Annotated in this window: 61 protein-coding genes, 1 other RNA gene and 1 pseudogene (1 of these 63 cut by a window edge); 28 read left to right on the top strand and 35 right to left on the bottom strand. The window is 50.2% G+C overall.

The genetic code is table 11. The features are described 5' to 3' along the window. Window positions 1-74: 74 nt before the first annotated feature. The 12 genes and pseudogenes from ACSZO1_RS03380 to ACSZO1_RS03435 form a co-directional block, all read right to left on the bottom strand. Window positions 75-182: pseudogene (locus ACSZO1_RS03380) on the bottom strand (hypothetical protein); the annotation flags it as partial. 351 nt (window positions 183-533) lie between these two features. Beyond that, complete coding sequence (locus tag ACSZO1_RS03385; RefSeq protein WP_437609528.1) at window positions 534-1859, bottom strand: formylglycine-generating enzyme family protein; 1326 nt, start codon at window positions 1857-1859, stop codon at window positions 534-536. A gap of 288 nt (window positions 1860-2147) precedes the next feature. Further along, window positions 2148-3362, bottom strand: coding sequence for an ABC transporter permease (locus ACSZO1_RS03390; protein ID WP_437609530.1), 1215 nt, complete (start codon window positions 3360-3362; stop codon window positions 2148-2150). Continuing rightward, window positions 3352-4089: an ABC transporter ATP-binding protein gene (locus tag ACSZO1_RS03395; RefSeq protein ID WP_437609532.1), complete on the bottom strand. Its 738-nt coding sequence runs from the start codon at window positions 4087-4089 to the stop codon at window positions 3352-3354. The genes ACSZO1_RS03390 and ACSZO1_RS03395 overlap by 11 nt, the downstream gene beginning before the upstream one ends. Continuing rightward, the gene (locus tag ACSZO1_RS03400) at window positions 4089-6047 is read right to left on the bottom strand and encodes a vWA domain-containing protein (protein WP_437609534.1); all 1959 of its coding nucleotides are present in this window, start codon (window positions 6045-6047) and stop codon (window positions 4089-4091) included. The genes ACSZO1_RS03395 and ACSZO1_RS03400 overlap by 1 nt, the downstream gene beginning before the upstream one ends. Further along, on the bottom strand, window positions 6044-7045 hold the full coding sequence (locus tag ACSZO1_RS03405; RefSeq protein ID WP_437609536.1) for a hypothetical protein: 1002 nt from the start codon (window positions 7043-7045) through the stop codon (window positions 6044-6046). Before ACSZO1_RS03405 ends, ACSZO1_RS03400 begins: the two co-directional genes overlap by 4 nt. Next, window positions 7039-9741, bottom strand: a complete 2703-nt coding sequence (locus ACSZO1_RS03410; RefSeq protein ID WP_437609537.1) for a putative virulence factor — start codon at window positions 9739-9741, stop codon at window positions 7039-7041. Before ACSZO1_RS03410 ends, ACSZO1_RS03405 begins: the two co-directional genes overlap by 7 nt. Further along, complete coding sequence (locus tag ACSZO1_RS03415; protein ID WP_437609539.1) at window positions 9741-12806, bottom strand: virulence factor SrfB; 3066 nt, start codon at window positions 12804-12806, stop codon at window positions 9741-9743. The genes ACSZO1_RS03410 and ACSZO1_RS03415 overlap by 1 nt, the downstream gene beginning before the upstream one ends. Window positions 12807-12824: 18 nt before the next feature. Continuing rightward, complete coding sequence (locus tag ACSZO1_RS03420; protein WP_437609541.1) at window positions 12825-14267, bottom strand: SrfA family protein; 1443 nt, start codon at window positions 14265-14267, stop codon at window positions 12825-12827. Between the two features lie 50 nt (window positions 14268-14317). Next, complete coding sequence (locus ACSZO1_RS03425; RefSeq protein WP_437609543.1) at window positions 14318-15538, bottom strand: tellurite resistance domain protein; 1221 nt, start codon at window positions 15536-15538, stop codon at window positions 14318-14320. 144 nt (window positions 15539-15682) lie between these two features. Beyond that, window positions 15683-16165 (bottom strand): hypothetical protein, encoded by a 483-nt coding sequence (locus ACSZO1_RS03430; protein WP_437609545.1) that lies wholly within the window; start codon window positions 16163-16165, stop codon window positions 15683-15685. A 91-nt stretch (window positions 16166-16256) separates the two neighbouring features. After that, the gene (locus ACSZO1_RS03435) at window positions 16257-16994 is read right to left on the bottom strand and encodes a hypothetical protein (RefSeq protein WP_437609547.1); all 738 of its coding nucleotides are present in this window, start codon (window positions 16992-16994) and stop codon (window positions 16257-16259) included. A 1083-nt stretch (window positions 16995-18077) separates the two neighbouring features. Here ACSZO1_RS03435 and ACSZO1_RS03440 point away from each other — a divergent pair. Both ACSZO1_RS03440 and ACSZO1_RS03445 read left to right on the top strand, forming a co-directional pair. Then, window positions 18078-18281 carry a helix-turn-helix transcriptional regulator gene (locus ACSZO1_RS03440; RefSeq protein ID WP_080897724.1) on the top strand — a complete coding sequence of 68 codons (204 nt, stop codon included), beginning with the start codon at window positions 18078-18080 and terminating at the stop codon, window positions 18279-18281. A 961-nt stretch (window positions 18282-19242) separates the two neighbouring features. Beyond that, window positions 19243-20070, top strand: a complete 828-nt coding sequence (locus tag ACSZO1_RS03445; RefSeq protein WP_437609549.1) for an RES family NAD+ phosphorylase — start codon at window positions 19243-19245, stop codon at window positions 20068-20070. Window positions 20071-20203: 133 nt separating this feature from the next. Here the strand turns inward: ACSZO1_RS03445 and mobQ are convergent, their stop codons facing one another. Beyond that, entirely contained in the window at window positions 20204-21526 is a 1323-nt protein-coding gene (gene mobQ / locus ACSZO1_RS03450) for a MobQ family relaxase (protein WP_437609551.1), read from the bottom strand. A 340-nt stretch (window positions 21527-21866) separates the two neighbouring features. On the opposite strand from mobQ, the gene ACSZO1_RS03455 reads away from it, so the two are divergent. From ACSZO1_RS03455 to ACSZO1_RS03480, 6 genes are read left to right on the top strand one after another with little or no spacing between them, the layout of a single operon-like run. Further along, window positions 21867-22052 (top strand): hypothetical protein, encoded by a 186-nt coding sequence (locus ACSZO1_RS03455; RefSeq protein ID WP_317580266.1) that lies wholly within the window; start codon window positions 21867-21869, stop codon window positions 22050-22052. Continuing rightward, window positions 22049-22384, top strand: a complete 336-nt coding sequence (locus ACSZO1_RS03460; protein WP_317580265.1) for a hypothetical protein — start codon at window positions 22049-22051, stop codon at window positions 22382-22384. The genes ACSZO1_RS03455 and ACSZO1_RS03460 overlap by 4 nt, the downstream gene beginning before the upstream one ends. Further along, window positions 22374-22724 carry a hypothetical protein gene (locus tag ACSZO1_RS03465; protein WP_317580264.1) on the top strand — a complete coding sequence of 117 codons (351 nt, stop codon included), beginning with the start codon at window positions 22374-22376 and terminating at the stop codon, window positions 22722-22724. Before ACSZO1_RS03460 ends, ACSZO1_RS03465 begins: the two co-directional genes overlap by 11 nt. Next, the gene (locus tag ACSZO1_RS03470) at window positions 22717-23127 is read left to right on the top strand and encodes a hypothetical protein (protein WP_437609554.1); all 411 of its coding nucleotides are present in this window, start codon (window positions 22717-22719) and stop codon (window positions 23125-23127) included. Before ACSZO1_RS03465 ends, ACSZO1_RS03470 begins: the two co-directional genes overlap by 8 nt. Beyond that, window positions 23124-23360: a hypothetical protein gene (locus tag ACSZO1_RS03475; protein WP_317580262.1), complete on the top strand. Its 237-nt coding sequence runs from the start codon at window positions 23124-23126 to the stop codon at window positions 23358-23360. The genes ACSZO1_RS03470 and ACSZO1_RS03475 overlap by 4 nt, the downstream gene beginning before the upstream one ends. A gap of 1 nt (window position 23361) precedes the next feature. Continuing rightward, entirely contained in the window at window positions 23362-23844 is a 483-nt protein-coding gene (locus ACSZO1_RS03480) for a hypothetical protein (RefSeq protein ID WP_437609556.1), read from the top strand. A 123-nt stretch (window positions 23845-23967) separates the two neighbouring features. On the opposite strand, the gene ACSZO1_RS03485 is transcribed toward ACSZO1_RS03480, so the two are convergent. The 3 genes from ACSZO1_RS03485 to smpB form a co-directional block, all read right to left on the bottom strand. Then, window positions 23968-25188, bottom strand: coding sequence for an integrase domain-containing protein (locus ACSZO1_RS03485; RefSeq protein ID WP_317580259.1), 1221 nt, complete (start codon window positions 25186-25188; stop codon window positions 23968-23970). A gap of 167 nt (window positions 25189-25355) precedes the next feature. Continuing rightward, window positions 25356-25718, bottom strand: a transfer-messenger RNA (tmRNA) gene (gene ssrA / locus ACSZO1_RS03490). Window positions 25719-25767: 49 nt separating this feature from the next. Then, window positions 25768-26250, bottom strand: coding sequence for an SsrA-binding protein SmpB (gene smpB / locus ACSZO1_RS03495; RefSeq protein WP_437609558.1), 483 nt, complete (start codon window positions 26248-26250; stop codon window positions 25768-25770). Between the two features lie 160 nt (window positions 26251-26410). Between smpB and ACSZO1_RS03500 the strand changes: the two genes are divergently transcribed. Both ACSZO1_RS03500 and ACSZO1_RS03505 read left to right on the top strand, forming a co-directional pair. Further along, on the top strand, window positions 26411-26845 hold the full coding sequence (locus ACSZO1_RS03500; RefSeq protein WP_437609560.1) for a type II toxin-antitoxin system RatA family toxin: 435 nt from the start codon (window positions 26411-26413) through the stop codon (window positions 26843-26845). Further along, on the top strand, window positions 26838-27125 hold the full coding sequence (locus ACSZO1_RS03505) for an RnfH family protein (protein WP_437609562.1): 288 nt from the start codon (window positions 26838-26840) through the stop codon (window positions 27123-27125). The genes ACSZO1_RS03500 and ACSZO1_RS03505 overlap by 8 nt, the downstream gene beginning before the upstream one ends. Window positions 27126-27166: 41 nt before the next feature. Here ACSZO1_RS03505 and bamE read toward each other — a convergent pair whose 3' ends face one another. From bamE to nadK, 3 genes are all read right to left on the bottom strand, one after another. Further along, complete coding sequence (gene bamE, locus ACSZO1_RS03510; RefSeq protein WP_437609564.1) at window positions 27167-27514, bottom strand: outer membrane protein assembly factor BamE; 348 nt, start codon at window positions 27512-27514, stop codon at window positions 27167-27169. Between the two features lie 247 nt (window positions 27515-27761). Beyond that, window positions 27762-29423 carry a DNA repair protein RecN gene (gene recN, locus ACSZO1_RS03515; protein WP_437609566.1) on the bottom strand — a complete coding sequence of 554 codons (1662 nt, stop codon included), beginning with the start codon at window positions 29421-29423 and terminating at the stop codon, window positions 27762-27764. An 87-nt stretch (window positions 29424-29510) separates the two neighbouring features. Further along, complete coding sequence (nadK, locus tag ACSZO1_RS03520) at window positions 29511-30389, bottom strand: NAD(+) kinase (RefSeq protein ID WP_437609568.1); 879 nt, start codon at window positions 30387-30389, stop codon at window positions 29511-29513. Window positions 30390-30513: 124 nt separating this feature from the next. Between nadK and grpE the strand changes: the two genes are divergently transcribed. Further along, window positions 30514-31095: a nucleotide exchange factor GrpE gene (gene grpE / locus ACSZO1_RS03525; RefSeq protein WP_437609570.1), complete on the top strand. Its 582-nt coding sequence runs from the start codon at window positions 30514-30516 to the stop codon at window positions 31093-31095. Between the two features lie 34 nt (window positions 31096-31129). Here the strand turns inward: grpE and ung are convergent, their stop codons facing one another. After that, window positions 31130-31810 carry a uracil-DNA glycosylase gene (gene ung, locus ACSZO1_RS03530; RefSeq protein WP_437609572.1) on the bottom strand — a complete coding sequence of 227 codons (681 nt, stop codon included), beginning with the start codon at window positions 31808-31810 and terminating at the stop codon, window positions 31130-31132. A gap of 292 nt (window positions 31811-32102) precedes the next feature. Here ung and grcA point away from each other — a divergent pair, with 292 nt between their 5' ends. Then, window positions 32103-32486, top strand: coding sequence for an autonomous glycyl radical cofactor GrcA (grcA, locus tag ACSZO1_RS03535; protein WP_437609573.1), 384 nt, complete (start codon window positions 32103-32105; stop codon window positions 32484-32486). A gap of 254 nt (window positions 32487-32740) precedes the next feature. On the opposite strand, the gene srmB is transcribed toward grcA, so the two are convergent. Continuing rightward, window positions 32741-34069, bottom strand: coding sequence for an ATP-dependent RNA helicase SrmB (gene srmB / locus ACSZO1_RS03540; RefSeq protein WP_437609575.1), 1329 nt, complete (start codon window positions 34067-34069; stop codon window positions 32741-32743). 132 nt (window positions 34070-34201) lie between these two features. Between srmB and trmN the strand changes: the two genes are divergently transcribed. Then, window positions 34202-34939, top strand: a complete 738-nt coding sequence (gene trmN, locus ACSZO1_RS03545) for a tRNA(1)(Val) (adenine(37)-N(6))-methyltransferase TrmN (protein WP_437609577.1) — start codon at window positions 34202-34204, stop codon at window positions 34937-34939. Here the strand turns inward: trmN and nadB are convergent. Next, a complete protein-coding gene (gene nadB / locus ACSZO1_RS03550; RefSeq protein WP_437609578.1) occupies window positions 34932-36542 on the bottom strand; it encodes an L-aspartate oxidase in 1611 nt (536 codons plus the stop codon). The two genes, trmN and nadB, sit on opposite strands and share 8 nt — an antisense overlap. A gap of 380 nt (window positions 36543-36922) precedes the next feature. On the opposite strand from nadB, the gene rpoE reads away from it, so the two are divergent. From rpoE to ACSZO1_RS03575, 5 genes are all read left to right on the top strand, one after another. Further along, window positions 36923-37498 carry an RNA polymerase sigma factor RpoE gene (gene rpoE, locus ACSZO1_RS03555; protein WP_437609580.1) on the top strand — a complete coding sequence of 192 codons (576 nt, stop codon included), beginning with the start codon at window positions 36923-36925 and terminating at the stop codon, window positions 37496-37498. A gap of 30 nt (window positions 37499-37528) precedes the next feature. Beyond that, complete coding sequence (rseA, locus tag ACSZO1_RS03560; RefSeq protein ID WP_437609582.1) at window positions 37529-38176, top strand: anti-sigma-E factor RseA; 648 nt, start codon at window positions 37529-37531, stop codon at window positions 38174-38176. After that, on the top strand, window positions 38176-39132 hold the full coding sequence (gene rseB / locus ACSZO1_RS03565) for a sigma-E factor regulatory protein RseB (RefSeq protein WP_437609584.1): 957 nt from the start codon (window positions 38176-38178) through the stop codon (window positions 39130-39132). The genes rseA and rseB overlap by 1 nt, the downstream gene beginning before the upstream one ends. Beyond that, window positions 39129-39593 (top strand): SoxR-reducing system protein RseC, encoded by a 465-nt coding sequence (rseC, locus tag ACSZO1_RS03570; protein ID WP_437609586.1) that lies wholly within the window; start codon window positions 39129-39131, stop codon window positions 39591-39593. Before rseB ends, rseC begins: the two co-directional genes overlap by 4 nt. A 482-nt stretch (window positions 39594-40075) precedes the next feature. Beyond that, window positions 40076-41305, top strand: coding sequence for a tyrosine-type recombinase/integrase (locus ACSZO1_RS03575; RefSeq protein WP_437609588.1), 1230 nt, complete (start codon window positions 40076-40078; stop codon window positions 41303-41305). On the opposite strand, the gene xis is transcribed toward ACSZO1_RS03575, so the two are convergent. The 13 genes from xis to ACSZO1_RS03640 all read right to left on the bottom strand — a co-directional run bounded on the left by xis (window position 41283) and on the right by ACSZO1_RS03640 (window position 49896). After that, window positions 41283-41558 carry an excisionase Xis gene (gene xis, locus ACSZO1_RS03580; RefSeq protein ID WP_437609590.1) on the bottom strand — a complete coding sequence of 92 codons (276 nt, stop codon included), beginning with the start codon at window positions 41556-41558 and terminating at the stop codon, window positions 41283-41285. The two genes, ACSZO1_RS03575 and xis, sit on opposite strands and share 23 nt — an antisense overlap. A 436-nt stretch (window positions 41559-41994) precedes the next feature. After that, a complete protein-coding gene (locus tag ACSZO1_RS03585) occupies window positions 41995-42405 on the bottom strand; it encodes a hypothetical protein (RefSeq protein ID WP_437609592.1) in 411 nt (136 codons plus the stop codon). 22 nt (window positions 42406-42427) lie between these two features. Then, window positions 42428-43291, bottom strand: coding sequence for an ATP-binding protein (locus tag ACSZO1_RS03590; protein WP_437609594.1), 864 nt, complete (start codon window positions 43289-43291; stop codon window positions 42428-42430). A gap of 193 nt (window positions 43292-43484) precedes the next feature. Next, window positions 43485-43622 (bottom strand): hypothetical protein, encoded by a 138-nt coding sequence (locus ACSZO1_RS03595; RefSeq protein ID WP_437609596.1) that lies wholly within the window; start codon window positions 43620-43622, stop codon window positions 43485-43487. Beyond that, window positions 43619-43792 (bottom strand): hypothetical protein, encoded by a 174-nt coding sequence (locus ACSZO1_RS03600; protein ID WP_437609598.1) that lies wholly within the window; start codon window positions 43790-43792, stop codon window positions 43619-43621. The genes ACSZO1_RS03595 and ACSZO1_RS03600 overlap by 4 nt, the downstream gene beginning before the upstream one ends. A gap of 22 nt (window positions 43793-43814) precedes the next feature. Further along, window positions 43815-44816: a cell envelope biogenesis protein TolA gene (locus tag ACSZO1_RS03605; protein ID WP_437609600.1), complete on the bottom strand. Its 1002-nt coding sequence runs from the start codon at window positions 44814-44816 to the stop codon at window positions 43815-43817. 126 nt (window positions 44817-44942) lie between these two features. Next, window positions 44943-45170 (bottom strand): hypothetical protein, encoded by a 228-nt coding sequence (locus tag ACSZO1_RS03610; RefSeq protein ID WP_437609602.1) that lies wholly within the window; start codon window positions 45168-45170, stop codon window positions 44943-44945. A gap of 132 nt (window positions 45171-45302) precedes the next feature. Then, window positions 45303-46055, bottom strand: a complete 753-nt coding sequence (locus ACSZO1_RS03615; RefSeq protein ID WP_437609604.1) for a methyltransferase — start codon at window positions 46053-46055, stop codon at window positions 45303-45305. Between the two features lie 180 nt (window positions 46056-46235). After that, on the bottom strand, window positions 46236-46841 hold the full coding sequence (locus ACSZO1_RS03620; protein WP_437609606.1) for a hypothetical protein: 606 nt from the start codon (window positions 46839-46841) through the stop codon (window positions 46236-46238). 73 nt (window positions 46842-46914) lie between these two features. Beyond that, window positions 46915-47358 carry a hypothetical protein gene (locus ACSZO1_RS03625; protein ID WP_437609608.1) on the bottom strand — a complete coding sequence of 148 codons (444 nt, stop codon included), beginning with the start codon at window positions 47356-47358 and terminating at the stop codon, window positions 46915-46917. 47 nt (window positions 47359-47405) lie between these two features. Beyond that, complete coding sequence (locus ACSZO1_RS03630) at window positions 47406-47720, bottom strand: antitermination protein N (RefSeq protein ID WP_437609610.1); 315 nt, start codon at window positions 47718-47720, stop codon at window positions 47406-47408. Window positions 47721-48167: 447 nt separating this feature from the next. Next, a complete protein-coding gene (locus ACSZO1_RS03635) occupies window positions 48168-49088 on the bottom strand; it encodes a hypothetical protein (RefSeq protein WP_437609612.1) in 921 nt (306 codons plus the stop codon). A gap of 175 nt (window positions 49089-49263) precedes the next feature. Further along, a complete protein-coding gene (locus ACSZO1_RS03640) occupies window positions 49264-49896 on the bottom strand; it encodes a LexA family protein (RefSeq protein WP_437609691.1) in 633 nt (210 codons plus the stop codon). A 97-nt stretch (window positions 49897-49993) separates the two neighbouring features. On the opposite strand from ACSZO1_RS03640, the gene ACSZO1_RS03645 reads away from it, so the two are divergent. The 10 genes from ACSZO1_RS03645 to ACSZO1_RS03690 form a co-directional block, all read left to right on the top strand. After that, on the top strand, window positions 49994-50209 hold the full coding sequence (locus ACSZO1_RS03645) for a helix-turn-helix domain-containing protein (RefSeq protein ID WP_437609614.1): 216 nt from the start codon (window positions 49994-49996) through the stop codon (window positions 50207-50209). Between the two features lie 136 nt (window positions 50210-50345). Further along, window positions 50346-50618, top strand: a complete 273-nt coding sequence (locus ACSZO1_RS03650; protein ID WP_437609616.1) for a CII family transcriptional regulator — start codon at window positions 50346-50348, stop codon at window positions 50616-50618. A gap of 71 nt (window positions 50619-50689) precedes the next feature. Continuing rightward, on the top strand, window positions 50690-51481 hold the full coding sequence (locus ACSZO1_RS03655) for a ParB/RepB/Spo0J family partition protein (protein ID WP_437609618.1): 792 nt from the start codon (window positions 50690-50692) through the stop codon (window positions 51479-51481). Window positions 51482-51614: 133 nt separating this feature from the next. Continuing rightward, window positions 51615-52520 (top strand): DNA replication protein, encoded by a 906-nt coding sequence (locus ACSZO1_RS03660; protein ID WP_437609619.1) that lies wholly within the window; start codon window positions 51615-51617, stop codon window positions 52518-52520. Continuing rightward, window positions 52510-53952, top strand: a complete 1443-nt coding sequence (locus ACSZO1_RS03665; protein ID WP_437609621.1) for a DnaB-like helicase C-terminal domain-containing protein — start codon at window positions 52510-52512, stop codon at window positions 53950-53952. The genes ACSZO1_RS03660 and ACSZO1_RS03665 overlap by 11 nt, the downstream gene beginning before the upstream one ends. 1 nt (window position 53953) lies before the next feature. Then, a complete protein-coding gene (locus ACSZO1_RS03670; RefSeq protein ID WP_437609624.1) occupies window positions 53954-54145 on the top strand; it encodes a hypothetical protein in 192 nt (63 codons plus the stop codon). Continuing rightward, a complete protein-coding gene (locus ACSZO1_RS03675; RefSeq protein WP_437609626.1) occupies window positions 54142-54525 on the top strand; it encodes a hypothetical protein in 384 nt (127 codons plus the stop codon). The genes ACSZO1_RS03670 and ACSZO1_RS03675 overlap by 4 nt, the downstream gene beginning before the upstream one ends. 177 nt (window positions 54526-54702) lie before the next feature. Then, window positions 54703-54891, top strand: a complete 189-nt coding sequence (locus ACSZO1_RS03680; protein WP_437609628.1) for a DUF551 domain-containing protein — start codon at window positions 54703-54705, stop codon at window positions 54889-54891. After that, window positions 54888-55076, top strand: a complete 189-nt coding sequence (locus tag ACSZO1_RS03685) for a hypothetical protein (protein ID WP_437609630.1) — start codon at window positions 54888-54890, stop codon at window positions 55074-55076. Before ACSZO1_RS03680 ends, ACSZO1_RS03685 begins: the two co-directional genes overlap by 4 nt. 8 nt (window positions 55077-55084) lie before the next feature. After that, on the top strand, window positions 55085-55387 hold the 5' portion of the coding sequence (locus ACSZO1_RS03690; RefSeq protein ID WP_437609693.1) for a YbcN family protein. The gene runs 153 nt beyond the window's last position; 303 of the gene's 456 nt are visible here — the first part of the coding sequence; it begins with the start codon at window positions 55085-55087; its stop codon lies beyond the right edge, outside the window.

Here is a 55387-nt window from a genome sequence, read left to right on the forward strand (position 1 = left end):
TACAGCTCAGCTAAGGTAAGGCTAATACAGCTAAGGACTCCACTGAACCCCACCGATTAAATCGCACCTTCCTTAGCGTTTTTGTTCGCCTCAGCCACGGTTTCGTCTGTTGCATGTGTGGTAGCGGCAAAAACCGGAGTTGCCAGCAGAAGTGCAGATAATGCAATAATGGTCTTTTTCATAATAACCTCATGTTTTTTTGTGTTATGGCAGGGGTAAGCATGGCACAGGGCAGAAAAGGGGGCTTTAGGAATAAACTGTAAGTGGAACAGTGCGGTAGCGATGTTTTATGTCACCTGCCTGTTGAACAGACTGAGGCCGACAATAAAAATGAGCATAACGGTGTGGCTTGCGGACGACATGTTGAAACAAAAGAGGGCATCCTGTGATGCCCTCTCGCATAACCAGACAGAGGAGGACTATAGGGTCTGGTTTCCGCTAACCTGTAATGGCCGATAGTACTGGGCCACAAGTCGATAACGGTGGCCGTTTCATGAGGAGAACCGCCGTCGTCCAGGCAAAGGTGCCAGAGGTTAATGACCTCCTGTCTTCTTACAACTTTCCAGCCAGCCTGCGGTATCAATCTTGCCATTTGCCAGATACTTCTGCTGATTCTGCCAGTGGGCGGCAAGGAACGGTTTCAGACCAGAAAGGCGCTTATTGAGTGTCAGCATTTGATCAAATACGGCGACTTCCGGTTTTAGCCCTTCCTGCCCATACAGTGTCGCCGAATCGACCAGGCTGCTGGCATAGTACCCCGTCAGTTGCTGGAGCCTGTCTGACTGTTCTCCCAGTTTGGTTTTTCGGACGGCGCAATTTGTATCGCTGGCGTCTTTATCCTTACACAGCAGTTCATAGTTGTGATTTAAAAAATCGAGGAAGTTGCCATCATCCTGCAGTTTGGTACACAGGAAGGAACCTAAGTTAAGACTGGCGCGGATCGACTGGGCGCGCTCTTCCTGCTGCTTCTGATTGCTGGCGCGAAGCTGATTTTCCAGCTCTTTCAGCTTTTGTTTCAGGGCCGTATCGCCGACACCGGAGGCGAGACTCCCCAGCGCTTTGGCCGTGTCGTTGCTTTCATCTTGTTTCTTATCGCTATTCTGATTTTCAGCGCCCAGAGTTTCCCAGCTTTTTTCGAGCTGTTTAACCCTGTTTGTGGAGGTAATGGCTGGGGCGATCAAGACCAGACGCAGGCCTGTCGCTTTACTGACGAAGGGCGTTGCGTTGTCATAGTAATTCCGTTCTTTGCGGGTCGCACTGCGGATCTCTGACGGGCCAGACTGAAAGCTGCCGCCACGGACCACAAATCCACCGGCCTGACCATGCAGGCGATTGAGTTTGTTGAGATAAAAGGGGGTGAACATCATCTCTTCGACATTTCCCAGCATGTCATACAGGCCAAGAGGATTCGGACTGAGCAGCCCTATAAGCTGTACTTTGCCATTGGATGATTGCGCCCCGGAGTACCATTCATAGTTTTTCATATCATCCATGGGGTAATGCACATCGCGAAACTCTGCGCTGTTAACTTTCAGCCCGCCGCGGGCGGCAAATTCCCACTCTACCTCAGTCGGCAGTCGCAAAAACCCAGGATTGCCATCTTCTTTGGGGAGTTTGTCGATAGCGTGAGTTCGGAGCCATTGGTTGTACTTATCCGCAGCGGTGACCGCATCGAACCAGCTCATACCGGCCGCTGGCATGCTGAGCTTGCGTGAAGGCGTTGGGCAACTGCCATCCATTAATGCCTGATATTGCAAAGTGGTAAGTTCATATTTGGCCATCAGGTAATAACGACCCTTACTCTTTTTGCTATCAGTAAAACTTCCGGCGATAAAGGCCGGGTAGCTGTGTTCGATCACGCCCCAGTCTCCGCCATCCTGCCCCAGCGTAACCGGCAGGTCATCAAGCGGGCCAGGCATCGGGATCTCGACGCGACGGAATACCATTGAACCCTCACAAGGCATGGGCAGAATGATATCTTCATCATCCGGTTTGGGATTCCAGGTATTGGCAGGCCATGGCTCGGCCAGCGCAGGTGAGATACTGGCGAGCAGACCGATAACTAACCCGAACGACAGTGAGGAAGGCGTAAAGGTCACGAGCAATCTCCGATAAGCATAAGTTGACGGGAAAATAAGGTGGTCAAGTCACACCTCGCGCAGACTTTGCGCAGGTTCAATATTAATCGCTCGCCAGGCGCCAATGCTGGCAACCAGAATTGCCACGATCACGGTCAGTGCTATCGCGATGACACTGTGCGCCATCGTGATTTTGCAAAGCATCTGGTCAGTGGCCTGGCTGCCAGCCAGCAAGCGGTTAAATACCTGACTGGCGATAAGATAGATGCTGTAGCCACCCACATAAGCCAGCAGGCTAAGCAGGCAGCCCTGTAATATCACATACAGCCCAACGGAGGGGCTGGTGAAACCGAGGAGACGCAACACGGCAATATGCTTACGTTTGCGATCAACATTGGCGATAAATGAGCCGATTAATGAGGTAATACAGCCGATAAGCGCTGTTGCGGCGATGGTGTTAAAAATCACACCCAGCACACGATTGATGCTTTTCACATTTTCAATATCGGCCAGTCGGCTTGTGGTTTCGATGCGTTGCGCTCTCAGATCGCGTTCAAGGCTGGCAACCTGGTCAATGTCTCTGGCATACAAGCGGGCACGGGCATAACGCCGCGGTTTGTCGCTCAGCTGATTGCCGCTGCTGGTGCCAAGGGCTGAGACAGCATAACCATCCCGGAAATCCTCCAGCATCATTAACAGTGCCGGTTGGGTGAAGATGGCTGTGCGGTTGAAATAGGTGGCGGGCAGAATGCCTTCGACAGTCAGACTTTTGCGTCCCAGCTCCCGGCGCTCTTCAAGCTGGCGACTCACGCGTAAGGTCAGAGTATCGCCGACGTTCACCGCCAGCTTGCGTGCCGCTTCTTGTGTTAATACGGCGCCATTTTCGTGGCGAATCTCAAGTTCACCCAACAGGGGGTCACCGGCACCGGTTGGGATAACTTCGGCATTTTCGATGAAATGGCTGCTGCCCGTCTGGAGATCAGCGAGCGTATTGAGCGAACGTGTTTGCCCAACGGCAAAGCCCACATCAGGCCGTTGACGCAGCTGTTCTATCCAGTGTTGATCATAGCTGCCACTGCTCAGCATGCGGATTTCAAGGTTACGGGGATCGCTGGCCAAATCATTCTGTAACTGACTGACAATGCCAAAACGCAAACCGAACAGCAGCAGCAGAGGCGCAATCACGGCAACCAGAGATGAAACGATACAAAAAGAGATCATGCGATCATGCCACAGGTCTTTAACCGCCAGACGGCCAAGCAGCATTATTCTGTTAAAGGACAAACCAGGTTCCTCCCTGAGCTTGCTGTGGGGGCTCTGCCTGACTCGCGGCTGTCTGATCCGGGCGGGCAATAAGACAAGGTAAACTGAAACGCTGCACCAGCGGCCAGTCGTGACAAACGACCAGAGCCATCATCCCCTCATGGCGGACCAGGTCTATAAACAGGCTAAATAACTGCTGAGCATTGCTGGGGTCAAGGGCCGCGGTAGGTTCGTCAGCCAGTACCAGTGCAGGACGATGCATGATGGCGCGGGCAAACGCGGTGCGTTGTCTTTCGCCAAACGAAAGCTGCGACGGATACCGGGTCAGCAGCGGCCCAAGTTTCAGTGAGTCGATCACCCTCGACAGCATGGCTTTGTCAGGCACACTGGCGAGTAGCTGACTGGGTAGCCGTATGTTGTCCAGCACATTCAGAAAGGGAAGAAGGCCACCATTTTGCAGCACGAATCCGATCTGGCGTGCGCGAATGTTTGCCAGTTCCGCTTGCTGATTGTTGTTGAGGAGCATGGCAATATCACGTTGTTGACCGGCATCACTCAGGTGGTATTGTCCAACCTGATCGGGGCGAAGCAATAAGCCAATCGCTTCAAGCAGGGTGCTTTTGCCACAGCCGCTTTCGCCGGTCACCGCCATCACCTCGCCTGGCCGCAGTTCAAGCTGCGGCAGGTGGACATGATGCGCCTGGCGTCCCTGCCCGCGAACAACAGACAAATCCTTAATCTGCAACATCAGGGCATCATTTCCAGTGGCACAGGGTAAACACGATCGCGTGGATCGCTTCCTTTGGCGAGCTCAACCCAGCGATCCACATCCGCATTATATTTTTGGTAGTGACGCAGCTTGGCTGAAAGGGTGCGGATAAATTTTTCCTGCGACAGGCCATCCCATCTTTTCCATGTTTCTTCATCAAGATTCAGGACGTCGCTACGATAGGGCAGGTCGGCAATATATTCCCCTAATACGCCAAGATCGTTGATTCGGGCATTTTCTTTCTGTTTCAGCTGGTTGGGATCGGCTCCCATGGTGGCGGCAACGGTGCGTAGCCGTTCAAACATTTTCGTCGGGGAGATGATACCTTCGTTAGCTGCCTGCAGAATCTGACTCACGACATCACTCAGATCGCTGAGCTGTCCTTTGGTCAGCAGTACCCGAACGTCGGTGGTCGGGAGGTTCTGCTTAATCAGGTCCCGGTCACTGATCCATGCCTTAAACACCAGTGGCGCCTGAGTATCATTCTTTTTGCCGAGGTAGGCTAACTGCATGGCGTGGCCAATCAGCGCGGTATCCTGCAACAGCTTCTGTTCTGGTGTCAGCTTTTTACCGTCCTCTTTGGCATAAATGGCACTGCCAATGGCAGGGTCGCCTATATACGCGGCTTTGACCTGTTCGGTAATGGCGGATGCCAGAGTATCAACCTGCTGGCCAAACGTTTTCAGGTCACCCGCATCGACGGCCTGGTACAGATTGGATTGGGTACTGTCAAAGTTGGAAAGGTCACGGTACTGGCTTTCTGCCTTCACATGGTCATCTTTGCCGCCAGGTGTTTTCAGGTGCATGGTATAAATAGCGATACCCCGGTTGCCTGCTTCCAGCCGTAGCTGTCTGGCATCAAGGCCGGTGCCGGACAGTTTGTTGCTGCCATCAATGGCGCCAGCATCGGTGATTAAGACCATGTAACGCGCGCCAAACGGACTCCAGTCAATGTCATCGATAGCGGATAACACGCCAGCGTAGGCGTCTTCATCGAACAGTGAACTGGAGACTTTAGCCTCTTTCAGATCTGCGACCTTTTTCAGAAAATCTTCGCCATCCTTAACCTGATTGGGATCGGCATAGATCTTTGTTCTGTATTCAAGGCCTGGTACGGCTTTGTTGTTTGAACGGTAGGAAATCAGACCAAATTTCACCTGTTCCTGCAGGTGTTCCTGTTTGATCCTGGCGTAGATTTTGTTTACTGCCTCTTTGGTGCGCTCGATATACGGGCCCATCGAAATGGTGGAGTCGATAACAAAAACGACTGACGCGTTAAAGCCTTTGAGCTGATTAACATCATCCTTCGGTTTTTCGGCAGAGGCCTTACTGACGGAGGCGACGTTAAGTAAACGGGTGTAAAAGCCGTTTTCTGTCATGACTTCTTCGCCGCTTAAAATCGGCAGCAGATAAAACTGTTTTTGCAGATCAACAAAGTATTCCGGCTCCTGGGCTAATACGCCATCTGCATGCCCATCCCGTTTCATCTTTGCGCGCAGCGGCGCGACCAGCGAGACCGGATCCGGTGCGGAGAAAATATCATCCAGGCTTTTTTTCTCTTTGAAGAATAACAGACGGTCACGATTAGCCGGGTTAGTGAAGGCCAGCGTCAGCTGCATTTTCCAGTCAACAGTGCATGACTGTGGTAACCAGCCGATAGTTTTGCCGTAGCTGTCAGGCCCGACTTGCACCCAGCTTTGTCCGTTTGCCTCCGCTTTTTGATAAACATAGAGGCTGCTGAAGGCGGGTTGTAGTTCACCTTTATCATCGCCAGCGGCCTGGCCCAGCTTGCAACCCGGCGTGGTGAGTACTCGCTGGTATAACGTCTTTTTCCCTTCCTGTAGCAGCGGTTTATCACTCTCAGCTGCAGTGGCGTAGCCACTGAATAACAGGCTGCACAGCGGCAGAGCCAGCTGAAGAAGATGTCTATTCCTCATTTTCTTAACTCCCCAAGGCGCGCTTTAGCCTGTTGGTTATCCGGCTCGGATTGCAGTGAGGTTTCATACCAGTAAGCGGCGGTGTCAGGATCTGCCTCTTTGAAACACTCTCCTGGCTGATGATATTTGGGATCGTATTCACCCGCGTAAGCGATGGCGACCTTACTGTCGCCGCCCTGGGCGCGGTTGGCGTACAGGCGCTGTGCGATACCGCATTTCTTCGCCTCTTTAGCGGCCTGGATAATGGCCAGTAACTTGTCACTGTCCAGCTTCTGTTGCACACAGTTTTGCACAAACTCAAGTTCGCTCTGGCTGTTCAGGCTGACAGGGGAACACTCACCGGCGGCCGGGGTCGCTGGTGACGTCGCAGCGGCAGGCGCTTCCGGTTGTTTCTCTGCGGCAGCAGGCGCAGAGGCGGTATCACGTCCTAAAAACCACCATAGCGCGCCTGCGGCGATCAACAGCACCAGCAGAACCGCGACGATCAGCGGAACAGGGGATGACTTGCGTTTAGGCTTGCGTTCATCTGACGCGGTTATCGGGGCTAATGGCGCAGGTTCGGGGAGGACGACAGGTTCGGCAACGGGAGCCACGCTGGGTTCAGGCGCATTCAGCACGCTACTGCTGCTGTAGTCGCCGGTCTGACCGCGAGCATCGGATGAGAGCAAATCATCACGCTTCAGTTGCAGCGTTGTGTTACGTGTTTCACCTGAGGTTAGCGTGACCTGGATTTGCACCTGGCTGGTGCTCTCCAGCAGTGGATCAAGCAGTGAGGCACCAATACGAAAACCACTGCCGCTTTCTAACGGGTAGCCGCCATTGATGGTAAAACTGTGTGGTGCTGGGCTCCAGCGACCATCAGGTTGCAGATAGCATTGCTCATTGTTGCACAGTGTAAAAGTCAGGTCAGACAGTATTGCCTGCTCGTTGCGCAGGCGAATCAGCAGTTGTGCAGTTCCAGGTACTGCCGGCTGGCAGGCGATAATTTTTGCTAACATGACACGTTCTCTTGTTTCAGCTGACCGATGATCTGACCAAGCTGTTGATTCTGTTCGAAGGAAATATCGCGCGTGGCGTTATGGTTTGCGTTATCCACAATGAGAGTCATCAATGCCGACAGCCAGTCACCGATATAAGCAACGGCAGGCTGAGTGGCGACAGACGGCAGTTGTGGCAGTTCATCGCCGGTGACCTGTGTCTGGCGGACAAATACTTTCTTTTTCTCACCCACATAGCTGTTGGGAACCCGCTCTGGTGGCAGCGTGAGATAACCGAACCAGGCAATAAAATCACGTATAGTCAGTTGAGCACGCAGTACCTGACGAGCCATCAAATGTTCACGGCGTGTGTTGGCCTGTTCCTGACCTGCCAGCGCGCGTTTCAGCATCCCTTCCAGGTCCAGACGGCTGGCGGCGGTGATTAGCTCTTCGCTCAGCTGATTCATCAGCTCGCTATTCATGGTGGGGTGCTGCCAGTACTGAGGTAATTCTCTCAGGTGTGCCAGCCACGCTTTGAATATCTGGTGGGCAAATTCATCATCCTGACCGACTCGCTCTGATACGAAAGAGGCTTCGCTGGCAACAGGCTGTTGAGCAGTGGAGGGTTCAGCAAAGGGATTGTCAGCAAACGGGTTACTGGCAAACGGATTATCGCCGAACGGATTAGCCGCAAAGGCGTTCTGAGACGGCGGAGTGTCTGCCGCTTGTGCTTCCTGATCCTGATTGCGAATGCTCAGATAGATGTTGCTCAGTTCATGGCCCGGCAGATCCAGATGGTTAATCAGTTCTCCCACGCTATGCGGGGCTGCGGACAATCCCTGCCACAATTCTCCGGCAATCGCTCTTTTTTTCGCATGCTGCTCATCACCGTCTTGTTCGTACCAGCGACCAAGCCGTTGATCGCCCATTTCATGGCGGCACTGCTGCAGCTGATCACTCAGGCGATGCAGTTTGAAATCCAGGTGGGCGACGCTGCGCAGAGCGTGAGTGAGACGTAACATCCCACCATCGTTGAGTGCCAGCATCGCCTGCCATGCGGCTTTCGGATCCTCAACATGCTCCTTCACTTTTGTCGCACTGATAAAGGTGCTGCCCATTTTGTCAATGACATCAAGGTAGCGTCCATTCAGCGCGACTTCTTTCAGCTTTTCCTGACCCGGTTCACTTTCCATGGTCAGGAAGGGATTATCGAGCCCGGGTTTACGCACCAGGAAGCAGTTTTTGAACGGTTTGTCAGACCACTGTTGTAGCCAGTCATAACTGGCAAAGCGTTCCAGCAATGTCATATGTAACATGCCTTCCCAGCCCTCTTTCAGCTGACTTTCCGTATGCATCAGACTGTCGGAGATTCGTTTATCACACATGGTGATGGCCCAGAATAATCCTGGCTTGTTTTTTCCGCGTTCCTGAGCGTTTTTGCCCTGGGTTTTCTCCACCCAGCGATTTAACACCGGGCCGACATCGGCAACGTCACTTTGTTTCACTGAGCTGGCACAGACGACCAGCGCATTCATTTCCTGGTTGTCGGTATAGCGCTCGAAAAGATAGGCCACCTTGCCGCGAAGCAGTAGCTGCGAGATAGGGTTGAGGCCATTTTTGCCGGCTTCTTCAAGGGTGGTGACCTTGAGACGCCCGCGATAGCCGGGGAAGTCGAGTAAGTCGACTTGCTCCATGATGCTGCCGCTGGTGACTTCTGCGAGGGGGAAAATAAGCTCGGCGGTCAGTGCCGCCAGTTCGGCTTGCGACAGGGTGACGCTGCTGTGCTGCTGCGCATCTTTCCAGTAGCGTATTTCGACATTACGGTCCTGACTTGAACCGAGGCGGTTAAGGCTGTCGACGTTCATGATACTGCCGCTGCTGTGATCTGTTACGGTCTCGAGCGGCGCAAATACCATTCTGGCATGATTCAGTTTTGCCAGCACACTGGCTAATGAACGATAGGTTTCGGTTAGTGCAGGCAGCTCCCCCCACAGCAGAGAGAAAAGTTCTGCACGTTCGTTTGCGCTGAGTGCAGGGGCGATTTTAAGCACCTGCGGCCACCAGGCGTGCTCAAGCTTCTCGACTGACTTTTTAAACGAGGCGTTAAGATAGTCCCACAGCGCAACCACATCTTCGCTGCTGACACCATTATTCGCTGTCGCCTGGCCTGCGCGCTGCAGGAAAGGACGCAGGTTCTCCTCAATACGGCTTTGGTCAAGCTGATAGCTCAACTGCTCGTGGTTGAAGTCGTTAAACCATGCGTTAGCCAGAATCTTAGCCAGATCAATTTCGCTAAACAGCCGCAGGGGAACAGGGTAACCCGCAGGGGCCGTGGGAGCCTGCCGGGTGAAACGGGTCACCAGGCCGGTCGCCTCTTTGCCGGTGCCGACGGGATTGACCTCTTTAATGAAATCCACCTGCTGACTACCATAGCGCGCTTCCAGTGCACCATTATTGCCCGCCGCTAACGCTGAGATAAGGTACGATTTACCGGCTTGTGAGATACCGAAGAAACCCACCGTCATCGGCGTGGTGGCGACCTGGGCGAGACTGTTCGCCAGGTTACGCGTGCGCAGCAGGCTCAGGTTGAGTTTATCTGCTTCGTTATCCAGGCGGCGGGAACTCGTCCGTACGCTATCAACCCAGCTCAGCGCGTGCTGGCAACCCTGGGCGATAGCTGCCCAGCCTTCAGTGAGAGATTGTTGTTCGCTATTCATTATTTTTTCACACTCCCGCTATCGAGCCAGTGCCGGCTGTCAATGAGTCCCGTATCCGGCATGGTGTTGAGTTCCAGTTCTACATCATCCTGTTTGCTAAACGATTTACTGGTATTGCTGCTGACATCAGCAATAATCAGGCGATCGCTGATCAGTCCTGACTGGCGTGCATTTTTCTCTTCTTTCCCTTTTCCTACCGCCAGTCTGACTTTGAGGTACGGTGAACCCCCATCTTCCGCAACGGCGTCCGAAAATTTCTTACGCCCCTTGTCTTTAAAACGCAGGATATAGAGGGGGGATGCAGACCAGCGCTCTGCATCCAGCTGGCGGTAACCCAGCCGCAGATCGCCGCGCATGATAATGCTCGGTGTTGTCTCCTCGCCGTCTTCATCGGTGATTACCGTCAGCTTAATCTGCCCGTTTTCCGATGCGATATGGCGGTAGACAACGTCGGCATCGTGGAGCTGGTTATCCATATCGATGATGCCGATATGGCGGATGGTTGAATAAGGCTTCAGCGCCGAAATACGGAAATGGAAGTTAGGAATACTATGGTTAGCACACAGTTGTGACAGCATCGCGCCAACGGAAGCGGTGCTCTTTGGATCGTCGATATGGCCGTTTTTATGGAACGGATACCAGGACCCCGTCTGATAACCATGTAGTGCTAAAATGCGTCCCGGAGGCAGCGGCAGATTACGACGAATGATGGCCTGAATACCGGGTAATTGTGATGGCCGGCCGGTGAGCAGCAGTAAGTCACAGTTATAGCATGATAAAACTTCGCATAACGCCGTGAGAACTTTATCAATGTTGAACTTACCCGAGCACAGGTCATTATGCATCCTGGCCAGCGGCAGATTGAGGGCAATGTCTGCCAGTTTGAAGTCATTAGGTCCGCCTGCTTTGTGGACTTCACGACGCACGAAACCTGCGACCTCTTCACTGATACTGCCCGCGGGCAGTAACTCACAGGCCTTCTGATTAATCAGTACGTGGCTTTGTTCATTCTGCGGATCATACTGTTCATAACGGCTCAGGATATGCAGGGCCAGCGGTACGAACAGTTGCAGGCTGAGCTGTTGACGCAGCACGGCTTCTGCGGCGCTGATATTTTGTGCACCGCACAGCTGAGACATCAGCGTTTCGACCGCAACAACGCCGGCCTCACGCAGTGCCTGCTCGAAAGCTGGCAGTATGTAGGATTGAATGACATCAAGCAGGATATCATCACCGGCAATCTTGAAGCTGTCGCGGAAGCGCTGGCGAGGAATGATATGAACATTCGCGCCGCCGCCGGACAAACCATTACGATCCAGACGATAATCGGTAACCACCAGATCCGTCGTGCCACCACCGATGTCGATTGACGCAATGGTGATGGTTTCCCGATCCTTGCGGTCAGGACGGCCAAGGGTCGCGAAGAACTCTTCCGGATGACCGGCGAAATTCTGGTTAATTTCGGTATACAGATACACTAACTGGGCGCAGGAGGCCTCATCCCATTCTACCCGGATATCGGGCAGTGGGATCCTGATGTTCTCCTGACTATCAGCATAGGGATCATTCTCGCCATGGTGCCAGCGCAGCGATTTCCATACTAAGCCCACGGCCTGACGCATTCTTTGTTCCAGAATGTACCGTTCAGCCATTGGCAGTCCTGGCGGCACGGTCAGAATAATATGGCGAAGCTGACGGGGGATCCCGGCATGGCCCTGGCGAATTCGTTGCTCCGGGCTGTTGATCTGGCTGATAGCCTGGACCAGCACTTCAGACAGCATGAAGGTCATCAGCGAGCTGCGCGAATAGCGTGGCGTGAAGACGGGGATACGGTCCATTTCGTCTTCAATGGTATGCAGCGCCTCGCCTCGTTCATCAATTAAGTTGGCAAAGGGGGCGGCCGTCGCGAGTGGGTTGGTGTCCTGCACATAGCTACCGTTAAAACGCCATCCCTGACCATAGAACTTCTCATCCCACAAGTAACGTTTGGGACTGGAGAGGCCTGTGGAACCTTCGCTGCCGCGACGGCGCGCCGCTAAGCGACTGGCTTCGCCACCAATTCGGGCGATGGTCGGCCACTGGAATGCGTCGTGGCGTCCGCTGCGGACAGAGCAGTGGTCTTTGCCGAAAAAGGCTTGTGAGAACTCGACCCGGCTTTCAAAGGGATCGGTATAGATATGTTCAGGAGAGCTGAGATCGCGCAGTTTCAGAACATAGTTGTGCATCAGCCCAGAACCCGACTGGCCGTGATCTTCAATCAGAATGCCGCACGTGCGCGAATTCCCCACATCCAGAATCAGGTCTACCGCTATCGGTTTAATGGCATTGACTTCCCGATTGGCGATCATGCGAAATTGCGGCAGTTCGATCACTGGCTCACTCTGTGTCTGCTGTCCTTCTGGCGGGATAGCCATCAGTGACAGCAGATTGAGGTAGTGGGCGAGGGGATATTGCTGCGCGAGTTCTTCTTCGCGCTCATCAAAGTCACGGCCTTTACTGGCTTCGTTAAACACTTCTTTCAGCCAGTCTTTTACCCAATCCTGAGTCAGATACCAGTTGAGCGCATAAGTGGCAGTCGCAACCGCAAAAGTGGCCCCTGCATTCACGTCTTCCTGATTGGGGCTGAGGTCGGCGGCGGCTTGTTGTTTGGCCATAATGCGGGTGTCGATAGCCAGCGTCATCCGGTGGCTATGGCCATCCATATCGGGTTCAGCCAGTTTTACTATCCGAAAGCGTGCCCAGTTCAGTGGTCCTTCCTGATACATATTCGGTGGGCTAAACCGGAACAGGGGGAGAGGCAGCCACACGCCATCTAATAACTTAAGACTTTTATCAACAGGGATATCGTACTGGCTTTTGGCCTTCTCAATATTGTCAGGCGCCGGTTGATAGAAATAGTAATCGCGCTGCTCGTTGTGGATCAGACGGGTGAGCACGCCGTTGGCTAAGTTGACGAATTCACCTGCGGGCAGACCTTTAGGGAGCAGGCCAAAATCCATAAACTGGATCCCGGAGTCGCCGACCAGGGTGATTTGACGGTCATAAGAAATAATTTCAGGCAACATGATTTAATTCATCCCTGTTTAGTTATTGGGTTGAAGCATGCGAATAGGGAAAGCGTTCTCCCCCTTATTGCTGCCGACACAATCTGCATGACCAGACGCGGGTGACTTACACTCTATGGCTGGAACGATAAAGTTTGAACCATCGCTACATTTCATCTGCTCGGGATTGGTAATACTGAGGGTGCCTTTCTGCACACTTCCGCTGGCAGCCCCTGTGCAGGTGACGCCACTGGACTGGCGTACACTGACAGTACCTTTGCCCTGTTCAAACTGGTATTGCAGTTGCAGCGGGCGGCCAGTGAGTTTGTCCTGAATGCCGCCGTTAGCCCGCCACTGACCATTCAGAAACTGCGCCGGGCCATCCGGCAGGCCAGGGGGAAGCGTCAGTGGTTTACCCTGAGCAGGTACGACAGGTGGGATAGTGGCAGGTGGTTGAGATTCGTTGCTCTGAACATCCTGGCTGACAGATGGAACTGCGTCGGCTGGTTTCGCGATATCTTCGGCCGCAGTATTGTCTGCCGCGACTGGATTGCTGCCTTCTGTTTGAGAGCGTGCGATATCTGTCGCCGGGTCTGGCGCGGTTTGCGCGATTTCAGCGTTACCTGTGACGGTACTTTTTTCCGCTGTAAGCGTTGATGCATTGACATCGGATCGTGCCGGAGTCGTTAACTCAGGGGCATTCTGATTGTCCACAGCCGCGGCAGGCTGGGCGTGCGTTTTCTCCCCTGACAACCATGGCAGCCCGGGTAATGATACCGATGGGACGCAACCCCGAAGCAATCCCAGTAACAGCGCGAGTAAAAGCAGCGCCAGCAGTAACCAGAGTAACCAGCGCCAGTTCCAGCGTCGGGTCCGGGTGGGCGTCTCCGTGACGGGAATGTCAGTGGCTGTTCGCGGGACTTCGGCTTGCGCTATTGGCAGAGCAGAGGCTGCAAGTGGCGTCGGCTGTGGCACAGAAGAGGGAGCCAGCCAGTGCATAGGTGCACGTTGTTCGCCATTCTGGTGGATAAAACCCCAGAAGGTAATGACGAGTACGCCGTTGACCAGATAGACAAAATCATAATCGGGAAAATGAACGACCGACTTTAATAACTGGGCAAATACCCGACGATCACCGCCAGCGCCGCTTTGATCCGCATTGAGCATTTGTTCGCTTAATGCCTGCACAGCGACCTGGAATGCATCGAATTGCTGACGCGCAGAGGCTCGCTCGCTTTCATTTGCCGCACTCCATGGAATCACATCCCCTGGAAAGCTACTGTACCAGTCGGTTCTGTCTCCCCCCTGGTCGTTTTGCGGAATAGCAAGGTGTCGTGCCAGATCACGCCCGGCATCAAGGCGATAGATGGCTTCACGCAGCTGGAATGCCATCTTAAATACGGGATAGCCGGTTTCACCCAGTGCCTTAAATGAGGAGTTATGCCCGGTACGTAACAGTGGTCCCTGAATCGAATTTCGCATTGTCTAAACCTTTTAGGGCTGTTCATTAACGTCAGTCATTATGAGTGCGACTAATTTTTGCGCGCGCCTGGGTGCCATTCAAAGCCCCAACCGTAATACCTGTCCATCGGTTCGCGATCAGGGAAGAAGGTGTTCAGACGCTCAACTTTAATATTGCCGTCAACATTTTTGAGTCTGGCGATCGCCGCGACATTATTGTGTCTGTTGTTGTCAACCATGACGGATCTTATCGGCGGCTGGCCCGGGACATAGATGGTGATCGTGGCATGGGTACCGCGCCAGTTATTTGCACCACCGTAGATGAAGCTATAAATCAGCACCTCATCAATATCCTGCCAGTGGCTGCCGTTGATAAAGATCCATTCACCATCTCTGCTGTTACCGTTACGCAGATCTTTTTGCAGCAGCATATAAGGCAGTTTGTCGTAGTCGCCAAATGATTTACTGAGCGCCTCGACGGCACTTTTTTTACCATTCTTAAGGCGAATAAAAGCAGCAATATCCAGATCGATCGGTAGCAGATTCGCACCTTGCTGCCAGGTCAGGTTGGCCCTTATCCGTCCAAAATCCTTGCGCTTCTCGAGGCTTATACTTGGGTTCTTATCCGTGAGTTCCGTCCTGGCTGGGCGAGCCGGGGGCGCAGGTTTTACCGCTGGTGCGGGAGGTGCCACAGGGGCTGGTGGCTCCGGAGGCGCAGGCAGCGCTGGCGGTGGTGCGACTGGCGTGTCGATCTGTGCCGGCGGGACGGGTTCATGATGAGTATAATGTTTGTACAGCCACCAGGCGAGAGCTAGCAGGAGCAATAAAAGCAACAGCAATAGCCACGGCAGAAAGCGTCGCCACCAGGGTACAGGCGCAATAAGCGGAGCCGGAGTTTCCTGCTCCTGTATGGCCCAGTTGATTAATACCGGCTCGCCACCCACGTCATAGCAGTTGAGTCCCTGTGAATGGGTGAGCAAGAGCTGCAACGACTGAGCGGATTTGTCCTCACCGCGGGCGGCAAGCTGCTCAATCAAGCCTGCCAGGATGGCCTGATACTGCTGGCGCTTATTTTGTACGGTGAGTTGTTCAGCTTCGCTCAGTGCTGACAGTGGTCTGGCAAGCCCCTGACGTTCAGTCCACCACTCCAGGTTACCCTCGGTTCCACGGCGTGCTGTCGCGTAGAGTAGCGCAAGGGAAGGGGGCATATGACGGTGGATAATCGCAACCGTCTCTTCATACGTTGCCAGAGTCGCATCATCAATTGGCGCAGCAGTTGTTAATCGTTGCATAACCCAAAGTCATTGTTGTCAGCCCCAGTCACGTTGTATGCCACTGGCTGCATAGCGGTAGTGACATCTCTACTGTTATCCTGGTGGCTGATTGAATCTAAGACGCTGGCGACCCACTGTGGTCGCCACTTACTACCTGAGCTGTTAGCGAAGCGTGTTCGCCTGTTCAAGTGCGTCCACTTTCTTCCTGGCTTCTGCGATTTTTCGCTCAAGCGCGGTAATTTCGTTGTCACTGCTGGCGTGTTGTGCTTGTTGCTGCAGCTCCTGCAAGTGCTTAATTTCTTGCTGACGTTGTTTATTTTTGACTTTACCCGACTGGAGACGATTCAGTGTTTGTGCCAGATCGGTGCGCGCAGAAGTCAGCCTGGCCTGCTCATCAGCCAGCTTCTGGCTCGAGGCTTGCTGTCTGTCCTGGGTATTCGCCAGATCCTGTTTAGCCAGTTTATTTTCTCGCTGGCTTTGCAGTACCTGCCGCTCCTGGTTGTCCACTTCCTGTCGGTAAGCTCCCGAGGTCGTGCAGCTTAATTTGGTCAGAAAACCAGGGTCTTGTTCCTGCAAATTGCAGTCCTGGGGTGTCGTTGCACAACCGACAAGTAACATTGAACCGAGTAGTGCGTATTTTCTCATGAAACAGTCCATCGTTCAGGGCGATTAAATAAAACCGCGGGGCTGGAAATCACCAAAAATAAGAGCCGGCAGTGACGCCAGCTCATCATTCTTAACCCAGAGAAATGGCCTGGCGCTGACTGAACAGACCATTCGCTTCCGATTCCAGAGCGGTAATTTTGCCATTAAGATTGGTATATTCTTTATTCAGGTCAGCCAGTTTTTTCTTCTCTGCTGTGCTATTTGTCGTTTGACCTTTCAGGGCGATTTTATAAGCCGCATCTTTGTCTTTCATGAACTTGATTTTATCTTTCATCACCTTGATGTCTGCATCGATTTTAGCCAGCTCTTTACTTGCTTTGGCTTTGTCAAAACCCGCTTTATCCTTTTGGATGCTGATTCTGGTCAGGGTTGTCTGGTTGTCGCTGATCACCTGTTTCATCGCAACGGTGGTTTTCTCAACCGCGTCGGTATCTTTACGGATGTCTGAATCCATTGCCTGCAGGCGGGCGGAGGTCGTTGCGTAATCTTTTTTCAGGCTGTCCAGGTAGTAGTTCGCGGTCATACCCACCACACATCCTGCTGCGCCACCAATAGCCGCGCCGACGAGAGCATTTTTACTGTTGCCTGCCAGTGCGCCGGCCAGTGCGCCAATACCCGCGCCAGCCAGTGCTCCCGCGCCACAACCCTGCGCGCCCGACGCGCTAAAGAATTTGGCCTGTTCACCGCTGGTGAGTCGTGAATCTGGTTTGGTATCGGAGAGCAGAGAACTGCCCGTATTGGCACAACCGGCAAGTAAGAGAGAGGCAGAAACAAGGAGGCATGTCGCGCTGCGGTTCACAATATTCATTACTGTTTCATCCTTAAATAATCAAATGGAGCAAACATTGGCGTGAGTGTTTGAACCATCAATTTAATTTATGTGAAAATTTAACCTGAGGCGATATTCTTAATCAGCATAACGGCATAAAATCTGCCTCGTTATCGCCTCGGGTTAGTTTTCTCTTGATAAATGTTTTTTATTGATTTCCGTTTGTTACTTTTTTGTCCGGTATTTGATTTGAGTGTTCATCGGACTGAGACTTTTCGCATGAATCCGTTATGGTTTATACATTGTTTCATGAGTGAATGTAACTAAATTTGCTTGCAATCAATTTAAGTGTGGATCTGCTTCTGCCCTCTCATCTCCGTTGCGATTCGTCAGCCACTCTACTGAATGGGGAAGAGAGGAAACGGTTCGGAGCGCAGCGATGCCGGCGTGTTGTAAATGTACTGCTTCTGGTTTCACTTCTGTTCAGGTTCGCTGTATCGGGATATTCAGGTTGCTTTTGGTCAGCCGGGTTTCGCGATCAAAGCCATCAGCCACGTAAAAGTGCAGGAATGTCTGCTGAATATCAGCGCATCCTGCTTCAAGTCTGGTGAACCGCGCAGGTTTCGATTCCTGCGGCAAAAGTTGGCTCCAGGTATATCGGCGTGATGGGATATATCTTTAAGGCTTGTGCTGATTTTATAACCGGGATAAGTTGTGAGTGGAGAGACGGATCCGGGACAAACCGCAGACACAAAAAAGCCCGCAGGGCTTGTGCCGTGCGGGCTTTCAGGACTTCTGCGGACGGCTCTGGAACCGCCGCGGAGCTGGCGTCTCTGTAATCTACTCTTTAATTATTTGATTATTATATATATTAATGATTTGTATTTTACATTGAGGTGCAATAAAGGGATAAAAAAAGTATCGTGGCTAAAAATCAATCACATTTTGAATGTCATGACTAGCGGTGAGGAGTTGAACTCATGAGTTCAACTTCCGAAATCGATTGAATGACTGTTAATTTAAAATAGTCAACTAAAAAAGCACTTTTTGCTAAAAAAGTTGTTGATCGTCATAAGCGATATTCGAATAATAGCCTCTGTCGAAAAACAATGGGAGAGATAAATGAAAGAAAAAAACAACTTTATACGTCTACCTGAAGTTCTGGAAAGAACAGGATTTTGTAAAGCTTGGATTTATCGTTTGATTAGCCGTGAAGAATTCCCTTCACCTATAAAAATCGGTGATCGTGCAATCGGGTTCGTAGAAAGTGAAATAGATGCGTGGATTGACGAAAAGATTTATTTATCAAGAAATAAAGCCGCCTGAATGTTATTAAATGCTTTTTTGATTTATTCCTGACAGATTACATCATTAAAAGTGAAAACCTCTCAAAATCGCGTATAGAGCGTTTTAGAGCTATATATGAAAAATATCATTTATTTAAAATAAAAGACTGGGTTTTGATCTAGTCTTTTTTTATTTTATCATCTAATCATTTTATTAAATATTTTTGATTTTATCTATTGACTGATGTTATAAATGGATTTATATAATATAAAGATACGAAAAATTAAAAACTCTTCGCCGACTTTTAACTTACGTTAAATACCACTTCCAGAAGATTTTAATCTTTAATAAAGCAATAACGCTAATCCTGTGTATCGGGTATAAGAATGAAGGTTCCTCAAGTGTTTGGCAATTCTTATGTTATTGTGGCAGTGCCGGATGACGCGTAGCTGCCAACCTGAATCGCACAATCTAAAAAATTTACAAACGGTAGTATAGACTCTTTAGTAAAACGAGAGTCGTTTGAAAGTTTCATGATTTGTGTTTGCGCGGGTCGTGGGGGAAGTATCAGGATGGAAACGTTCTGAATATTTTCAAGGCGCAATGAGCATCTCCTATCTCTCTATTTTAGCCTTTTTGGCGTGGGGGGTAGGGGGGGAATGCTTAAAGAAAAACTATTTCCTCCTTCGGAGGAAAACTACTACGGCTGAAAGCCGCCCCGCTAAAACACAAACCCAAAAAACTTAAAACCAAAAACTTTTAAATTAATTAATTAGTACAACTAGATCCAAAAAACACTATGTTGTTTTTTTAATAGACATCCACATAAAAGCAAAGTGAATATTATATTTCGCGTGGTAATTATTATAATGTTTTTTCTAAGTAAATTTAAATGTCATCCTCTTTTAATAAAAAGTTAGCATTTGTAATGTTTAGTTGCTAATATACTCAAATGTTAAATTTAATAACTTTTCAGAATGGTAGATTGGAGGCGGGGATTGTGGGAGAAAATGTCAAAGTAATCGAATTGAACAGTCTTGACCAATTTAGAAAGGATCTATTAGCAAACAGCACACCAAAATCAGTAGAAGCCCATCTTAAATGGTATCTTGAATCATTTGGGGGCATTAATTTTAAATTTGGTTATGATCGACCTATTGTTAGAGCAAGGATATGCGCTAACTCTAATGGTTATGGGAATATTAGAGAGTTACTTTCCCCTCCACCTGAATTGACAAAGATTGGGCGCTTTAATGATGAAGGCAAACCAATGTTCTATGCCGCTTACCATATAGGAACAGCGATTGCGGAAGTTAATGCTAAAGATGGGGATATTGTGCAGGTGGTTCAGTTTGAGTTGCCAAAAAAATCTGATTCAGGACTTCGATGCCTAATAATTGGTGAAGTCTACAATGCATATCATGGTATAAGTACAATATCACCTGATTTATTCAATGAAATACGGGCTTTAATTAAAAGACTTGGTGAAAATGATATAAGAGGATTATTGTCATTTTTGTATATGGATGCATTATCTGCTGAACTATTAAATGACGTTTTCGCATCAAAAAATAACTATATCTATTCTAGGACGTTAAGTAGACTTTTACTTGAAAAATATAATGATATTGATGGGATTATATTTCCAAGTGCAAAAGTTAAAGGAACCTCAAATATTGTTTTACGACCTGAATCTATTTTAGAAAAAGTAAGGATTGTATCAAACTGCCTTTTTGAAATTTCTAAAGTTTATCCATATGGTATTTGTGATATTAAACTTTTAAAGCAAGCAAAAGGACAAAGAATAGATGGTGAAATAGTCTGGTAAATAATAATTATAAATGCATATATAGCATGAATGGTTTAGAGCTAACAACTAAGTATGAATGGTTGTATTGTTCATTAACCAATGACTTCAATGTTAACTCATATTTCAAATATGTAATTTAATATTTTTATTTTTAGCTTTTGAATGTATTTTTCAAGGGTGATCGACGTCTGAAACTGTTTCTTTTATTCTCATGTGCTTCTCGTTCCGCATCAAATTTTTGTTCAGTAAATGATTTTTTCAGTTTGTTAAATTTATTTTTAAACTCATTTTTTGACTGTGTTTTGTAATCTTGAGAAAGTTCAGGAACGGCAGTTCCGCCCATCAGATAAGCTTTTTTCTTCGCTGCTGCTTCTTTATTTTCTAAATCCTCTAACTCTTCTTTTTGTGCTTCTGTTAAGTGTAGATTCTTATCTACTTTCTCATCGGTCAAATTAATATTTGATGTTGAACCTATAGCTGCTGTTGAACTGCTTTTACTATTATTTTTAGTAGTGTGAACTTTGATTTCATTATCAGCATTGAAATCTGCTTTATCTTCTTTATTGAGTTTAGATTGAAGATATTCGCCAACTTCGCAGAGTTTATTTTGCGTGTTGTTTTCATTGCCTCCCTGTGTAGCATCTTGCAAAGATGCGACAGGGGAGGAAGCTGGAGCCAGCGGCGAGGGCTTAAGCTGTTTCTGTTCAATGTGGTTAAGTGCTTTTGCCTCTTGTGATACTTTCACTTCTTGGAGCACGTCAAAGCGTGCTTGTCGCTCTGGATTGTGGCTATGGCCTCTATGGATAGTCGGCGGTCTGTCTAAGCTGATAGCCTGCGCCTCTTGCCCAACCGTTCTGAGAGGGGGGAGGATAGCGTCAAGCTCTGCTTTTTGTTCTTTCAGTGATCTGTGATCGATATGAGCATCGATGCCAGCCTTTTGCATGTGCTCGTTCGCTGTGTCTGCCCAGCTCTTGCGCCAGCCTTCGAGCTGCTCCTTGCTGTTCCATTCCCTGACTTTATGCCCGAACCCTGAACCGTCCGGCGTAAGGCTGCGGGTGGTTAGCATTACGTGAAAATGTGGGTTGTCGCTATCGAGCTTGTGAAAAGCTATATCAGCAATCATTCCATTTTTTACAAAATGCTCTTGGCAAAAATCTATTGCTAACGCCTTTTTTTGTTCATCTGTCATTTCGACAGGAAGCGCAATATTAAACTCGCGTGCTAACTGCGCATCTTTTCTTTTTTCGCTTTTTTCTATCGTGTTCCATAAATACGCAAGCTTTAAAAAATTACGGTCTGCGCTTTCAGGTATTAATATCACACTATCTGAAATACCTTTCTTTTTGCTGTAGTCGTGGATCTCTCCTGTGTGTTCGTCCGTTAACTTTTCGCCGTGGCGATAAGCTGCCGCAGCTACGCTACTATGCCCCTTGCTGCGTGTTATTGATTGAGCGCTCATATGAAATATTGCCATTGTTTTTATCTCCTGATATTGAAAGCACATACTTTTTAGAACAAGAAAAATATACTTGCTTTTTTGAAAAGCGATTAAGTAAGATTGAGCATAAAGCGAATGTTACTTTTTATTTTTCTGCGTTAGTAAATCCCCATTTATGGGGCGCACACATTCGAAGAATGTATAAGTGCGCTATTGTTGTTTTTAGCAAAACTAAAATAGCTGCTACACGTAAACCTTTTATCTATAAAATCTCGCTCTGGAAATAAAAATACATATATCGCGCTTTACTTAAATAAATAAATATATTACTTAAAGTATATATAACATAAAAACGTAAAATTAAAAGAGGTGGAATATGAATGATATTGATAAAAAAATAGAAGTGGCAGCGTCTGAACTTGTTAGATTGATTATTAAAAAACTACAAGATGAAAATACAAATGTTATATGTAGAACGAGCTTATTTATAACTTACAATCTTTTTTCTCATGAAAGCGATTTTACTGTTGTTTATGACACGTTAGGGGGAGATCTGGAATGATTGGAAATTATAATAATGATTACGACTATGATGATAATGAGTATTTAAATGATGACACTATAGAAATCCCTTTGAGCTGTGAAGATGACGAATATAGAGAGGATTATTTAAGAGAACAAAAGCAAGAAAAAAAATCTGTTTTACAGAAAATGATTGAGTATAAAAATGAAAATACGCTGTTTGGCCATTTATACGAAATGTCTGGCGTTTTTGGGTTTACTGTCGTTTTATTGTTAGGGTTTGTTTTTACGCTGCCGATTTTGTTTATAGCTGCATTGATTGCGTTTTTTATTACGATAAAAGAAAAGAGAGGTTTTAAAAATGGCATTTAATATTGATAAATATAATAAAGTGAAAAAAGAACTTGAACAAAAAGCAAACTTACTAAATAGGTTGGAGCAAGAAATGAAAGCTGAAAAAAGAAAAGAAGATACAGCGCGTAAAATAAAAATTGGTGCTGAGTTAATAAGAATAGTTAGAGAAAATAGCAAAGAAGTATCTGACGAGTTAGATTTTACTAATGATTTATCGCTATTGGTCGGGGCTTTAACTAATCATATGGTATTAAAAAGAATATACGATCAGCGCGAGTTTTTGAGAGCGGAAGGGGATAAGAGACTTAACGAATGGAAGCTAAAAAATAATAAAAAAAGGAGTAAAATGGATGAATAACTTAAGACCTAACCTGAACCCTCCACGCGAGGGAACGGCGGACATGATTAACCGCCTTAACTTCTATGATACGTCTTTTACTTGCTTACATTTTTTAATGATAGATTTTGATAATGACATGCAAGAAATGAAAAGAAAAAAAGATTTTCACCCGCTCCAGCTTTTAAACAAGCACGATAGAGCAAGTTTGGATTTAGAGATTTTAAATATTATTAGAATATCACTTGCTAGCAAAATGTTAGATATTCAAAGTGAAGAACTATTGAGCGCTGATTTATATTTTAATAAAAAAGATGAGTTAGACATGGGGGAGGATGCGAGAATAATAGGTTATGTGTTTAGAGACTTTGTAAAACAAAGAATAGAAACAGCGATTAAAATTATTGAGGGGGGGAATATATGAATATATTAGCTTTAATAGCAAAAGTAAAACCTGCGGTAGACGACGGCGGCGGTAGTCTCATTCCTGCCGCGATGGGTTTTTTTATTTGTGCTTTTTTAGTTGCTATCATTGCCTCTGTTGTTTCTAGTGCTTTTCGTTCTGCTAAAAACTCAGCAGACGTGAGTATAAACAATGCAAAAAAATATCACATAGCACTAATAAAAGAGCAGCATAGAAAGAAAGGCGGGGGCTGATATGTTTTATTTAATATGTATGGTTTTTATGGTCATATTTTTTATTGCTTGTATGTTGTCGGTTATATATGCGGCTGAAATATATCAGTGGCAGCATTATAACAGCTATAAATTTAAGCAATGGTTAAAAAGTGGGAGTATAAGAAAAGATGCGCATGAAGAAAAAATAAAAAAGGAAGTGAAAAAAATGACTATAGATTATATATTAAAACTTCTTAAAAAATACAATATAGATTTTGACGCTAACGAGTTAGTAAAAGTAAGTTTTAATATTAAGCTAAAATACTATAAGCTTATATTGGCAGAAAAAGAAAGGTTGAAAGAAAATAAAATATTAGATGAAGCAGTAAAACAAAAAATAAAAATAGAAACTGATACATTCGACGCTGAAAAGTTTCAAAAGGAAGCGGATGAACGTTATAAAGCTTTTATGGAAAAACGCAATAATAAATTGTCTCGATCTCAACTTGTCAAAAAAAATTAAGGAGGGTCCGCATGAAAGGTGGAAACCTTCATTTTTATTGACAACTCACCAGAAGAAAAACCCTTTTATAGGTGGGTGGTTCACGTAGTGAGCCATCCCGCCTGATGAGCAGCTTTTATATTATTATGCAGCAATAGCTTTATATTTTTGTGTTTGAACATAATCAGCCCACCATTGCATAAGAACTGCTCTTTCAGAAAGATATTCAGCACGGTTGTAAGCAGCAATAATTTCATCTTTTTTTGAGTGAGCAAGCGAAGCTTCAAGAACTTCAGTTCTAAACTTGCCGGTTTCTTCTGCTGCTGTTCTTGCGATGGAACGCATACCGTGAGCTACAAGCTCGCCGCCGAAGCCCATACGAATTATTGCGGCATTAGCTGTTTGTTCATGCATATGATTGAGTGGGGATTTTGTGCTAGCAAATATCCACTCACGATGGCTACTGATTGGTCTCATAGATTCAAGAATACGCAAAGCCTCTTTGCTCAGTGGCACTTTATGCGGACGCTTCATCTTCATAAATTCTGCAGGAATATTCCACACGCTATTATCAATATCTATATCTGCCCAACGCGCCCGAACGGCTTCACCGGGCCGAACCCAAGTCAACAACTGCCACTCGATAAGCATACGTGTTTCTAAACGTATAGAGGCGTTTGCTAATGCTGATATGAAACGAGGTAGTTCACTTGGGGGAAGGGCTGGCATATTTTGTTTTTTGGGCTTACTAAATCGTTGGGAGAGGTTGTCTGCAGGGTTGAACTCGATGAGTTCTTCTGTCGCGGCATAGCGAAAAATTTCATTAAGTCGGGAGATTATACGCCGCAAGGTTTCGAGTACGCCCCTTTGTTCTATGGGGTCAAGGTGTTGTTTTAACATTTTAGGGCGGATCTCTTTAATGGGAATATCCCCTAAAGTGGGAAAGATGTTTCGTTCAAGGCTACGCCAGATATCCTTAGCATGATCTTGCGATATGCCTGATGTTTTAATTTTTTCATCAAGCCATTTTTTCGCCACTATCTGGAATGTGTGTTCAGTGGCATCTTTGAACGCTTTCTCTTTTTGTTCATTGTGGGATTGGGGATCGATACCTTGAGCAAGCAAAGTAAGGTATTCATCCCGGAGCGCTCTTGCCTGTGCAAGAGTCAGGTAGGGATAGAATCCAAGGCTCATTTTGGCCCGTTTCTTCGTTAAAGGAACCGTGTAGCCAAGATGCCAGATTTTTTTGCCACTTGGTTTGATACGCAGGAACAACCCGTCTCCATCCCATAGCGTGAACTCCTTCTCTTCGGGTTTGGCTTTTTTGATCTCTGTGTCTGTGAGTTTTGTTGCTACCTTTGGCATTTTTGCTCCCTCGTATTTGCTCCCTCATCGACGAGGGACAATAGGAGGGTGCCATAATCAGTAGTTTCTAGCAATTCTCAGTAGACTTCACTGGACATGAAAAAGGCCGCAAACCCTTGTGGGATGCGGCCTTTGTAGACTTAAGTAGACGTCATTTTACTAAAAAGTGGTGGAGCTGGCGGGAGTTGAACCCGCGTCCGAAATTACTACACCGTCGGCACTACATGCTTAGTCCAATCTTTACATTCGCCTGTCAGCTGCGGATGGACACGCCACTAACAGACTAGCCTGATTAGATTTAACGCTTCAACCCCAGGCAGGGCTTCCACGCGATCTCTTTTGGGTTTGACCTCTCTTGATCCCCGTCCTAAGAGCGGAGGCTAGGGAGAGAGGGCTCTGAGCAGGTTATTAAGCTGCTAAAGCGTAGTTTTCGTCGTTTGCGACTATTTTTTTGCGGCTTTTTACGAGGCCAACCGCCCCTCGGCATGCTCCTTGGGCTTCACAATCCCGTCGAATCCAGAATCAGCCCCAAGTAGTGATACGCAGTATAACAGAAAAACGCCCTGCAATGCCAGAGGCTTAGCGGTTGGCGTGTTTCATAATACGTGCTTTATCCATCTTCCATTCGCGCTCTTTAACGTCATCGCGCTTGTCGTGCTCTTTTTTACCTTTCGCCACGCCAATCTTCAGTTTGCACCAGGCATTTTTCCAGTACAGGGAAAGTGCCACAACGGTATAACCTTCACGATTGACACGGCCATACAGTGAATCCAGCTCACGCTGTTTCAGCAGCAGTTTACGGTTGCGGATGGGATCGCAGACCACGTGGGAAGAGGCCACCGCCAGCGGCTGGAATGTCGAGCCAAACAGATAAGCTTCGCCATCGCGCAGCAGGATGTAGCTGTCGCTGATATTGGCTTTGCCAGCGCGCAGTGATTTGACTTCCCATCCTTGCAACGAAAGTCCGGCCTCAAACTCTTCTTCGATGAAGTATTCGTGGCGGGCGCGTTTGTTCAGGGCAATGGTAGCGGAACCGGGTTTATGTGCTTTTTTCTTTGTCATAGTGCTACTTAGTCTACATCAGACAGTGAATAATGGCATCCCCCTGGCCGTATCCATACGGGGAAATGCGCCATTTTAGCATGCCGTCAGCGCCAGAGAATTTTTGTTTGATCGTCAGAAATGATATTATTTGCCTGTTTTTTGATTGACAGGAATTGATATGGCCAAGATAAGCCATTCTGCGCTGGTGCCTTACAGCGCTGAAAAAATGTACCAGCTTGTGAATGACGTTGACGCTTATAGCGAATTTCTTCCAGGGTGTACCGGTAGTCGCATACTTGAATCGGATGAGCATCAGATGACGGCGGCAGTCGATGTTGCCAAAGCCGGCATCAGCAAGACTTTTGTCACGCGTAATACGCTGAAAAGTAACCAGAGCATTCATATGCAGCTGGTTGACGGCCCGTTTCGTCAGCTGTCAGGCGGCTGGACGTTTACGCCACTGAGCGAAGATGCCTGTAAAGTTGAGCTTAATCTTGAGTTTGAATTCACCAATATGCTGGTGGAATTGGCCTTTGGTCGGGTGTTTAAAGAGCTGACCGGTAGTATGGTGAAGGCGTTTACCCAACGCGCAAAAGAGGTTTATCGTGCCTGATATTCGGGTTGAAGTTGTCTATGCACTGCCAGAAAAGCAGTATCAGCAGAGTGTGAAACTGGCCGAGGGCAGTACGGTTGAGCAGGCTATCCGGGCATCCGGTATCCTGGATCTGCGCCGTGAGATCAATCTCAGCGAAAATAAAGTTGGCGTGTTCAGTCGCCCGGTTAAGCTGGCTGATGAACTCAGTGATGGTGACCGTGTCGAGATTTACCGCCCGCTGATCGCCGATCCGAAAGATTTGCGCCGCCAGCGAGCGGAGCGTTCAGCCAAAAAATAAGGCGCCAGTTGGGCGCCTTTTTTCTGCCTGTCGCTTTACGCTTAGTTGTCCGCAGTGGAAAGCTTTGGCTTGTTATCGATATTGGTCAGCGTACCGTTGCTGTCAAAGGTCAGCGTCAGCGTTTGCTGTTTCACCGCTTCGTGGCCTGGTTGTTCACGGAAAACGTAGTACCAGGTGTTGCTGCCAAAAGGATCTTTCATCATTGGCGTGCCTAGCGTGTAAGCAACCTGTTGTTGCGTCATGCCGTTATGAATTTTGGCCACATCATTTGCCACCAGGTAGTTACCCTGGTTGATGTCCGGACGGTAAACCACGCGCTCCAGAGTGGAACAGCCAGCGGTCATCATCAGAAGTACCACTGCAGCAGCAGTCAGCGTTTTACAGCGCATTAATCGATTCCTTATTAGGGCTCGACGCCTGCAACAGGCGGCGTTACCCGGGTCACTAAGCCTTTTTTCAGCTCTGGTTGCACATAACAGGATGCGCGCGCTGCTTCCTGTTGAGCGTCCCCGTCATTCCAGACGACGACGTTATGTGCCTTACTGGCGATAAGTTGTCGATAATAATAAACCTTACCGCAGTTTGAAACCTTTACAGAGCATGCTTATGACCACTGCACTGTAAAAAAGTGCCCGATCAGGCTGCTAAAAGTTCTTTGGCATTCGCCAGAGTGTTACGCGTGACCTCGCTGCCACCCAGTAAACGCGCCAGTTCCTGCAGGCGGGCACGCTTGTCCAGCGGCTGCATATGAGTTTCTGTTGCCGCGCCATCCGTCTCTTTGCTGACAAAGAAGTGATGATGACCACAGCCCGCGACCTGCGGCAGATGGGTGACACACATCACCTGAGTCGATTCGCCTAACTGACGCAGCATTCTGCCGACGACGGCGGCTGTCGGGCCACTGATACCCACATCCACTTCGTCGAAAATCAGCGCCGGCGTATCCATTTTCTGCGCGGTAATCACCTGAATCGCCAGGGCAATACGCGACAGTTCGCCACCCGATGCCACTTTCGCCAGCGGTTGTACGGGCTGGCCAGGGTTGGTGCTGACGCGGAAATCGATGCGGTCGGCGCCATCGGCGGTCAGCTGGTCCGGGATAAATTGCAGGTCGATCACCAGCTTGCCATGCGGCATCGACAACGCATGCATACTGGCGCTAATCAGCTGGCTCAGCTCATCGGCGTAATGCGCGCGACGCTGATGCAGTTGCTGCGCAGTCGCCAGTGCGGCATGGTGATGCTCGCTGACCGCACTGCTCAATGCTTCCTGGTCGCTTTCCTGTTGTGACAACTGCACCTGCTCTTCCAGCAGTTGCTGGTGGAATGCCGGCAGTTCTTCCGGTGCGATATGGTGCTTGCGCGCCAGGTTAATCTGCCGTGACAGGCGCTGTTCCAGCTCATGCAGGCGATTCGGATCGAGATCCAGCCGATCGCAATAGTGACGCAGTTCGTCGCTGGCTTCGCTCAGCTGAATCGCCGCTTCTTCCAGCATGGTAAACACACCGCTCAGTTTGTCATCCATCGCCACCAGTTCACTCATCATCTGGCGTGCGCTGTACAGCTGGCTTTGCAGGTTGCTTTCTTCACCATCGGCCAGCAGATGCAGCGTTTGCTGGCTGGTAGAGAGTAACTGCCCGCTGTTTGCCAGGCGCTTGTACTCTTCATCGATGGTTTCAAACTCACTGGCGGCGGGCGCGAATTCATTCAGCTCTTTCAGCTGGTATTGCAGCAGCTCGCGGCGTGCTTCGCGCTCCTGCGATAATTGCTGATGGCGTGCCAGCTCGCGGCAGCTGTGATGCCACAGGCGATAACGTGTTGCCATCTCCTGCATTAATTCATTTTCGCTGGCGTAGGCATCCAGCAGATGTTTCTGGTGTTCGGGTTTCAGCAGCAGCTGGTGAGCATGCTGGCCATGGATCTGAATCAGCAACTGGCCCAAATCACGCAACTGGGAGAGCGGCACGGCGGTGCCATTGATAAAACCACGGGAACGGCCATCGCTGCTGATGACACGGCGCAGCAGGCACTCGTGTCCCTCGTCCAGCTGGTTTTCTTCCAGCCATTGTTGCGCTGAAGGGGTATCTTTCAGGGAGAAACGCGCACAGATATCGGCACGCGAAGCGCCCTGGCGCACCATATCTGCCTCGGCACGGCCGCCCAGACACAGGCCAAGTGCATCGATGGCGATCGATTTACCCGCGCCTGTCTCGCCGGTAATCGCTGTCATGCCTCGTTGAAAATCAATTTCCAGCTCACGAACGATAGCGAAGTTACTGATGGTCAGTTGTGCCAGCATAATGGTTTTCCTGTATACAAACACAGATATGGTTTTTCATACAGTATAAACTGGTTTTATATACAGTAAAGTATCTGGCGCTGATTTTCAGAACAATTTTTTTGACCAGCCGAGTTTCGAGCTTAGCGTGTTGAAATAATTATAGTTCTGCGGATGCACCAGGTTGAGATGATTGTCGCTGCGGCGGATTAATACATCTTCACCTTCCTGGATCGGCAGGGCAATCTGGCTGTCACAGCTGATCTCCAGGTCGCCACGCATATGGGAAAAACGCAGGCGGATCGTGCTGCTGCTGTTAATCACCAGCGGACGTGCCGACAGCGTGTGCGGGAACATCGGCACCACAGCAATAGCGTCCAGTGACGGGGTTAAAATCGGGCCGCCCGCCGAGAGTGAGTAGGCAGTCGAGCCGGTTGGCGTGGAGATAATCAGGCCATCAGAGCGTTGCGAGAAGGCGAAGTTTTCATCGATATAGACTTCGAATTCAATCATATGCGCGACTTTGCCTGGATGCAGCACCACTTCATTAATGGCGGTACCAATACGTGGGGAGTTGTTTTTCTTGCACACCTGCGCTTCCAGCAGGAAGCGGCTTTCGACCACGTATTTGCCTTCCAGGACATCGGCAAGCTGCTGCTGAGCGTTATCCGGGTCCAGATCGGTCAGGAAACCGAGATTGCCGCGGTTAATACCGATCACTTTGATGTCATAACGTGCCAGTACCCGTGCGGCGCCGAGCATATTACCATCGCCGCCGACCACCACCGCCAGATCAGCACGCTGGCCGATATCGGCGAGGCTGCCGGTCGCCACGTCTTTGAGTCCCAGCTCGCGTGCGATCTGTTGCTCGACAATCACTTCATAGCCCTTTGCTGTCAGCCAGCGCCAGAGCATTTCATGGGTCGTCAGCGCGGTAGGATGACGCGGATGGCCGACAATGCCAATGCAGTTGAAATGATTGTTCATTATGCTGGTATTCCTCTTGAGGCGAATCTGCCCCGACAATGTGACTGGCTTCCCTTGAAACCGCGATTCTGATCCCCATAATAAGCGAACCAGCGAGATGAATGTGAAAAACGCGGAGAAATTCATGAGTAGTAAAGAACAGAACACACCAAACGAGCAAGTCTCAGATGAGATTGAGTTGGAGCAAGAGCAAACCCAGGAAGCGGAGGCAGCAAGTGAGGTGGACCTGCGTGATGAGCGTATTGCTCAGCTGGAGGCCGAGCTTGGGAAAGCTCAGGGCGGCGTTCGCGATGCGCAGTTACGTGCGCAGGCGGAAGTTGAGAATATTCGCCGCCGTGCCGAGCAGGATGTAGAAAAAGCGCATAAATTTGCGCTGGAAAAATTTGCTAATGAGCTGCTGCCGGTTATCGACAGCCTGGAACGCGCGCTGGAGCTGGCGGATAAAAACAATCCGGAGCTGACGGCAATGATTGAAGGCATCGAGCTGACGCTGAAATCGCTGCTGGATGCGGTGCGTAAGTATGGTGTTGAAGTGGTGGGTGATATCCACGTACCTTTCAATCCGGAAGTGCATCAGGCGATGTCGATGATGGAATCTGACGAGGTTGCGCCAAACCATGTGCTGATGGTGATGCAGCGTGGTTATACCCTGAACGGTCGTCTGCTGCGTCCGGCGATGGTTGCAGTGTCTAAGGCGAAAGCGTAAGACGAAAAAAAAGCACCGCATGCGGTGCTTTTTTTTATTCCGGCAACTGCGGCATCCAGTCGATCGGCGCTTCGCCGCGTTCGGCCAGATACGCATTGGTTTTGGAGAAGTGCTTGCTGCCAAAAAAACCACGGTGTGCGGACAGCGGGGAAGGGTGTGGCGCCTGCAATACATGGTGACGCTGGCGATCAATAATGCTGCCCTTTTTCTGCGCATGAGAGCCCCACAGCAGAAATACCACCCCTTCGCGATGCTGGTTAATCGTCGCAATCACTTTATCGGTAAATGTTTCCCAGCCGAAGCGTGCGTGGGAGTGTGCCTGTCCTGCCTGTACCGTCAGTACGGTATTCAGTAACAGCACACCCTGTTTTGCCCAGCTTTCCAGAAAGCCATGATTTGGTCGCTGAAAACCGGCAATATCGGTTTCCAGCTCTTTATACATATTCAGCAGTGATGGCGGCGGTGCGATACCCGGTAATACCGAGAACGCCAGGCCATGCGCCTGATTTGGCCCGTGATAGGGGTCCTGGCCGAGAATCACCACTTTAATCGCCCCGAGTTCAGTCAGGCGAAAAGCATTAAACACATCTTTCTGAGGCGGGTAGATCGTCTTCCCGGCGGCGCGTTCATTCGCCACGGCGCTAAGCGTATCAATAAAATAAGGCTGCTGTTTTTCTTCAGCCAGCACGTCATGCCAGGTTAATGCGTTGACCATTACATTCTCCCTTCGGGCCTGTCCAGTGTAATGGCGTAGTGTAACCGTTATCGATCCCGGGCAAAACATTAAAAAATAATTGAACTTTACAAAAATATTTTCAGGGTGGATTTTGGTTAAAATTGATGTAAATCATGTGGTTGTGATTTGGTGGGATTTTATGCCGGGAAAGAAATTGATGTATATCAAAACATGACGCGGATGAGATTGGTATATAACGCGGAGTAACGCCATTTTTGCAAAACCTGCCGCTGCACAACAGTGACAGCGCTGATAAGCCTGGAGGCATAACATGATTACCGGAATTCAAATCACCAAAGCCAGTGATAACGCACTGCTGAACTCTTTCTGGCTGCTGGATGATGAAAACGCACAGGCGCGCTGCGTGTGCGCCAAAGCGGGTTACAGCGAAGATCAGCTGGTTAACCTGAGCGACCTGGGCCAGATTGAATATCGCGAAGTCCCGCTGGAAGTGAAACCTGAGGTACGTGTGGAAGGGGGCCAGCACCTGAATGTGAACGTACTGCGCCGTGAAACGCTGGAAGATGCGGTGAAGCATCCGGAAAATTATCCGCAGCTGACTATCCGTGTTTCTGGTTATGCGGTGCGTTTTAACTCGCTGACAGCTGAACAGCAACGCGATGTGATTGCCCGTACCTTTACTGAAAGCCTGTAATATCCTGTTTTCCGGCGCCTTTTCCGTTAGCGGGAAAGGCGCTTTTTTTATGGGTTGCTGAAACTGTCACCAGATCAATTTTGTGGATTTATATTGATAAATCATCAGGATAATTAATTATTCCTGCGCAGGTGAAGCGGTGTAATCAGTGATATAGCGCATCTGACGGATTTCATTAAACAGAACGCTAAATGTATCGCTTTCGGAAAGTAAAAAACCGCCCTTTTGGGCGGTTTTTTTGTCGGGCGGTGTGATTATTCAGCACTTTCCGTTTTGGCTGCGTCGCTTGGTTTCCGGCGCTTACCAATATTTTTGGTATCGCGATGACGCTGTTTCACGCGCGGTTTTTTCTTCTCTTCTTCCGCTTTTTTCTCTTTGCGCTTCTCTAACGCTTTTTTCGACGGTTTGCCGTTCAGTTTCTCGCTTGGCACGCGCGTGGTTGGACGCAGTTCATCAATGGTGCGCGACTTCAGCGGCTCATCGATATAGCGCGATACTTTGCCCAGCAGCAGGTGGTCGTGTGCTTCCACCAGTGACAGTGCGGTGCCTTTGCGTCCGGCACGGCCAGTACGGCCAATGCGGTGCAGGTAGGTGTCGGCAGTGCGTGGCATATCGAAGTTAAACACGTGGCTGACGTCGTCTATGTCGATACCGCGTGCGGCGACATCGGTGGCGACCAGCACATTCACCCGGCCATCGCTGATGCGCTTGATTGCCTCGTTACGCTTCGCCTGCACCATTTCCCCTTCAAGGTAGCAGGTGTTGATGCCTGCTTCACGCAGCCAGCCCACCAGCTCGTGCAGGCGTTCACGTTTACGCACGAAGACGATAGAGCGGGTGACTTCAGGCTGTTTCAGCAGGTGCACCAGCAGCGCGGTTTTATGTTTGACATCATCTGCGCGGTAGTACCATTGCTGGATTTTCTGCCGCTCACGACGGCTGGGATCGGCTTCCACTTCCACCGGATCGTTCAGCAGGCGTTTGGCGAAGTCAGCAATCGCTTCACCTTCCAGCGTGGCGGAGAACAGCAGGGTTTGCTTGCGCCAGCGGGTTTCCGCGGCAATGGTTTCAATATCCTGGGCGAAGCCCATATCCAGCATGCGGTCCGCTTCATCAAGGATCAGCGTTTCTACCGCACGGCAGTCGAAGTTCTCTTCTTTAATATATTGCAGCAGGCGTCCGGTGGTGGCGACCACCACATCCTGGTTTTCGCTGAACACTTCCGCGTGATTCATAAACGCCACGCCGCCAGTGATGGTGGCGATATCCAGATGCGTATGTTTCGCCAGTTCACGCGCCTGTTCGGCGACCTGCATCGCCAGTTCGCGTGTTGGCGTCAGGATCAGAATACGCGGTGGTCCTGATTTTTTACGCGGGAAATCAATCAGGTGTTGCAGGACCGGCAACAGGTAGGCAGCCGTTTTTCCTGTACCGGTTGGTGCCGAACCCAGTACGTCACGGCCTTCCAGCGCCGGCGGAATAGCAGCCGCTTGGATCGCGGTTGGGCGAGTGAAGCCTTTATCCTGCAGGGCGTCCAGCAGGCTCTCATCAAGTTCGAGTTCGGAAAAAGTGGTTACAGTCATGGTCTACCTCAGTTTGGGGCGCTGATTATAGACAGATTAAACACGATCTTCATCTGTTTGTGTTGTTATGATGACTTTTCTCCGCCTGCCGTTTGCACTATGCTGGCGCCGTTTCCCTTGCAGGTCAGTATTATGTCCCAACAAAAGGCCGCGTTGCGCGCCAATGGTTTTACTTTTAAACAATTTTTTGTCGCACACGATCGCTGCGCCATGAAGGTAGGCACCGATGGTGTGTTGCTGGGCGCCTGGGCGCCCGTCGCCGGTGTACGGCGCGTACTGGATATTGGCAGTGGCAGCGGCCTGATTGCGCTGATGCTGGCACAGCGCAATGATGCCAGTGTAGCAGTCGATGCGGTTGAGCTGGATGCCGATGCGGCGCAGCAGGCGCAGGAAAACTGTGCCGAATCGCCGTGGGCGGATCGCCTGACGGTTTATCAGCAGGATATTTGCCAGTATGCAGAGCAGAGCGGGAAGCGTTATTCGCTGATCGTCAGCAATCCGCCCTATTTTGAGGCCGGGTCGGCCTGTGCCTCGCCACAGCGTGCTGCGGCGCGTTATACCGATACTCTCGATCATCAGACGCTGCTGAGCTGCGCTGAACAGCTGATTTGTGAAGACGGTTTTTTCTGCGTGGTATTGCCTGCGGATGTCGGCAACCGTTTTCTGGAGATGGCAACGGCGCGCGGCTGGTTTTTACGTTACCGCACCGATATCGCTGATAACGAGACACGCCCGCCGAACCGTATGCTGCTGGCGCTGGCGCCCCATGCGGGCGAGCAGTTCCTCGACAGCATGGTGATCCGTGGACCGGATCAGCGCTATTCTGAGGCGCATTGCAGTCTGACGCGCGACTTCTACCTGTTCAGATAGCGCCCGGTTGCAGAATGGTGGGCTGGGCCTGCGCCAGTTTGTGCGGGTAATCGAGCGTGAAGTGCAGCCCGCGGCTCTCTTTGCGTGCCAGCGCACAGCGCACCATCAGTTCCGCCACCTGTACCAGATTTCGCAGCTCCAGCAGATTGTTAGAGATGCGGAAATGGGCGTAATACTCGTCAATTTCCTGCTGCAACATGGTGATACGACGAAGCGCGCGCTCCAGCCGACGGGTGGTGCGCACAATGCCGACATAGTCCCACATAAACAGCCGCAGTTCGTGCCAGTTATGCTGGATCACCACGCGCTCGTCGGCGTCATCGACGCGGCTTTCATCCCATACTGGCAACGCAGGTGCATGGCTGAACTGCGTCAGGCGCTGGTTGATATCTTCGGCGGCGGACCAGCCATACACCAGACACTCCAGCAGTGAGTTTGATGCCATGCGGTTCGCGCCGTGCAGCCCGGTATAACTGACTTCACCAATCGCATACAGCCCGTCAATATCAGTGCGCCCCTGTTGATCCACCACCACGCCACCGCAGGTATAGTGCGCGGCCGGGACGATCGGGATTGGCTGTTTCGTCAGATCAAAGCCGAGGGTGAGCAGTTTTTCGTCAATCGTGGGAAAATGTGCGCGAATAAAATCTGCTGGCTGGTGGCTGATATCCAGATACATACAGTCAACACCCAGCCGTTTCATCTCATGGTCTATCGCTCGCGCCACGATATCACGCGGTGCCAGCTCGCCACGGGCATCGAAATCGGGCATAAAGCGGGAACCGTCAGGACGTGTCAGATAAGCGCCTTCACCGCGCAGAGCCTCGGTCAGCAGGAAATTACGTGCCTGCGGATGAAATAAACAGGTGGGGTGGAACTGGTTAAATTCGAGATTGGCGACGCGGCAACCGGCGCGCCACGCCATGGCAATACCATCGCCGGAGGCCACATCCGGGTTGGTGGTGTACTGGTAGACTTTTGCCGCGCCACCGGTGGCCAGAACCACCGCGCGGGCGTGGCAGGTTTCCACCTGTTCACGATTACGGTTCCAGATATACGCGCCGATGACGCGGCGTGGGCCGGAGAGCCCGACGTTATCGGAAGTGATCAGGTCGACAGCGTTACAGCGTTCAATAATCCGGATACCGGGATGGCTTAGCGCCTGGCTGACCAGCGTGGTTTCCACCGCACGACCGGTGGCATCGGCGCTGTGCAGAATACGGCGATGACTGTGGCCGCCCTCACGTGTCAGATGATAATGCTGCTCGCCATTCGCGCTGGTTTCCGTGTCGAATAACACACCGTGGTCGATCAGCCATTGCACGCAGTGGCGGGCGTTGCTGGCGATAAAACAGACCGCTTCACGTTCGCACAGGCCATCACCAGCGATCAGCGTGTCTTCGATGTGCGACTCGATGCTGTCAGTTTCATCAAACACTGCGGCAATTCCACCCTGCGCGTAGAGCGTGGAACCTTCGCTGATGGGACCTTTACTAAGCACGGTAACCTGATGTTTTTCCGCCAGTCGCAGTGCCAGCGACAGCCCGGCTGCACCGCTACCGATAATCAGCACATCACAGTGGTAATCAATCGCGTGAGTCATGTTGTTTAATATACTAAACAGGTTGTTTGTTGAGCATATCGCTATCCGGGGCGGAAAAAAAGCCTTTTTACGGATGTCAGTTTTTCCTGATGTACGGATGTGCCGGATGCCGGACTGCACCAGGCGGAAGACTACTATCTGACCCACCTTGCCGGACACTAAAGCACAAATGTGCGCCGTTGCATGAATAAAGCGTGCAACAGGGATGAAATGCGCCGCTTCATGCGCTACTCTGCGCCTTAAGCCGAAGGCAAAAAAATAATGGCGTAAATGAACTTACTGCATATTGACCACTCTAAGCGTGTGCTTGCTCAGAAAGTTGAGTCATTGCTGGTTAGTCAATTACGCGTGGAGACAGATTTGGGGAGACATTACCTCGGATGAGCGAGCAGTTAACGGATCAGGTTCTCGTTGAACGGGTGCATAAAGGAGATCAGAAGTCATTCAATTTACTGGTTGTTCGCTACCAGCATAAAGTGGCAAGTCTGGTTTCGCGCTATGTTCCATCAGGTGATGTACCTGATGTGGTGCAAGAATCGTTTATAAAAGCGTACCGCGCCCTGGAATCTTTCCGTGGTGACAGCGCATTTTATACCTGGCTGTATCGCATTGCGGTGAATACGGCCAAGAATTACCTGGTTGCTCAGGGGCGTCGTCCGCCATCCAGCGATGTGGATGCCATTGATGCGGAAAATTTCGAAAGTGCAGGTGCACTGAAAGAAATTTCGAACCCTGAGAATCTGATGTTGTCTGATGAATTGAAACAGATAGTTTTCCGCACCATCGAGTCACTGCCGGAAGATTTACGTATGGCGATTACGCTGCGTGAGTTAGACGGCCTGAGCTATGAAGAGATAGCGGTGATTATGGATTGTCCGGTGGGTACGGTTCGTTCACGTATTTTCCGTGCGCGCGAAGCTATTGATAATAAAGTTCAACCGCTTATCCAACGTTAGCGATAACGGATACAGGAAGGGTACTGAGGCATGCAGAAAGAAAAACTTTCCGCTTTAATGGATGGTGAAACGCTGGACAATGAATTGTTGTCCGCCTTATCGAAAGACGCCACACTGCAACAAAGTTGGGAAAGCTATCATCTGATCCGCGATACCATGCGCGGCGATGTCGGTGAAGTTGTCCATTTTGATATTGCGGCACGCGTGGCGGCAGCGATTGAAAACGAACCTGTACGCAACGTGACGACACTGATCCCGGAAGCGCAGCCCGAGCCAGAACGTTGGGAAAAAATGCCTTTCTGGTCCAGGGTTCGTCCATGGGCGGCACAGCTGACTCAGGTTGGCGTCGCGGCCTGTGTGTCACTGGCGGTGATTATTGGTGTTCAGCACTACAACCAGCCGCAGCAGGATAGTGGCCTGCAGTCAGATTCGCCAGCGTTCAACACCCTGCCAATGATGGGTAAAGCTTCACCGGTGAGCCTGGGCGTCCCTGCGGATAACGCCAGCACCACCAATACCGCGCAGCAGGAGCAACGCCGTCGCGTGAATGCGCTGTTGCAGGATTACGAATTACAGCGCCGTTTACATTCTGATGATCTGCAGTTTGAACAGAACGCGCCGCAACAGGCGGGTGCTCAGGTACCAGGAAATCAGTCTTTAGGAATTCAGCAGCAGTAATGAAGCCATTCTGGTATGCCGTAAGCCTTCTGGCGGGTAGTCTGTTTTATTCATCTGTCGTCCCGGCGCAACAAAACGCCGCCGGGGCGCTATTGCAGCAGATGGAGCAGGCCAGCCAGTCCCTCAATTATGAAATCGCCTATATCAACGTCTCCCGGCTGGGGATTGAGTCGCTGCGCTATCGCCATGCGGTAGTGGACAATAAAGTCTATGCCCAGTTGCTGCAGATGGATGGTCCGCGCCGTGAAACTATTCAGCGCGACAATGAAATCAGCTATTTCGAAGCCGGCCTGACGCCTTTCACGCTGAATGGTGCTTATATCGTTGACTCACTGCCTGCGGTGGTGAATGCCGATTTCGCTAAACTGGCCGCCAGCTATGATTTTATTGCGGTCAGCCGCACGCGTATTGCCGACCAGCTGTGCGAAGTGATTCGTATTGTGCCGCGCGATGGCACGCGTTACAGCTATATTGTCTGGCTGGACAGCGAGACCAAACTGCCGCTGCGTGCTGATTTGCTGGATCGCGATGGTGAGACGCTGGAACAGTATCGGGTGGTGAGTTTCGCCGTCGATGAAGGTGTGCGCAATCTGATGCAGGGGCTGAAAAATGCCAGCCTGCCACCCGCGCTTGCCGTTCCTGCCGGGGAAAAAGTGACTCTGAACTGGAAAGCGGGCTGGCTGCCGGATGGCATGCAGCAGGTTTCCCAGAGTCGTCGTGCGATCCCTGCGTTGAGTAAACCCGTCGAATCAAGACTTTACTCGGATGGTTTGTTCAGTTTTTCCATCAACATCAGCCCGGCTGATGGTAACAGCGTGGCGCAACAGTTGCGCACAGGGCGCCGGACAGTGCAGACTGTAGTACGGAACAATATGGAAATCACCGTTATTGGTGAGCTGCCGCCTACAACGGCAAAACGTATTGCTGACAGTGTTGATACCGGAACTTCGCGATGATGAGAGAATGGGCCACGGTGGTTGCGTGGCAGAATGGTGTGGCGACGCTGCACTCTGAAATTAAAACCAGCTGCAACAGTTGCTCCGCGCGTAAAGGTTGCGGCAGTGCCATGCTGAATAAAATGGGCCCGAAAAACGCCCATGTGATGCAAATCGCCAGCAAAGAGCCCCTGCAGCCGGGTCAGCGCATTGAACTGGGCATTAAAGAGAGCAGCCTGCTGGGATCGGCATTGCTGGTGTATATGACGCCGCTGCTGGGATTATTTATTTTTGCCGGCCTGTTCCAGTCGCTGTTTCACAGCGATCTCGCGGCCGCGGCAGGTGCGCTGCTGGGCGGTATCGGCGGTTTTATTGTGGCGAAAGGTATTTCCCTGCGCTTTGGTGATCGCGAGGCGTTTCAGCCGGTTATTTTAAGCGTTTCGTTACCGGCTGATGAGCTGCGTGTCGAAAGCGATGCTTAACAGGTTATGCCGCATTCGCGGCAGCCTGTGGCCGCTTCATTTCCCTGTTTTCCCGTACCAGATTGTAGATTTTCCCTTCAGTTGTTTTTTCTTCGCTGTATCCCGTTCTGTCGATGATTCCCCGACTCTGATATGTAGTGTAGAATGCAGCCTTTCGGGCAAAAGTCCGCCTGTGACATACGCTCTCACCCATCGCGAGAGTTTTCAGAATTTGTAAGGCAGAAAAATCTCTATAATGAAGCACATACGAAATTTCTCCATCATCGCCCACATCGATAATTAATTGCCCGACAAGCTACGACAACCTCAGACAAAAACACCCTCTCAAGCCTTACCTCCTCAGTCATCAAAACAAATCACCCACGACAACCTACGTCACGATCCGACCACATAAGCCATCGTTTTTCTGTCCATAAGCGTGTCCATATTCTAATATTGGGCCGTTGCAGTTTGTCCATCATGGACACGGGGAGAGAAAAAACATGGCTATTTCAGATAGCTACCTTAAATCCTGCCTGAACAAAGAGCGGGAGAAGGTAGTGGAAAAATCAGACCGTGATGGTCTGTGGGTGCGCGTGTCCGTAAAAGGCGCGGTCACCTTCTTCTATCGTTACCGATTCCTCGGCAAGCAGGACAAGATGACGATAGGCAGTTACCCGCAATTGAGCCTGAAGGATGCCCGCGACGAAGTGGATAAATGGGCTGCTGTTCTGGCAAAAGGCAATAACCCGAAGGTTAAGCGCGACCTGGAGCGTGGGAAGATCAGCACGCAGTTCACATTTGAGCAGCTCTTCCGGGAGTGGTATTCGGTGGTATGCATCCAGAAAGAAAGCTCACCTCTTATCATCCGGTCTTTCGAGCTGCATGTTTTCCCCAAAGTCGGGAAATACCCGGCGGGCGATCTGACGCTGCACAACTGGCTGACGTTGCTTGACCGATTATCAAAGGCATACAGCGAAATCACCAAGAGGGTGATCAGCAATGCAAAGCAGTGTTACAGCTGGGCTGTGAAACGCCAGATCCTGACCGCCAACCCGCTGAGTGAGTTAACGGGCCGGGACTTTGGCATCAAAAAGGGGGTAGGGAAGAGAACCCTGGACCGGAAGGAAATAGCAATGGTCTGGATGGCAATCGACGATTCTCGCCTTATGGAACGGAACAAACTGCTGATGAAGCTGTTGTTGTTCTTTGCCTGCCGCCTGTCTGAATTGCGCCTGGCAAAGGAAAGTGATTTTGATTTCGAGGGAGGAATATGGACTGTGCCGCCGGAAAATCATAAAACAGGGCGTCAGACCGGGCAGCCACTGTTACGGCCAATTATCCCGGAGATAGTGCCGATGCTCCAGCGCGCGATTGATATCGCGCCTGGCGAATATGTTTTTTCTGGCAAGGAAGATGGGCCGATGGCCGAGGGGAACCACTTAAGCATAACAGCCAACCTGCGGCAGTTTATGCTCAAAGCTTATGATGAAAATGTCCCGCATTTCACCGTGCATGACCTTCGTCGCACGGCACGCACCAACTTCTCTGAACTGGCAGACCCAATAGTCGCAGAGAAAATGCTGGGCCATGCGTTACCTGGCGTTCTGGGCGTGTACGACAAATATCAGTACATGGATGAAATGCGGGAGGCGTATGGGAAGTGGTGGTCAAGATTGATGAGCATTATCGAGCCTGACGTGCTGGAGTTCACGCCGCGAAGCGCCGGGTGATCCTGCCGCTGTTATCCCGTTTACAGTGGATATGCTCCAGAGCCCGGCGCTTGGGCTGCAATATTTCTGCCTGCTGCCAGGCCAGAACTTTGGCGCGCTGCCACTTATTAGCGCGTCCGATATAATAATCATCCGGATCAGGGAATGGGTTTTCTCCCTCCCCCCTTTTCCGGTAGCGTTCCAGTGTGCGCGACGATACACACAGGTGATCGCATACGGCCTTTGTGTCCATCCAGCTTTCGTTATCTTTCACTCTGTCTCCTCCTATCCACCCCTACCCATACGCTGACACACGCAGTTAAGCCATAGCCATGCCCGCCCGCGGTGCTTTGCAGGTATCAGCATTTCAATGCGCTTTGCGTGCTTATCAAGAATTTCGCGATAGGATAGGGTGTTTGATTTGTTGGTGTATTCGGATAGTGCTGCTTTGGCGGTGTTGCGTATGGCGTTATCGGCCTCAGGCGTCACGATACCCTTCGCTGTCTGTGAACCATTCCGATGCTGATATCTCTGCTACTTTGGTTCGGCGGAGGCCGGGGTTCATGTTGTGATTGAAATCACGTAGTGACATTTTCAAAATGCTGGCAAGCTCACTCCCTGTCATAGGGCGCTTACTGAGTTGCCAGATTACTTTTCCCGAAAGCCAGCGTTACCACCACCGGGGCCGCGCCGATACATGGCTATTTTCTTCATGACACCCTCCTTGAAGCATCACCGATGGCTATCAGGATTTCGCACTCTTTCTGCCGGGTGAGAACCTCTTCATACGTTTTGCAAGGAGGCCGGGGAGGCGAGTGGTACTCATCCCTGAGGCGGTATATTGTCCCGCCCGCATCGAACCCTGGTGCTTTCCAGTCTTCGCTTGTTAGCAGGTGCTTAAGTCGATCAACGTCTACTAGGTTGCAGTAGATGCTCACCGTTTCCACCTGCGGAGCCCAGCCCGCATAAAACTCTTCCCGGTAATTCAGCGTGCATCCGATCATGGCGCTGCCAGTTAACAGAGATGTGTTGTGACCGACCCTGTTACGTGATTTGTGAAAAACGGTGATGCTGGCATCTGGCTTTGAACGCATGCACGCCAGCATTTGTACTGGCGTCATGATGGGTTACCTTGAGGTAGGGTTATGCAGCCTGTTCCATTTCTGCTTTGCGGATGTCGTAAACGTCCTTGGCTAGCGCCTGCTGCTCGGTGCCTCGGAGTGTCCGCCAGGCTTCCTCGAACGCTGTTTTCAGTTTCTCGACTGACTGCGCTGAATTAGCCAGGTCGGTGAAGTGCTTCAGGGCTTCTTCGTGAGGGTTAACTCCTGACTCAAGCCAATCGAGCAGTTTCTTGCCAGTCTCTTCGTTCAGCACTACCGGGTCTGCATTGGAGAACAACTTTGTACGGTCTTTGCTGGCGATCGCATGATGCGTCTCGTGAGAGATATCCAGCACTGTAGTGAACTCATACTCCACGCCGTCGCGCTGCTCGGACTTCATGCCAAGCTTGGCAACGCGCTTGCGTCCATTCTCTTCCACCTGTGCGGTTTCCGTTTTGCTTCGCATGGTGGCGATGATGTGCATTGGCGAACGCAATATTGCGTCGAGGAACAGGCGGTGGCGGGGGTTGATTTCGCTCCATGCCGACCAACTATTGCCGCGGTATTTTGATTTCGCAATAGTGTCTACCAGCTCAAGACACCCACCGACACCACCCCATTCGTGAGTGATGCTGTCGATGATAAGCGTTTCATAGCCAGCACTTTCAGCTGAGTTAATTGCCTCAATAAACCGCTCTGGCGTGAAAGGCGGTTCAAGCTCCAGGACATCGAACTCGGCAATGTCAGAGTAAAGAGATGCACTGCCTTTCTCTGTGTCGATGAAAGCGATCTTTCCGCCAATCCCTTTGGCGACCAGCAGGGCGCTGTAAGTTTTTCCTGAACCGCTCGGCCCGGTAAGTGCCAGCCGCAGCTTGGCTTTCTTTCTCATGGCTTTTTCAAATTTCATGTATCACCTCAGAATGGTGGATCGCCTAAAAAAAACATCTGTTTGAGTCGCTCGCATCGAGCGCAGTTGAGAGAAGCCAGCTTTCCCTGTCGGTTTCCCTTTCGGCGGTAGTAGAGCGCGTCCTGCACATATCCGCGCCGACTGGCGATGCTTTCCTGTAGTTCCTTTTCAGGGATGTTTACGCCATATGTCTTCATTTTCTCTCTCCCCAGCCGAATGCCTTCAGCATCTGGTTGATGAATTCGAAGTCCTTCGTTTTATCCAGCTGCTTCAGCCTGTCGGCTTCATCCTGCTGTTTGCGGTAATGATCCGCTGGTGATGGAAGGTTCATGGCTTACCTTCTTGCCGCAAAAAGTCGACCAACTTATCCAGCCAGCTTTTACGCGGTGGAGGGGTGAAGCTGGCACTGGTCAGGATGTTGGATGGGTGATACTGGATTGATTTGAATGCGTCAAAACCGGAGCCACCCACGCGGGCAGCCCCTGCAGTTGCTAATTGCATGGGTGTGTTCCTCAGATTTGAATTAGTAGGTAATGCGGATGGCGGTTACAGCGCCTTTAGCGATAGCTGTGATAGCAGTTATTGCCTGCTCTTCTGTGAGGCCCGCGGCGACCAAATCGGCCTTGGCTGCGTTGTTAACTGCTTTACGGTGTGCAACATCAGAAGCACGTTTAGCCGCTTCGTCAGCGACACGCTTCTCTTCTGCCAGCCGGTCAGCTTCAACCTTGGCAGCACGCTGCCGCTCAGCGTCGATAGCAGCCTGCTTCTCACGCTCAGCCTGTTCTCTCGCTTCCTGCGCCAGGCGAGCTGTGCGCTCCTGTGCTTCTCTTGCCTCACGCTCTGCACGTTCCTGTGCGGCGATGCGGTCGCGTTCTGCCTGTTCTGCTTTGGCCTTCAGTTCAGCCTCCCGGCGTGCTGCTTCTTCGCGTTCGCGCTGTGCTGCTGTTTCCGCTTCCTGCCGCGCCTGCTCCACCGCCTGACGTTTCAGCTCTTCTTCGTGAGCAATGCGCTGGCGCTCAGCTTCCGCCGCTGCTTCAGCAGCGTCACGGTCAAACTTATCGTTAAGAAGCAGGGCGATTTCGTGATCGGATTCGAACCGTTCAGCCATCGCCTTATCAAATGCCTCGTTCATTTCCAGCGCTTCAGCATGCCATGCTGTCATCTGCTCTTCGGCCTTAATGCGTTCCTGCTCGTCCTCATAATCATCCAGTGGCTTTCGGGCTTTATCCTTCAGCGCATCCAGGCGTTCACGCACCGTTCTTCTGTTGCCGTCGATAAGCTTCGGGATCTCCTTCAGCTCTGCAACCAGGTCTTTGCCGAGGCCATCCAGATAAGTTTTCGTTTGCGCCACTTTGTAAGCCAGCGAAGCGATCTCCTTTCTGCCCTTTGCCGTGGTGACATCCGGCACAAAGGACATAACTTCACGCTCAACTTTTTGCAGAATCTCTTCAATCTGGTCGCCAGACTTGAAAACGGAGAGGGCGTTCGCCTTCTCGATAACAACCAAATCCGTTGTTTCGCTCATGGTCACTCCTTAATTTTTGGTAAAAAAATGCCCCGCACATTTCTGCCGGGGCTAAATAAGTCTCAGGATGATGACTGGGCGTCATCGTCAAGCGGTCACGGATAACCGCTTTGCGATGTCACTCGTCTACTGTCCGCGAGCCTTAAGCATGGCGTCGGCTGTACGGTATGCAATTACGGCGTATCGGTTAAGGTCATCATCAAGCAACCCTGCGTCAGGGTCTGAAAGAATTCCGTTGATGGCTTTAGCCGCGAAGTAATCACGCATCGTCATACCTGATTCACTCTGCCAGTCGCTGTTATAACCAACATTTCCCAGCTCTGGAAAAGCTGGCCCACCTGTTTCTTTACTCACATCTACCCCCAAATCGTCGAAAGCCAGCCGGTCACCATCAATGCGATAATGACCACCCAGCCTATAATCCAGTCCTTGTCGCTAATCATTGAGTCGCTCACTGATTGCTCCAGTAAAAACGCTCGGGGCGGTCTATGCTGGAATCACAGCGATGATGGTGTTAACCATCGTGCCGGATGATTTAAATGCGCCTTCAGGCAGCTCTTCAATGTGACCGCCACGCTCTTCAATCAGTTGGCGGAAATCAGATGTCAGCTTGTTGCTGCGGAACGTCACCGACGATGCCATTACAGATACCAGCAGGCCTCCCGGCTTCAGAAATTTCAGTGCGTGACTAACGTGCTTTATATCAGCCTGACGACCAAATGGCGGGTTCATTACCACACGGTCAAAGGATGGCATTGGTTCAATTTTCAGAAAGTCGAATGGCTCCCCGATTTTTGCATCAGGTATCTGAAGATTAATTAGATAAGTGTTGTTTTCAGGCATAAGTTCAACCATATCCACTTTAACGCCTATTGCTGATTTCTGAGCAGCTACCGCAAGCGCTCCACGACCTGCGCTAGGCTCAAGAACACGCATGCCGTTTTGGATATCCGCCAGTTCAATTAATCTTTCGACTACATCTGGCGGGGTAGGGAAGAACTCAAAATCATCCTTCGGCACCACGACATCACCAGTAAGGATGATTTGCTCAATGCGGTCGGATGCGTTCATATCGAACACATGAGCCTTCGCTTTTCGATTCCATTTGCCGCCAGCCGCCTCAATCACCTTGTTAGTTCTGGTGTATAAATTGCGGTCTAACTGACCAGTTAAAATCAGGTTGTTTCCTTCGCATTGGCAGGCACTGAGAACATTCAACACTTCTTTATCTACACGCATTTTCTTTCCTTTAGGCGATAAAAAACCGCCATCAGGCGGTTAGTTAAGTTGTGATGGTTTATTCCATCCAAATAAGAGGTAAAGCAACAAACCATGAGATGCCAGCCATTACAGCCAGCGTTAAGCAAATGACCATGACTGACTCCTTTGGGTGTAAAAAAGGCTGCGGGTTAGGCAGCCTTATTCGTCATCTTCTTCGTCTGGTTCTAGCTCTGCTAAAAACTCTTCCTGTGTTGGCAGCTCATCAAGGCTATAAGCCTTTTTAAGCTTGACCGGCTCGTATCCGCTGGAGTCATCACTGGTCAGCCCATAGAAACGCTCTGATTTTGCCAAAGGTTGCTTATTGAAGCCCTCATAGACCTCGAAGGTGTTTTTATCGAAGTCGACGACGTAAGCCCACTCGCAGAACAGCGATTCTGCTGCAAACGTGAGGTAAAGATTGAGAGGAACTGGCTCGCTGGCATCCTGAATCATCTGAAGGATTTTTGCGCCTGCATCGCGAGATAGTGAAGGGTGCTTATCTTTGTATTTTTTGCTGATATCATGACTTACCCAGCCATCGTTGCTGCCAATATCGTGACCGACTTCTTTCCACCAAGCTGCGATCTGTTCTTCGGTTGGCTGGTAAGTTGCCGCCAGAGAAGTCAGGAATTTATCGCGACCCATGTTTCGCAGAAAATCCAGAGCATCAACCCCCTGACCTGACGGATAGCCATCCCACTGGCCGTACTGTGCAACCTTGTACTCGCCATCCTTTACTACACACGTTAAGTGTCTCGTTCCCATTACTAACCCCTCGCCGTTACGATGTCTTTTGATTTGCGATAGCCAATAAAAAACCCGCACTTGGCGGGTTCTATTATTTCTTGGGTTTTAGCTTTTCCATGCTGCTGAACAAGGCCATGAGTCTTGATTTGACTGTTGGTGCGTCCAACCCGTTCTGAACATCCCTGCTCAGCTGTGATATGTCCTGTGACCAGGCTGCCACCGCGTCTCTGAACTGCCTTGCGATGCTAGCCTGCCTGATTCTGCTGGACTCAAGCTCGCTAACGCGCTGCTTGGCTTCAATCTGCAATTTTCCCTTTCCTGCATTTAAGGCTTCAATCGCGGTCTCTTTCATTTCCGCTTTTATGAGAGGATGAAAGTTATCAGCCCCAAGGAAAATTACTTCATCCAGCGTCTTAAACAAAAGCAGGCAATCTGTCTTTTCTTTGCTGCGATTATCAAAGCATTGCACTTCAACTGCAGGAGTGAATCCAAACTGCTTCACCCGCATCGCGGTGTATGTCATGGTGCTTTTCAATGTCATTCCTCCCTGTGCCGTTTATTAATCGGCAGAGAATCCAAAAACTATCGTGCAGTTACTGATTCAGATTTGCGGTAGCCTGCGCGGAAGATTGCAATCTCCGGCAGGCACATCCCGCTATCAATTTCGCCGCCGCTGTACTTGGCCGCGCCTGCCAGAATCTGCTTGTGATACTCAGTATCAGTTTCGACTGCTTTCACCACACGATCAACCGGCTTGCGCTGGCACTGCAATACCACACGACCCGGGGTAGGGCGGTGCATCACTTCTGAACTAACGCTGACTTCACTCTGAAGGTGCGCACGGCGTTCCCGGCGACGTCCTGCAGCTGAACCAGTGAATTGAGTTCTGCGTGTCATAAATACCTCCTGAGTGAATTTTGGTGATGGGTGCCGGTGCTTATCTTCGGCTTGCCTCGGTGGGCTGCAATTTCCCATCCCAAAACTCACGCTTTGGTACTAATTGGCTTTTCAGCCACGTAGGTGATCCGTCACCGTTGTTAAAAGAGCTGCTATCCGTTTCGTTGTTCTCCAGCGTCCTGCTGATGGGATAAAGATACAGATAAAACTGTAATTGCGTCAACAGATAAAACTGTATTATTTGTTGTTAATGACAAATATAACTGTTTTTAAAGGATATTTATTTTTGTAAACGACGCAGAAATCCCGCCCGAACGCTGCAGGTGAGTGGTTTAGTGCAGGAGAATGGAAAAGCTGCAGGTGAATGTATTTAGTGCTGGAGTGACGAAAGGGTGAGGTGGTGATCGATAGGCACAAAAAACCCGGCGCGGGGGCCGGGTTAAAATCTTAATGCGGCTTGGGCAGCTCTGGCCGCTTCACCGCCTCAACTATTTTCAGCGCTTCAGCAGGAGATAGTGCCCCATCAGATGCTTTCTTGGCAAGATAATCCCCCAGTCTATTGGGTATATATTCGGTTTGCATCCATCTACGAAATGCACCCAGGGCATCATCTGGATAGATCCATGCATCTACAGGTCCCGCTTTGTGCTGAGGAAACCAATCCGGATAAACATGTGGCGATTTTGTTCTAGGGCCGTATCTTTCATCGAATTCGTTGCTGGCCCAGAATTTCGACCACATCGAACCCACACTTATGTCGGGAATGGAAGATGGTCCAAAGTCAAAGTTTCCTTTAACCATTTTGAGCGATAAATCAGCCATCTCGCGAAAAACTGAAAAGTAGCCTAGGGGAATCTGGTCATTCATCAGCAGCCTTTCATGGAAGCACTCAAGCGCACCTCTTTGAGGGTTGTCAGGGTCAATGCCAACGCTAAGATAAATGAACCTCCTTAATTGAGATCCAGCCAACTTACGGAAATTATCGAGCGCCGTCTCTCTCCCAGCATGACCAGACTCAAAAGCATAGTATTCCAGGATGGCCATGCAAACACTATCAGAAAAGATGTTTGATTCTACGCCTTGGATCATTCCTTTCGTAAAAAGGTACTGTAAATCCAATCCTTTTTTCTTAAGAATGTTATCAACAATTTGCCCTCTAGGCTTACTTCTCTCTTCCTGCCAATTGGAGGTAAACCTAAGCAATGGAGCGTGATCTACGGCGCAAAGGCGGGCTAACCCCCTCAATGTTAGAAATGGAGATCCGTCATTAAGAACGCCCATTTGAACGCCATCAATATCAGCTTCTTTTACAGAATAAAGGTCGAGAGGTATCTGTTGCCCAGACAAGACTAAATCTAACTTATCCATTTGATTTAAAACCCATTATAGGTGGTGCCTAACGCACTCTTTCCCTGTAAATAGATTTGCTACCCGGTCTGCGCCGGATTCGCCCTGTGTGTAAATCATCGGCAAATGCCGCAAAAACTTCAGGCCGCATCACTGCGACCTCCCCATTAAACCAGCCGCATCTTCGTCTCTATGGCTATCTCTTCCTGCGGTAGATCCTGTGTTCAATCATGGTGCCTATGATTTTAACCTTGCCGTCACGGCACGTTAGCACAGGGTAGTCGCTGTTGAGCGGTAAAAGCTCGAAAGCGACAGGCTCGTCACTGCCACTCATTAGCGGGCGGTACTTTTTGAACGTAGCATCAAAATCACCATTTGCAGCAACAACAAACTCGCCAGGATTAGGTTCAATTTCGGGATCGACAATAATTACATCTCCGTCTTTGAACTCAGGCTCCATAGAGTCACCTTTCAGTTTAAGTGCAAATGCGCTTTCCGAAAGGTGAGCATCAGTAAGTATATATTCGTAAACATCTTCCATTGATTCTACGGGCTTCCCGTGAGCTAAATTTCCCGCCTGAACATAGCTGATAAGCGGGACGCGCCTCGTATTGACGTCTGCAACTGGCATCATTGGCCCGCCATCGACAAGCCATGCAGGGTCTGTTTTCAGGGCTTTAGCTATCCCTACAATGTTTCTAGGCTTCATAGTGGTTCCATCCTCAATAGCCTGCCATGTCTGCTGCTTAATCCCTGCAGCTTCTGCCGCCTTCTCTTGCGAGAGGCCTAACTCCAATCTTCTGCTTTTAACTCGTGTTGCAAGGCTCATGATCAAATCTCCTTTGAGCCAATCATCACAGTTAAAACTGTAATTGACAAACAGATATAACTGTAAGTAGAATACAGATAAAACTGTGGAGGTGAATATGGAAACCATTTCTCAACGCCTCAAGCAGAAACGCACTGAGTTGAACTTAACTCAGGCGCAATTAGCTGAACTGACCGGAATGCGACAGCAGTCTATTCAGCAAATTGAAGCAGGTGAGACTAAGCGCCCGCGATACCTGCTTGAGTTAGCCATCGCCCTAAAATGCGACGCGACATGGCTAATGTACGGAAAGGCTGGCAACAAAGCCGCCTAATTAATACCGCTCTTTTCACAACGGACATGGAGTCCCACGTCGCTGAAAAGCGAAATCCAAACGAATAAACAAATCAGTTCGTGGCAATAGCTACGGCTTTGTCACGTCTCTATTAACTCAAGGACAAGTATTAACTATGGAACATGCAAGAAATAGCAAGTTAATCAACGAAATGGAAACAGAACTGCGATCACGCCTGACGCACAAAGGCCAGCGAGTTCTGGCTGCTGAAGCTGGATGGCATGAATCGAAGGTCAGCCGCTTAAACCTGCGCGATATGGCGACGGTATTCGTGCTGCTGGAAAAAGTATGGCAGACCAGCCTTATCGCTGAAGTAGCCCGCCAGGCGGTAGAGGCGGTGATGCAAAAAGAAAAAGCCCCGAGCTGCGCTAACAGCTTCGAGGCCTGATGCGAATTAACTGGATCAATTCACAGGAGTAATTATGAACCAAACCATGAAGATTTTCAACGGAGGCGCCCGTGGCTAAAAATTCTATCGAGGCATACGGCGCCAGCGGTAAGACCAACGTCCTCAATTTCCAGCCTGAAGCACTTCACCTGATTGCTGAACCTGCGCACCCACTTTATGACGATCGCATTCATCTGCCTATTAACGAGGCGATGTTGCTGAATATCATGGAGTACGGCGTTCTGGAGCCGATCATCGTCTGGAAAGACCCTGAAACCGGACTATCCTGCGTGGTTGATGGCCGCCAGCGCGTTCGCCATACCCTCGAAGCCAACAAACGTCTTGCCGAGCAAGGCAAAGAGGCGCTGCTGGTTCCAGGTGTTGTGAAGCGTGGCTCAGCAGCCCGCATGTCGAATTACATGGTCAGCGCCAATGAAGTTCGCCAGGCGGATACCCCGCTGGGGCGCGCAAAGAAAATGGCTGCTCAGTTAGACCGTGGTCACGATGAAAGCGACCTGGCGCTGATGTTTGGCTGCACGATAAAAACCGTTCAGGCAACGCTGGCGCTGCTCGACTGCACTCAGACCGTGCAGACTGCAGTTGAAGCTGGTCAAATCAACGTTACACAGGCACGCCAGCTGGCAGACCTGCCACCGGAACAGCAGCGCGAGAAAGTGCTGCAGCTGCAGCAGGCGGGCGAGGGCGCTACCGGCCATGACCGGGTACGGCGCCAGCGTGAAGTATTGGGCGACGTTAAGCCACGCCTGAAAACCCGCAAAGAAATCACCAAAGCCCTGAACGATGCCACTGGCGAATATGCCGCGGCATTGCGCTGGGTGCTGGGCGAAGCGGAGGAATCATGAAAAAACATCACGTATCACCCTGTTCAAATCACAAGAATTTTGCCCGCCTCGACTACTTCCGAACTATTAATCCAGTTATAGCTGAGAAGCTTAAGGCGATGCTTGAAGAGCACAGGATTAAAGAGAGGGGCAAATGAGTAATGTAACGAATCTTGCCGTCGCCAGAGAGGCCAGGCGGCATCAGGAGACGCCGAAATCAGTCGGTAAGGGGTTTGCCTTGCTGCACCGTAAAATCAAGGAGCTTCCCTTTTACAGAACGGATTCTGAAGCTGTTCATCTGTGGATACACCTCATCCTGTCAGCGAACCATGCACCTGCTGCGGTTAACACGGAGTTCGGCGAGTTGATGGTTAATCGCGGTGAGTTCATTACTGGCAGAAACACTCTGGCAGCTGAAACTGGAATCACAAGTGATCGCATCAAGTATCTGCTGAATAAGTTCGAAAAGCTGAGCATGATCACCCGCATTTCCAACAAGAAGTTCACCCGAGTTTCGGTCACAAAATACGACGATTATCAGCCAAATTCTGTGCCAACAGAGTGCCAACAAAGTGCCAACGCAATGCCGCTAACACCAAGACCTGCGGAGGAGTTTGTGCCAACAGAGTGCCATCAAAGTGCCACAAACAATAAATTACTAACTAATAACTCAATATCTAAAGATATTGAGTGTGCAACTTCCGCTGAAAAACAGGTCAATCAGAAGCAGCGACTTTCATGCGAAGAAGTCTGGCAGGCACTAAAGGAATTTGTCCCGGATGCTCGCGGCTGGAATGTTCTCACACCAAAGCGCCGACAGCTTATCCAGAAGTTTTGGAGAGAGGCTAGGCCAATTGCCAAGCAATTTGGCGATGAAGCACCTTTTGGGATGGATTCCTTCCATCAGTATTTAAGGTACTTGCACACATCGTGCCGGTGGATGTTCGAGTCACGCGCTGATCATTCCACTGGCAAGACCTGGCAGAAACGAAATTACGAATACATCCTCAGCGCAGAACTATATGCGCAGGTTCGCGAAGGAGAGCGAGATGACCGATGAAATGATTACCCCGCCGCACAGCCTTGAAGCTGAACAAAGCGTTATCGCCGCCATCCTCTTGGATGCGCAAAGCGACAGGGCACAGCATGCAATCTCGATGCTCAAGCCAGAATCGTTTTACTTGCGTGTTCACCAGCTGATATTCGGTGCCATGAAAGACATGAGCAAAGGCTCAGCGGTTATCGATGGACTTACCCTGTCAGACCGCCTTGAGAGAGACGGACTGCTGGCACAGGTGGGTGGATTCGCTTACCTGATGCAGATCACCAAAGATATCGTTGGTCAGGCGAACATAACCGCCTACGCGAACGTGGTCAGGGAAAAGGCGATCGAGCGTTACGGCATCCAGAAACTGGCAGAAGCAACCGAGCTGATGTATTCCCGCAACGGCATGTCTGCGGCGGAGAAGTTCGAAGCCATTCAGATGCTGACCACTGAAATCACCGACTACGCCAAAACTGGAAAACGCCGCGGTCTTCGCTCGTTCTCTGATGTGATGGACGAATGGGTTGTTGACCTGGAGAAGCGTTTCGACCCGGCAGGTGAGCAGCGCGGCATGAGTACCGGCATCCCATCGCTTGACCGTATGCTGGCACCGAAAGGACTGGTGAAAGGTTCGCTGTTCGTCATCGGCGCTCGTCCTAAGATGGGTAAAACCACGCTGTACAGCCAGATGGCAATCAACTGCGCCATCCGCGAGAAGAAACCCGCGCTGATGTTCAGCCTTGAGATGCCCGGGGATCAGATTCTGGAAAAACTGGTAGGGCAAAAGTCCGGTGTAAACCCGAGTATTTTTTACATGCCCGCAACCGATGACGCAGACGACCAGTACCAGGGCGATTACGATGCTGACTTTTCCCGGGCAACGGAAACCGCCAGGCGGCTGGGTGAAATCGAAATGCTGTACATCGACGACACCCCGGGCATATCGCTGGCGCACATCGTCGCCGAGTCCCGCAAGGTAAAACGCCAGAAGGGCTGCGTCGGCATGATTCTTGTCGACTACCTCACTCTGATGACCGCCGAGAAAGCCGATCGAAACGACCTGGCATTCGGGATGATTACTAAAGGGCTGAAAAATCTCGCCAAAGAACTTGGTTGCGTCGTTGTACTGCTGACACAGCTTAACCGTGAGCTGGAGAAGCGAGTGAACAAGCGGCCAATGCCGAGCGATTCGCGTGATACAGGGCAGATTGAGCAGGACTGTGACTATTGGGTTGGTATCTACCGCGAAGGTGCGTATGACGAAAACGTGCCCGCCGGCGAAACTGAGCTGCTTCTCCGTTTAAACCGACACGGCAACACCGGAACGGTTCATTGCCTGCAGAAAGACGGGGCAATTTACGACATGGATCAGGCCGCGGCAAAACGTGAGCGTGACCAGCGTCAGGAGCAGAAAGGCGGCAATTCGAATAAGCGTGGAGGGTTTTGATATGAGCAAAGATTTACCAACGGTGGTAGCTGAAAATTATCTGACTATCGCGCCAAAATTGACTATCAAGGTCGTCGTTCTTAGCAACGGCCAGAGAGTGATCCCGGAAGATGACATGAAGCTGGCGTGCGAGTGGCTTGGTGTTGATTTAAGCAGCATTGAAGCTGAGGCATTCTTCGGGGGCACCGAATGAAAATGATAACCGCTGAACTAATGCGTCAACTCAAGTCAGCAGCACAAGAAGAAATAATGTGCCGCGAAGCCTCTGACACCTCAGATGCATGGCAGGATTTAGCCAGCCCGGAGAACATCCTGGCGCTTGTTGAGATTGCGCTGCCTCTGCTGGATCAGCAGAGTGGTTGGCAGTTGGTCCCAACATCATTAACTGATGAAATGATCCGTGGAATTGTACCAACTATGGCGCGTAGTAAGCCCATAAGCCACGACGAGTACGACCACAAAGGAAGAAACGAGCACTTTATTAAATGGATCTGGAGCAGGATGCTTGATTTATCACCTAAGCCGCAACCCCACATCATACCTCATATTGATAATGATGGGAGGGAAGGATGAGCGGAAAATGCACTGGACTGACAGGTCGACTGTTTGGGCACAAGTGGTCGGAGTACACAACTCCAGCCAGCAAGGATATTGCAATTCTGTTCCGCGTGGTTTTTTTTGACAGAGCCGAAGACATCCCAAATGTTGGATTCGTTTGCCATCGCTGCGGAGCCACAAAGGAGACACACGATGAGCAACTGGATTAAATGCAGCGACCGTATGCCGGAAGATGGACAGCGCGTTGCGACACTATCAGGGCGGAATTCTTATGACGCTATCTATCAAGAAAACAATGACGAATTTATCTCGGGCTTATGCAAGTGCCTTGGCGTCACCCACTGGCAACCACTCCCCGAGCCACCGAAGGAGGGTGAATGATGACAGCAAAAGTAATCCAGCTCCGCCCGCATAAGCCGGTGGCAGATGCGCGACGTGACATTATCGCCGTTATCGAGCTTATCCGTCAGAAAGGCGAAGGTCACCTGATGAAGCCCATTGAACTATCGCTATGCAAAATAGCCGATGACTTACTCGACTACGTGGAGACACAAGAGGGGAGGTAGCCTTGCAAATCGAGATGCCACAAGACGGTATCCGCCTGCATAAAAGCAACTTCAATGCCATCGGGCAACAACTTCAACCACTGCTCGAATCAGGCGAGTGTTACCGCCTCATAATCAAACCCTGGCGCGACAAGCGCAGCCTATCGCAGAACGCCCTTTCCCACATGTGGTACGCAGAACTCAGCGCTTATCTCATCAAGCGCGGGAAGCTTTTTGCGTCACCCGAATGGGTTAAAGATGCGATGAAGCACACCTATCTCGGCTATGAAGAGCGGGAAATGGTGGACGTGGTGACAGGCGAAAAAACATCA

Source organism: Erwinia sp. V71 (assembly GCF_965644245.1).
Lineage (GTDB): Bacteria > Pseudomonadota > Gammaproteobacteria > Enterobacterales > Enterobacteriaceae > Erwinia.

Bases quoted from the DNA above. Each gene is read 5' to 3' on its own strand.
- ACSZO1_RS03595 (WP_437609596.1), bottom strand. From the start codon at position 43,622: ATGAACCTTCCATCACCAGCGGATCATTACCGCAAACAGCAGGATGAA.
- ACSZO1_RS03590 (WP_437609594.1), bottom strand. From the start codon at position 43,291: ATGAAATTTGAAAAAGCCATGAGAAAGAAAGCCAAGCTGCGGCTGGCA.
- ACSZO1_RS03620 (WP_437609606.1), bottom strand. From the start codon at position 46,841: ATGGGAACGAGACACTTAACGTGTGTAGTAAAGGATGGCGAGTACAAG.
- ACSZO1_RS03400 (WP_437609534.1), bottom strand. From the start codon at position 6,047: ATGAGGAATAGACATCTTCTTCAGCTGGCTCTGCCGCTGTGCAGCCTG.
- ACSZO1_RS03425 (WP_437609543.1), bottom strand. From the start codon at position 15,538: ATGCAACGATTAACAACTGCTGCGCCAATTGATGATGCGACTCTGGCA.
- ACSZO1_RS03605 (WP_437609600.1), bottom strand. From the start codon at position 44,816: ATGAGCGAAACAACGGATTTGGTTGTTATCGAGAAGGCGAACGCCCTC.
- rseA (WP_437609582.1), top strand. From the start codon at position 37,529: ATGCAGAAAGAAAAACTTTCCGCTTTAATGGATGGTGAAACGCTGGAC.
- ACSZO1_RS03635 (WP_437609612.1), bottom strand. From the start codon at position 49,088: ATGGATAAGTTAGATTTAGTCTTGTCTGGGCAACAGATACCTCTCGAC.
- ACSZO1_RS03600 (WP_437609598.1), bottom strand. From the start codon at position 43,792: ATGCAATTAGCAACTGCAGGGGCTGCCCGCGTGGGTGGCTCCGGTTTT.
- rseC (WP_437609586.1), top strand. From the start codon at position 39,129: ATGATGAGAGAATGGGCCACGGTGGTTGCGTGGCAGAATGGTGTGGCG.
- ACSZO1_RS03680 (WP_437609628.1), top strand. From the start codon at position 54,703: ATGAGCAACTGGATTAAATGCAGCGACCGTATGCCGGAAGATGGACAG.
- ACSZO1_RS03475 (WP_317580262.1), top strand. From the start codon at position 23,124: ATGAATATATTAGCTTTAATAGCAAAAGTAAAACCTGCGGTAGACGAC.
- ACSZO1_RS03460 (WP_317580265.1), top strand. From the start codon at position 22,049: ATGATTGGAAATTATAATAATGATTACGACTATGATGATAATGAGTAT.
- ACSZO1_RS03410 (WP_437609537.1), bottom strand. From the start codon at position 9,741: ATGAATAGCGAACAACAATCTCTCACTGAAGGCTGGGCAGCTATCGCC.
- nadK (WP_437609568.1), bottom strand. From the start codon at position 30,389: ATGAACAATCATTTCAACTGCATTGGCATTGTCGGCCATCCGCGTCAT.
- ACSZO1_RS03470 (WP_437609554.1), top strand. From the start codon at position 22,717: ATGAATAACTTAAGACCTAACCTGAACCCTCCACGCGAGGGAACGGCG.
- ACSZO1_RS03575 (WP_437609588.1), top strand. From the start codon at position 40,076: ATGGCTATTTCAGATAGCTACCTTAAATCCTGCCTGAACAAAGAGCGG.
- ACSZO1_RS03665 (WP_437609621.1), top strand. From the start codon at position 52,510: ATGACCGATGAAATGATTACCCCGCCGCACAGCCTTGAAGCTGAACAA.
- ACSZO1_RS03640 (WP_437609691.1), bottom strand. From the start codon at position 49,896: ATGAGCCTTGCAACACGAGTTAAAAGCAGAAGATTGGAGTTAGGCCTC.
- ACSZO1_RS03430 (WP_437609545.1), bottom strand. From the start codon at position 16,165: ATGAGAAAATACGCACTACTCGGTTCAATGTTACTTGTCGGTTGTGCA.
- mobQ (WP_437609551.1), bottom strand. From the start codon at position 21,526: ATGGCAATATTTCATATGAGCGCTCAATCAATAACACGCAGCAAGGGG.
- ACSZO1_RS03650 (WP_437609616.1), top strand. From the start codon at position 50,346: ATGGAACATGCAAGAAATAGCAAGTTAATCAACGAAATGGAAACAGAA.
- trmN (WP_437609577.1), top strand. From the start codon at position 34,202: ATGTCCCAACAAAAGGCCGCGTTGCGCGCCAATGGTTTTACTTTTAAA.
- ung (WP_437609572.1), bottom strand. From the start codon at position 31,810: ATGGTCAACGCATTAACCTGGCATGACGTGCTGGCTGAAGAAAAACAG.
- ACSZO1_RS03585 (WP_437609592.1), bottom strand. From the start codon at position 42,405: ATGACGCCAGTACAAATGCTGGCGTGCATGCGTTCAAAGCCAGATGCC.
- ACSZO1_RS03440 (WP_080897724.1), top strand. From the start codon at position 18,078: ATGAAAGAAAAAAACAACTTTATACGTCTACCTGAAGTTCTGGAAAGA.
- ACSZO1_RS03500 (WP_437609560.1), top strand. From the start codon at position 26,411: ATGGCCAAGATAAGCCATTCTGCGCTGGTGCCTTACAGCGCTGAAAAA.
- ACSZO1_RS03415 (WP_437609539.1), bottom strand. From the start codon at position 12,806: ATGTTGCCTGAAATTATTTCTTATGACCGTCAAATCACCCTGGTCGGC.
- grcA (WP_437609573.1), top strand. From the start codon at position 32,103: ATGATTACCGGAATTCAAATCACCAAAGCCAGTGATAACGCACTGCTG.
- bamE (WP_437609564.1), bottom strand. From the start codon at position 27,514: ATGCGCTGTAAAACGCTGACTGCTGCTGCAGTGGTACTTCTGATGATG.
- ACSZO1_RS03420 (WP_437609541.1), bottom strand. From the start codon at position 14,267: ATGCGAAATTCGATTCAGGGACCACTGTTACGTACCGGGCATAACTCC.
- ACSZO1_RS03455 (WP_317580266.1), top strand. From the start codon at position 21,867: ATGAATGATATTGATAAAAAAATAGAAGTGGCAGCGTCTGAACTTGTT.
- nadB (WP_437609578.1), bottom strand. From the start codon at position 36,542: ATGACTCACGCGATTGATTACCACTGTGATGTGCTGATTATCGGTAGC.
- ACSZO1_RS03435 (WP_437609547.1), bottom strand. From the start codon at position 16,994: ATGAATATTGTGAACCGCAGCGCGACATGCCTCCTTGTTTCTGCCTCT.
- grpE (WP_437609570.1), top strand. From the start codon at position 30,514: ATGAGTAGTAAAGAACAGAACACACCAAACGAGCAAGTCTCAGATGAG.
- rpoE (WP_437609580.1), top strand. From the start codon at position 36,923: ATGAGCGAGCAGTTAACGGATCAGGTTCTCGTTGAACGGGTGCATAAA.
- recN (WP_437609566.1), bottom strand. From the start codon at position 29,423: ATGCTGGCACAACTGACCATCAGTAACTTCGCTATCGTTCGTGAGCTG.
- srmB (WP_437609575.1), bottom strand. From the start codon at position 34,069: ATGACTGTAACCACTTTTTCCGAACTCGAACTTGATGAGAGCCTGCTG.
- ACSZO1_RS03395 (WP_437609532.1), bottom strand. From the start codon at position 4,089: ATGTTGCAGATTAAGGATTTGTCTGTTGTTCGCGGGCAGGGACGCCAG.
- ACSZO1_RS03645 (WP_437609614.1), top strand. From the start codon at position 49,994: ATGGAAACCATTTCTCAACGCCTCAAGCAGAAACGCACTGAGTTGAAC.
- ACSZO1_RS03670 (WP_437609624.1), top strand. From the start codon at position 53,954: ATGAGCAAAGATTTACCAACGGTGGTAGCTGAAAATTATCTGACTATC.
- ACSZO1_RS03660 (WP_437609619.1), top strand. From the start codon at position 51,615: ATGAGTAATGTAACGAATCTTGCCGTCGCCAGAGAGGCCAGGCGGCAT.
- ACSZO1_RS03615 (WP_437609604.1), bottom strand. From the start codon at position 46,055: ATGCGTGTAGATAAAGAAGTGTTGAATGTTCTCAGTGCCTGCCAATGC.
- ACSZO1_RS03485 (WP_317580259.1), bottom strand. From the start codon at position 25,188: ATGCCAAAGGTAGCAACAAAACTCACAGACACAGAGATCAAAAAAGCC.
- ACSZO1_RS03480 (WP_437609556.1), top strand. From the start codon at position 23,362: ATGTTTTATTTAATATGTATGGTTTTTATGGTCATATTTTTTATTGCT.
- ACSZO1_RS03465 (WP_317580264.1), top strand. From the start codon at position 22,374: ATGGCATTTAATATTGATAAATATAATAAAGTGAAAAAAGAACTTGAA.
- ACSZO1_RS03405 (WP_437609536.1), bottom strand. From the start codon at position 7,045: ATGTTAGCAAAAATTATCGCCTGCCAGCCGGCAGTACCTGGAACTGCA.
- ACSZO1_RS03630 (WP_437609610.1), bottom strand. From the start codon at position 47,720: ATGACACGCAGAACTCAATTCACTGGTTCAGCTGCAGGACGTCGCCGG.
- ACSZO1_RS03685 (WP_437609630.1), top strand. From the start codon at position 54,888: ATGATGACAGCAAAAGTAATCCAGCTCCGCCCGCATAAGCCGGTGGCA.
- ACSZO1_RS03675 (WP_437609626.1), top strand. From the start codon at position 54,142: ATGAAAATGATAACCGCTGAACTAATGCGTCAACTCAAGTCAGCAGCA.
- smpB (WP_437609558.1), bottom strand. From the start codon at position 26,250: ATGACAAAGAAAAAAGCACATAAACCCGGTTCCGCTACCATTGCCCTG.
- rseB (WP_437609584.1), top strand. From the start codon at position 38,176: ATGAAGCCATTCTGGTATGCCGTAAGCCTTCTGGCGGGTAGTCTGTTT.